The sequence below is a fragment of the Clostridium sp. UBA7339 genome, from assembly GCF_002470865.1.
Taxonomy (GTDB): domain Bacteria; phylum Bacillota; class Clostridia; order Clostridiales; family Clostridiaceae; genus Clostridium_J; species Clostridium_J sulfidigenes.
The window spans coordinates 648,382-706,052 of the sequence record NZ_DKPI01000014.1 but is presented as its reverse complement, the minus strand read 5'-3'; the positions used below and the strand labels follow the sequence as shown (position 1 = coordinate 706,052).

50 protein-coding genes and 1 other annotated feature (2 of these 51 only partly in view) are annotated in these 57,671 nt (G+C 29.4%); of the genes, 40 read left to right on the top strand and 10 right to left on the bottom strand.

Annotation, left to right across the window (positions count from 1 at the left end):
* From B2S02_RS17535 to B2S02_RS17515, 5 genes are all read left to right on the top strand, one after another.
* On the top strand, positions 1-308 hold the 3' portion of the coding sequence (locus B2S02_RS17535) for an ABC transporter substrate-binding protein (protein WP_346847714.1). It extends 736 nt beyond the left edge of the window; only the last 308 of its 1,044 coding nucleotides appear in the window; its start codon lies beyond the left edge, outside the window; the stop codon is at positions 306-308.
* Positions 309-570: 262 nt separating this feature from the next.
* Positions 571-1,338, top strand: a complete 768-nt coding sequence (locus tag B2S02_RS17530; protein WP_035135130.1) for an ABC transporter ATP-binding protein — start codon at positions 571-573, stop codon at positions 1,336-1,338.
* Entirely contained in the window at positions 1,325-2,119 is a 795-nt protein-coding gene (locus B2S02_RS17525) for an ABC transporter permease (RefSeq protein ID WP_414632899.1), read from the top strand. Before B2S02_RS17530 ends, B2S02_RS17525 begins: the two co-directional genes overlap by 14 nt.
* Positions 2,120-2,274: 155 nt before the next feature.
* Positions 2,275-3,183 carry a DMT family transporter gene (locus B2S02_RS17520; RefSeq protein ID WP_346847713.1) on the top strand — a complete coding sequence of 303 codons (909 nt, stop codon included), beginning with the start codon at positions 2,275-2,277 and terminating at the stop codon, positions 3,181-3,183.
* Between the two features lie 36 nt (positions 3,184-3,219).
* The gene (locus B2S02_RS17515) at positions 3,220-4,161 is read left to right on the top strand and encodes a C39 family peptidase (protein ID WP_346847712.1); all 942 of its coding nucleotides are present in this window, start codon (positions 3,220-3,222) and stop codon (positions 4,159-4,161) included.
* A 69-nt stretch (positions 4,162-4,230) separates the two neighbouring features.
* On the opposite strand, the gene B2S02_RS17510 is transcribed toward B2S02_RS17515, so the two are convergent.
* Entirely contained in the window at positions 4,231-5,904 is a 1,674-nt protein-coding gene (locus tag B2S02_RS17510; protein ID WP_346847711.1) for a M4 family metallopeptidase, read from the bottom strand.
* A 352-nt stretch (positions 5,905-6,256) separates the two neighbouring features.
* Here B2S02_RS17510 and B2S02_RS17505 point away from each other — a divergent pair, with 352 nt between their 5' ends.
* Positions 6,257-7,600 (top strand): helix-turn-helix transcriptional regulator, encoded by a 1,344-nt coding sequence (locus B2S02_RS17505; protein WP_346921091.1) that lies wholly within the window; start codon positions 6,257-6,259, stop codon positions 7,598-7,600.
* 3 nt (positions 7,601-7,603) lie between these two features.
* Entirely contained in the window at positions 7,604-7,735 is a 132-nt protein-coding gene (locus tag B2S02_RS17500) for a hypothetical protein (RefSeq protein ID WP_346921090.1), read from the top strand.
* Positions 7,736-7,877: 142 nt separating this feature from the next.
* Here B2S02_RS17500 and thrS read toward each other — a convergent pair whose 3' ends face one another.
* Positions 7,878-9,815 carry a threonine--tRNA ligase gene (gene thrS, locus B2S02_RS17495; protein ID WP_346921089.1) on the bottom strand — a complete coding sequence of 646 codons (1,938 nt, stop codon included), beginning with the start codon at positions 9,813-9,815 and terminating at the stop codon, positions 7,878-7,880.
* 234 nt (positions 9,816-10,049) lie between these two features.
* Positions 10,050-10,298, bottom strand: a binding site (T-box leader).
* A gap of 257 nt (positions 10,299-10,555) precedes the next feature.
* On the opposite strand from thrS, the gene B2S02_RS17490 reads away from it, so the two are divergent.
* Together B2S02_RS17490 and B2S02_RS17485 are read left to right on the top strand one after the other, a co-directional pair.
* Positions 10,556-11,902 (top strand): SH3 domain-containing protein, encoded by a 1,347-nt coding sequence (locus B2S02_RS17490; protein WP_346921088.1) that lies wholly within the window; start codon positions 10,556-10,558, stop codon positions 11,900-11,902.
* A gap of 69 nt (positions 11,903-11,971) precedes the next feature.
* Complete coding sequence (locus B2S02_RS17485; protein ID WP_346921087.1) at positions 11,972-12,616, top strand: phosphatase PAP2 family protein; 645 nt, start codon at positions 11,972-11,974, stop codon at positions 12,614-12,616.
* A 53-nt stretch (positions 12,617-12,669) separates the two neighbouring features.
* Here the strand turns inward: B2S02_RS17485 and B2S02_RS17480 are convergent, their stop codons facing one another.
* A complete protein-coding gene (locus tag B2S02_RS17480; protein WP_346878153.1) occupies positions 12,670-13,575 on the bottom strand; it encodes a polysaccharide deacetylase family protein in 906 nt (301 codons plus the stop codon).
* Between the two features lie 17 nt (positions 13,576-13,592).
* Positions 13,593-13,865 carry a hypothetical protein gene (locus B2S02_RS17475; protein ID WP_346847704.1) on the bottom strand — a complete coding sequence of 91 codons (273 nt, stop codon included), beginning with the start codon at positions 13,863-13,865 and terminating at the stop codon, positions 13,593-13,595.
* Between the two features lie 195 nt (positions 13,866-14,060).
* On the opposite strand from B2S02_RS17475, the gene B2S02_RS17470 reads away from it, so the two are divergent.
* Positions 14,061-15,440 (top strand): CCA tRNA nucleotidyltransferase, encoded by a 1,380-nt coding sequence (locus B2S02_RS17470; protein ID WP_346847703.1) that lies wholly within the window; start codon positions 14,061-14,063, stop codon positions 15,438-15,440.
* A 52-nt stretch (positions 15,441-15,492) separates the two neighbouring features.
* Here B2S02_RS17470 and B2S02_RS17465 read toward each other — a convergent pair whose 3' ends face one another.
* Genes B2S02_RS17465 through atoD form a run of 3 tightly spaced genes read right to left on the bottom strand, consistent with a single transcriptional unit; the run spans position 15,493 to position 17,170 of the window.
* On the bottom strand, positions 15,493-15,795 hold the full coding sequence (locus B2S02_RS17465; RefSeq protein ID WP_346921086.1) for a late competence development ComFB family protein: 303 nt from the start codon (positions 15,793-15,795) through the stop codon (positions 15,493-15,495).
* Between the two features lie 60 nt (positions 15,796-15,855).
* Positions 15,856-16,515, bottom strand: coding sequence for a 3-oxoacid CoA-transferase subunit B (locus B2S02_RS17460; protein ID WP_035135145.1), 660 nt, complete (start codon positions 16,513-16,515; stop codon positions 15,856-15,858).
* A 1-nt stretch (position 16,516) separates the two neighbouring features.
* Positions 16,517-17,170, bottom strand: a complete 654-nt coding sequence (gene atoD / locus B2S02_RS17455) for an acetate CoA-transferase subunit alpha (protein ID WP_035135146.1) — start codon at positions 17,168-17,170, stop codon at positions 16,517-16,519.
* 559 nt (positions 17,171-17,729) lie between these two features.
* On the opposite strand from atoD, the gene addB reads away from it, so the two are divergent.
* From addB to B2S02_RS17435, 4 genes are all read left to right on the top strand, one after another.
* Positions 17,730-21,200: a helicase-exonuclease AddAB subunit AddB gene (addB, locus tag B2S02_RS17450; RefSeq protein ID WP_346921085.1), complete on the top strand. Its 3,471-nt coding sequence runs from the start codon at positions 17,730-17,732 to the stop codon at positions 21,198-21,200.
* On the top strand, positions 21,193-25,110 hold the full coding sequence (addA, locus tag B2S02_RS17445) for a helicase-exonuclease AddAB subunit AddA (protein WP_346921084.1): 3,918 nt from the start codon (positions 21,193-21,195) through the stop codon (positions 25,108-25,110). Before addB ends, addA begins: the two co-directional genes overlap by 8 nt.
* Positions 25,111-25,258: 148 nt before the next feature.
* Complete coding sequence (locus tag B2S02_RS17440; protein WP_346876651.1) at positions 25,259-26,878, top strand: hypothetical protein; 1,620 nt, start codon at positions 25,259-25,261, stop codon at positions 26,876-26,878.
* A 111-nt stretch (positions 26,879-26,989) separates the two neighbouring features.
* The gene (locus B2S02_RS17435) at positions 26,990-27,157 is read left to right on the top strand and encodes a hypothetical protein (protein WP_156964387.1); all 168 of its coding nucleotides are present in this window, start codon (positions 26,990-26,992) and stop codon (positions 27,155-27,157) included.
* A gap of 46 nt (positions 27,158-27,203) precedes the next feature.
* Here the strand turns inward: B2S02_RS17435 and B2S02_RS17430 are convergent, their stop codons facing one another.
* Complete coding sequence (locus B2S02_RS17430) at positions 27,204-27,818, bottom strand: 4Fe-4S dicluster domain-containing protein (protein WP_346876650.1); 615 nt, start codon at positions 27,816-27,818, stop codon at positions 27,204-27,206.
* Positions 27,819-28,195: 377 nt separating this feature from the next.
* Here B2S02_RS17430 and B2S02_RS17425 point away from each other — a divergent pair, with 377 nt between their 5' ends.
* From B2S02_RS17425 to B2S02_RS17415, 3 genes are read left to right on the top strand one after another with little or no spacing between them, the layout of a single operon-like run.
* A complete protein-coding gene (locus tag B2S02_RS17425) occupies positions 28,196-29,236 on the top strand; it encodes a M20/M25/M40 family metallo-hydrolase (RefSeq protein WP_346876649.1) in 1,041 nt (346 codons plus the stop codon).
* Complete coding sequence (locus B2S02_RS17420) at positions 29,227-30,255, top strand: M42 family peptidase (RefSeq protein ID WP_346847696.1); 1,029 nt, start codon at positions 29,227-29,229, stop codon at positions 30,253-30,255. Before B2S02_RS17425 ends, B2S02_RS17420 begins: the two co-directional genes overlap by 10 nt.
* A gap of 18 nt (positions 30,256-30,273) precedes the next feature.
* Entirely contained in the window at positions 30,274-31,266 is a 993-nt protein-coding gene (locus B2S02_RS17415) for a hypothetical protein (protein ID WP_346847695.1), read from the top strand.
* A 144-nt stretch (positions 31,267-31,410) separates the two neighbouring features.
* On the opposite strand, the gene B2S02_RS17410 is transcribed toward B2S02_RS17415, so the two are convergent.
* Both B2S02_RS17410 and B2S02_RS17405 read right to left on the bottom strand, forming a co-directional pair.
* Complete coding sequence (locus B2S02_RS17410) at positions 31,411-31,581, bottom strand: HTH domain-containing protein (RefSeq protein WP_084178217.1); 171 nt, start codon at positions 31,579-31,581, stop codon at positions 31,411-31,413.
* A gap of 83 nt (positions 31,582-31,664) precedes the next feature.
* Positions 31,665-32,462, bottom strand: a complete 798-nt coding sequence (locus B2S02_RS17405) for a nitrilase-related carbon-nitrogen hydrolase (RefSeq protein ID WP_346847694.1) — start codon at positions 32,460-32,462, stop codon at positions 31,665-31,667.
* 287 nt (positions 32,463-32,749) lie between these two features.
* Between B2S02_RS17405 and B2S02_RS17400 the strand changes: the two genes are divergently transcribed.
* The 23 genes from B2S02_RS17400 to uvrA form a co-directional block, all read left to right on the top strand.
* On the top strand, positions 32,750-33,577 hold the full coding sequence (locus tag B2S02_RS17400) for a YihY/virulence factor BrkB family protein (protein ID WP_346847693.1): 828 nt from the start codon (positions 32,750-32,752) through the stop codon (positions 33,575-33,577).
* 132 nt (positions 33,578-33,709) lie between these two features.
* The gene (gene galU, locus B2S02_RS17395) at positions 33,710-34,585 is read left to right on the top strand and encodes a UTP--glucose-1-phosphate uridylyltransferase GalU (protein ID WP_346847692.1); all 876 of its coding nucleotides are present in this window, start codon (positions 33,710-33,712) and stop codon (positions 34,583-34,585) included.
* 233 nt (positions 34,586-34,818) lie between these two features.
* Positions 34,819-36,858, top strand: a complete 2,040-nt coding sequence (locus tag B2S02_RS17390) for a PAS domain-containing sensor histidine kinase (protein ID WP_346847691.1) — start codon at positions 34,819-34,821, stop codon at positions 36,856-36,858.
* A gap of 151 nt (positions 36,859-37,009) precedes the next feature.
* Positions 37,010-37,351, top strand: coding sequence for a single-stranded DNA-binding protein (locus B2S02_RS17385; protein WP_035132193.1), 342 nt, complete (start codon positions 37,010-37,012; stop codon positions 37,349-37,351).
* Between the two features lie 318 nt (positions 37,352-37,669).
* The gene (locus B2S02_RS17380) at positions 37,670-38,620 is read left to right on the top strand and encodes a MoxR family ATPase (protein WP_346847690.1); all 951 of its coding nucleotides are present in this window, start codon (positions 37,670-37,672) and stop codon (positions 38,618-38,620) included.
* Positions 38,621-38,629: 9 nt separating this feature from the next.
* Positions 38,630-39,757 carry a DUF58 domain-containing protein gene (locus tag B2S02_RS17375; RefSeq protein ID WP_346921083.1) on the top strand — a complete coding sequence of 376 codons (1,128 nt, stop codon included), beginning with the start codon at positions 38,630-38,632 and terminating at the stop codon, positions 39,755-39,757.
* On the top strand, positions 39,757-41,022 hold the full coding sequence (locus tag B2S02_RS17370) for a hypothetical protein (protein WP_346847688.1): 1,266 nt from the start codon (positions 39,757-39,759) through the stop codon (positions 41,020-41,022). Before B2S02_RS17375 ends, B2S02_RS17370 begins: the two co-directional genes overlap by 1 nt.
* 271 nt (positions 41,023-41,293) lie before the next feature.
* Positions 41,294-41,641 (top strand): DUF6514 family protein, encoded by a 348-nt coding sequence (locus tag B2S02_RS17365; protein WP_346847687.1) that lies wholly within the window; start codon positions 41,294-41,296, stop codon positions 41,639-41,641.
* A 203-nt stretch (positions 41,642-41,844) separates the two neighbouring features.
* Positions 41,845-42,219: a holo-ACP synthase gene (locus B2S02_RS17360; RefSeq protein ID WP_346847815.1), complete on the top strand. Its 375-nt coding sequence runs from the start codon at positions 41,845-41,847 to the stop codon at positions 42,217-42,219.
* A gap of 1 nt (position 42,220) precedes the next feature.
* Positions 42,221-43,123 (top strand): NAD(P)H-hydrate dehydratase, encoded by a 903-nt coding sequence (locus B2S02_RS17355; protein WP_346847686.1) that lies wholly within the window; start codon positions 42,221-42,223, stop codon positions 43,121-43,123.
* A 98-nt stretch (positions 43,124-43,221) separates the two neighbouring features.
* The gene (locus B2S02_RS17350; protein WP_346847685.1) at positions 43,222-43,839 is read left to right on the top strand and encodes a germination lipoprotein GerS-related protein; all 618 of its coding nucleotides are present in this window, start codon (positions 43,222-43,224) and stop codon (positions 43,837-43,839) included.
* An 84-nt stretch (positions 43,840-43,923) separates the two neighbouring features.
* Complete coding sequence (gene alr / locus B2S02_RS17345; RefSeq protein ID WP_346876645.1) at positions 43,924-45,087, top strand: alanine racemase; 1,164 nt, start codon at positions 43,924-43,926, stop codon at positions 45,085-45,087.
* 126 nt (positions 45,088-45,213) lie between these two features.
* Positions 45,214-45,477 carry a hypothetical protein gene (locus tag B2S02_RS17340; RefSeq protein ID WP_051823997.1) on the top strand — a complete coding sequence of 88 codons (264 nt, stop codon included), beginning with the start codon at positions 45,214-45,216 and terminating at the stop codon, positions 45,475-45,477.
* Between the two features lie 15 nt (positions 45,478-45,492).
* Complete coding sequence (locus B2S02_RS17335; protein ID WP_035132183.1) at positions 45,493-45,846, top strand: type II toxin-antitoxin system PemK/MazF family toxin; 354 nt, start codon at positions 45,493-45,495, stop codon at positions 45,844-45,846.
* Between the two features lie 363 nt (positions 45,847-46,209).
* Positions 46,210-47,037 carry a transketolase gene (locus B2S02_RS17330; protein ID WP_035132181.1) on the top strand — a complete coding sequence of 276 codons (828 nt, stop codon included), beginning with the start codon at positions 46,210-46,212 and terminating at the stop codon, positions 47,035-47,037.
* Positions 47,037-47,975: a transketolase family protein gene (locus B2S02_RS17325; protein WP_414632266.1), complete on the top strand. Its 939-nt coding sequence runs from the start codon at positions 47,037-47,039 to the stop codon at positions 47,973-47,975. Before B2S02_RS17330 ends, B2S02_RS17325 begins: the two co-directional genes overlap by 1 nt.
* A 115-nt stretch (positions 47,976-48,090) precedes the next feature.
* Positions 48,091-48,468 carry a hypothetical protein gene (locus tag B2S02_RS17320; protein ID WP_346921082.1) on the top strand — a complete coding sequence of 126 codons (378 nt, stop codon included), beginning with the start codon at positions 48,091-48,093 and terminating at the stop codon, positions 48,466-48,468.
* 171 nt (positions 48,469-48,639) lie between these two features.
* Complete coding sequence (ftsE, locus tag B2S02_RS17315; RefSeq protein WP_035132175.1) at positions 48,640-49,326, top strand: cell division ATP-binding protein FtsE; 687 nt, start codon at positions 48,640-48,642, stop codon at positions 49,324-49,326.
* Positions 49,316-50,209: a permease-like cell division protein FtsX gene (gene ftsX / locus B2S02_RS17310; protein WP_346847682.1), complete on the top strand. Its 894-nt coding sequence runs from the start codon at positions 49,316-49,318 to the stop codon at positions 50,207-50,209. Before ftsE ends, ftsX begins: the two co-directional genes overlap by 11 nt.
* A gap of 164 nt (positions 50,210-50,373) precedes the next feature.
* On the top strand, positions 50,374-51,603 hold the full coding sequence (locus B2S02_RS17305; protein ID WP_346847681.1) for a S41 family peptidase: 1,230 nt from the start codon (positions 50,374-50,376) through the stop codon (positions 51,601-51,603).
* A gap of 207 nt (positions 51,604-51,810) precedes the next feature.
* The gene (locus B2S02_RS17300; RefSeq protein ID WP_346847680.1) at positions 51,811-53,115 is read left to right on the top strand and encodes a PDZ domain-containing protein; all 1,305 of its coding nucleotides are present in this window, start codon (positions 51,811-51,813) and stop codon (positions 53,113-53,115) included.
* Positions 53,116-53,144: 29 nt separating this feature from the next.
* Positions 53,145-55,130 carry an excinuclease ABC subunit UvrB gene (gene uvrB, locus B2S02_RS17295; RefSeq protein ID WP_346847679.1) on the top strand — a complete coding sequence of 662 codons (1,986 nt, stop codon included), beginning with the start codon at positions 53,145-53,147 and terminating at the stop codon, positions 55,128-55,130.
* A gap of 11 nt (positions 55,131-55,141) precedes the next feature.
* Positions 55,142-57,671, top strand: partial view of an excinuclease ABC subunit UvrA gene (gene uvrA, locus B2S02_RS17290; RefSeq protein ID WP_346847678.1) — the 5' portion only. The gene runs 296 nt beyond the window's last position; only the first 2,530 of its 2,826 coding nucleotides appear in the window; it begins with the start codon at positions 55,142-55,144; its stop codon lies beyond the right edge, outside the window.

Below are 57,671 nucleotides of genomic sequence, written 5' to 3'. Positions count from 1 at the left end.
AAGACTTGTTAGTAAGATTTGTTAAGGCTATTCAAAAGGGGCAGGAGTGGGTAATGTCTAATGAGGATGCTACAGTTGCCAATTCTATAAAAGATTTCTTTCCAGGAACAGATGAAGAAGTAATAGCAACAGTTGTGAGGAATTATAAAAAAATAGAGGCTTACGCTAAAACTCCAACGGTAAGTGAAGAGGATATGAATAGATTAATGGATATTATAGAATCCTACGACTCTGAACTTTTAACTAAAAGACCACCATTTAAAGATATAGTTAATAATTCAATTAGTGAAAAGGCTATGAAGAAATAAAGAAAAAATGATTTTTTAAAATCATTAAAATCTATAAATTATATATACAAATAAATAATTTTAAAGGAACATGTCTTTAGGATTTTAAAGGCATATTCCTTTTATTTATATATGGTATAAGTTTTATTATCAACATTTATTATAACCTCATATATTAGTACTATAAAATATTAAAGAACTTTAAAGCTAAGGATTATAAGTAATAATAGAAAAGAAATTAGAAAACTAAGAAGATAAAAAATAAAGATATGGAGATGGAGATATGAATAGAATAGAGATAAAGAATGTTTACATGAATTATCATACACTATCTGCAGAGACTGTTGCTTTAAAAGATATTAACTTCACAGTAGACGGTGGAGAGTTCGTAAGTATAGTTGGACCTTCAGGATGCGGAAAATCCACACTTTTAAATATAGTATCTGGGCTTATTGAAGCTTCATCAGGAGATATATTAGTTGATGGACGTGTTCAAGAAGGGTACTCAGATAAAATTGGATACATGTTTCAAAAGGATCAACTTTTTGAGTGGTTAACGGTATTGCAGAATGTAAGTATAGGATTAAAAATTAAAAAAATGATGAATGATGATGCAAAAATAAAATTAGAGAAATTATTAAAAAACTATAATCTATGGGAGTTTAAGGACCATTATCCAAGACAGTTATCAGGCGGCATGAGGCAAAGAGTTGCTTTAATTAGAACCTTAGCTTTAGACCCAGAAGTTTTACTTTTAGACGAACCATTTTCAGCCCTAGATTATCAAACTAGACTCAATGTCAGTGATGAAATATACGAAATAATTAAAAATGAAGGTAAAACAGCCATTATGGTCACCCATGACATTTCAGAGGCTGTGTCTATGTCATCTAGGGTAATAGTGCTATCAAAAAGACCAGCAGTAATAAAGAAAATTATAAAGATAGAATTTGATGGAGAAAATCTAACTCCTTTAAAGTGTCGTGAACACAGTAAGTTTAGAGTATATTTTAATGATATATGGAAGGAGATGGATTATGATGATAAGTAAGGAACATGAAGAATATTTAAAGAAGGTAAAAAGAAACAGAAGAAAGATTATTTTTACTAGAATACTTATATTAGTTGCATTTTTTCTTCTTTGGGAAGTATTAGGCAATTTAAAGATTATTGACCCGTTTTTAACTAGTACACCATTAAGAATGTTTAAGAGTTTTATAAAGTTGTATAATGAGGGAGCTTTAATTAATCATATAACAATAACTTGTTTTGAAACTATAATTGGATTTACTTTAGGAACCTTTTTAGGGACTATAATTGCAATAATGTTGTGGTGGTCAGACTTTCTTTCAAATGTTTTAGATCCATATATTGTAGTCCTAAATGCACTTCCTAAAGTAGCTTTAGGACCTATAATAATATTCTGGGCAGGGAATGGAATGAAGGCAATTATAATCATGGCATTGTTAATTTCTATAATTTCTACAATAATAAGTATACTTTCAGGCTTTAGAGAAGTAGAAGAAGATAAAATAAAACTCTTAAAGACCTTTGGTGCGTCAAAGTTTAAAATTTTAACTAACTTAATCATTCCTGCTACGACACCAACTTTTATATCTGCACTAAAGATTAGTGTAGGACTTTCTTGGGTAGGAGTTATAATGGGAGAATTTTTAGTAGCAAAAAAAGGACTTGGTTTCTTAATAGTATATGGAGGACAAGTAGCACAATTAGATATGGTAATGATGAGTGTAGTTATTCTTTCAATAATTGCTTATTTAATGTATGAAGTAGTTCACTATTTTGAAAGAAAATATGCCACAAAGTTATAAAATAAAAAACAATCCATTACATTTATCAGATTTTAATAAGTGTAGTGGATTTATTATATTAATATAAGATGCTAGAGTATAATAAATGTTTATATTAATAATAGAAATAGTACAAGATTATGATATAATTAAGCATGCAGATAGGGGGAAAAATTATGAAGACAAAAAAAGCATTAGCGTACATAACGTTAATAGGTGTAGTGGTAGCTTGGGGAATTTCTTTTGTTAGTATAAAAGTAGTATTAGATGCATTTTCACCTGTAGCAATGGCCTTTGTTAGGTTTTTTATTGCCACTGTAACACTTATTATAATAAAACAATTTACAAATAAGGAGAAAGTTAATAAAGAAGATTATGGAAGATTGGCTGTTAGTGGAATTTTTGCTATCACCTTATATTTCTTCTTTGAAAATAATGGTATATTAAGGGTGTCTGCCAATTCAGCATCCATAATAGTAGCTACTTTACCTGTAGCAGCAATAATAGCAGATAAAATATTTTATAAAACAAAGATATCTAGATTAAGTGTAATTAGTATTATAGTATCTATATTTGGAATTTATTTAGTTATAGGAAAAGATGTAGTAGGTGGGTCTTTATCAGGATATCTTTATATGTTTGGTAGCGTAATAGCATGGTGTGGGTATTTAATAATTACAAAGCCTCTGTTTAAAAAATATTCTAACATAACAATTACAACCTATCAGTCTATTTTTGGTACACTAGCATTTATACCCTTATTACCTTTTGAAACTATAAATTTCCAGATGATTAATGGTAATATAATTTTAAATCTTTTATTTTTAGCATTAATATGTTCTTCTTTTGGAAACTTTGGATATAATTTTGCTTTTAAGGAATTAGATGTAGGTATATCTACTTTATTCTTAAACCTATGTCCTGTAGTTACTTTTATATTTAGTTTCTTTATACTTGGAGAAACTTTGAGATTTAGTCAAATAATAGGTTCAATAATTATTATATCAGCTGTATATATTGCAACTAAACCGCCTAAAGTACAATCAGAACTTGACGATAATATTAAAAAGGCGGATTTAAATTAATATTCTATAGGAGTTATATACTAGGGAGGGAGTACTATGAAAAAGCTTTTTGCATTGTTTATATTAGCACTTTCCTTTGTAGCATTAACAATTACATTTAACATATATATTTATGAAAGTAAAAAGGTTAGTGCTCTTCAAGATCATATGAGTTTTTTAGCTAGTAAGGGCAATGTTAGTTATATAAGTTCAGAGGAAGAAGCTAGGCTTGAAAAGGAAGAAAAGAGAAGGAAAAAAGAAGAAGAAAAGGCAGCAAAAGAAGAAGCTAAAAGAAAAGCTAAGGAAGAAGCAGAAGCTAAAAAGGCTGAAGAAAAGCGATTAAAAGAAGAAGAGCTTCAGAGAAAGAAAGATGAATTAGAAAAAGCATTAAATGCATCAAAGCAAATAAATCTAGATGTAGCTATAATTAATCAGTTGCCAGAATATAAAAATGGATGTGAGGCAACATCCTTAACTATGATGCTAAATTATGCAGGAGTTAACGTTAGTAAGGATTCTGTAATTGGAAAGGTCAAGAGGGATTTAACTCCAATTAAATATGACTCAAAAGGCAGTATAATAGAATGGGGAAATCCAAAGAAGGGATTTGTTGGAGATATAACAGGTAAAACTCCTGGATATTCTATAGATCCTGTGGCTCTTGCACCAGTAATAAATGAATACTTACCAGATAAAGCACTAGATTTGACAGGGTGTGATTATGGTGAGTTGGAAAATGTACTATCAAGTGGAAGACCAATTGTAGTATGGATAACATCTACTTTTAAAGAACCAAAAGTCTCTCATACTTGGACCAGTAATGGAACAGTTATAAAATCTTATTTTACTCAACATGCAGTATTAATCACAGGTATGGATGAGAATTCAATATATTATAATGATCCTTTAACTGGAGTTAAAAATGCAAAGGTTGATAAAAGCACATTTAAGTCAGTATGGACTAAGATGGGTAAAAAGGCATTATCCTATTATAAATAAAAATAAAAAACTCTATATCTAATCATAATACTAGATATAGAGTTTAAATTTTTATAAATAGGAGTACTGCTAGTTACCTAGAATTCCAACTGATGTTAAAGCATTAGATACTGCTTGTACTTCAGTTGAATTTGCTCCATATAAGTCTGTTGCAGCTTGTATTAAACCAAGTCTTGCTTGAGAGAAATTTGTAGTGGAGTTAAAATAAACAGTTAATGCTCTATAATATATATCAGCAGTTTTTTCACAGCCTATATTTTGAGCAACTAAATAAGCAGCTTTATTAGGAATCCCAGAGTTGATGTGAACTCCACCCCAGTCTCCAGATTCTGTGTTTGGTAGATTTTGATAATTATTCATGTGAGCAGGTTGATCATATAGTGTTGGATTTGCTAAGCTTCTTAATGCATCTCCTGATACTTTTGGAGTATAAATTTCATCTCCAACTACCCAATCAGAAGAATTGAATGTCCATTGACCGCCATTTGCAACATTGTACTTGTCGTAGGTTTGTACTAAAACACCTAGAACGTCTGACATAGATTCGTTTAATGCTCCAGATTGGTTTTCATAAGCAAGGTCTGCAGAGTTTGAAGTCACTCCATGAGTCATTTCGTGAGCAACTACGTCAAGATCTCCTGATAATGGAGCAAAATAGGATCCATCACCATCACCATAAACCATTTTATATCCATTCCAAAAAGCATTATTATAACGAGAGCCATAGTGTACAACAGAAGTTAAAGACATGCCTCTATTATCTAAACTATTTCTATTAAATAAATCTTTATAAAAATCATATACAACTTCTGCATAGCTATGGGCGCTTACTGCAGCTTTATCAGAAACTGTAGTACTAGAACTTGTCATTAAAGTACCCGTTGTTGTAGTTCTATAGTTAGCTGTATAAGTGTTTATAGTTCCAGTCATAGGTTTAGTAGTATCTTTTAATTGATATGAGTTAGTTTTATTTTGGTATAAATTTAACTCTCTAGTAGTACCATTTACAGCGATGCCTGTACCAGTAACTGGACCGGCTTCTCTTATTAAACTTTCTGTTTTTATAATATCACCACTATAAGCATCTACAAATATTTCCCAACTTTCCATTTCAGGAAGATCATAAGCAAGGTTTATTTTATAAACTTCATAAGCATTTTTATCGTCGAAGTATATATAATTTTCAGCTCTGACTTCTTCTGTTAATTCAGTAAATGTCTTAGAAGCTTTAGCTATTTCTATAGCTTTATCTGCAGTAAGGGGTTTATTATTCTTTTTAGTTACTGAGGATATTCTATTTTCTAAAGTTCCTGTTAGTCCAGTAATAACACCATTTTTATCAAAGTGTGCAGTTATAGTTTTTCCATAAACTTTTTTTCCGTCAAAGGTTTGCTGAAGTTTTATATGGGTAAATCCTAAATCATCTTGTTCAGCAGTGATAAGAGAAAAGTTATTTTTAATATTTTTCATATTGAATAGTGACATGTTTTCATTTAAGAAATCAATAACACTACTAGAAGATGGATTAACAGTTTCCGATAGGATACCGCTTATAAATAGTTTCATTCCATCTTTGTTGTCAATGTGAACTTTCTCCTTACCTTTGTTTAAATTTTTGAATTCCTTTAAGATATCTGCTTTATTTTTTGTAGGTTTTTCTAAGCCTTGTGCACTTACAGGTTGAAAAGTGAAGGTTGCAGCTAAAGCTACAGTTGCAAGAATTGAAATTAGTTTTTTGTCCATAAGATCATCCCCTTATTAATATTATACTTTTATTATATATTTTTGTATCAAAAATGCTATAAAAAGTTTAAGTCAAATTACTTTAACAGTTTACAGTGAAACACTGAATATTACATATTGTATCACGAAAAATGTAGTATCTTGTAAATAAATTTTTATTTTCATCTTAAAATTCTATGAAGATATAAAAAAAGAATATATTTTTATGGAATAATATGTATTTGAGATACATATTATATATAAATGTAGTATCCAATTTATTGTAGTATGAATTTAAAAATGATATGATTTAAGATGAAGTAGAAAATAAAAAATTAAAACTTAGGTATAGAAGGGGTTTAATAAGAAGGCTATGGATAGAAGTGTGGAGTTTATAAGTGGAAATAAAAAAATAAAGTTATTAAGAAAACAACTAAGAATGACTCAGCAAGAATTTCAAGATTCTCATTTTACCAGAGGATATTTAGGTTTATTGGAAAATGGAAGAAGGAATATTACATTACAGGCATCAAAGATTATTACCGAAAAGTTTATGAAAAAAGCAAAAGAATTGAATATTGAATTAGAGCTAGAAGAAGATTATTTTTCAAGAAGTGTGGAAGAAGATGCTAAATTATATTGTGAAAAAATCCTTAAAAATGATTTATCCATGGATGAGTTAAACGAAATTATGAATATTGGAGAAGAGTATAACTTAAATTCAATTGAAGCCAAGGTATACAGAAGAAAGGGAGATCTTTATTTTGGAGAAAATCAATATCTAGAAGCCTATAAAAATTATTTTTATTCTATGGATATTTTAAGAGGTGAAGAGCTAAATAGTGAAATATGTTACGTTTATAATAGATTAGGTTATTGCAAATTTTTACTTCTTGACTATGAAGAGGCTATTGTATATTTTAATAAAGCAATATATAATGCAGAAATGTTTAAGGATGAAAAGGTTTTAAGGTATGCTACATATAATTTGTCAGTAGCATATAGCTGTATAAATAAATTTCAAGAAGCTATAGATATTATAAATAAATTTATTCATAGGATTGACATGGAAAAAAGATTTTTAAATTATGTTTATGTGAATATATTAAAGGCCAACTGTTATGAAGGATTAAATGAAATAGATAATGCTATAACAATACTTCAGGAGTTAATTGAAATAGTAAAGGAAGAAAATGATGAGGAAAGTACTAAGATACTAGGACTCATATATAACAATCTAGGTTCCTTATATAGACGAGAAGAAAAATTATCTAAGGCATTGGATTACTATAATAAATCTCAACAAATTAGAAATAAGGTTGATAATAAAAATGTATCTCACACCTTAATTGAAAAGGCCAATATCTATGTTAATAAAAAGCTTTATGACGAGGCTATAATGATAATAGAACTTGGTATTGAAAAAGCTAACGAATATAATGATTATGAGTATATATTTAAGGGCTATGAACTACTTGAGAAAATTTACTGTGAATTAAATATGAAAGAAGAATTAGAAAAGATTATAGAAGCTGCTATTGGGGTTTTGAAAAATACTAATAATTCAGATTTGAAGATAAAATATTATACTAAACTTCAAGAACTTTATTTTAAAAATAAAGAATATGAAAAGGCTGAAAAGTGTTTATATATGATACAACGTTTATTGCAATCTGTTTCTTTCAATGATAAAATATGTATAAAGGAGGTGCTTTGATAAATGAGTAAGTTTTGTAAAAATATGTGTTTAATAGGAATTTTTGTTTTATTGTGTGCAACAGTTATTGGTATTCCTAAAAATGGAGAACATCCACCACTATTAGGAAGTATTAGCTCAAGTGAATTACTATAGTTTATAGTTAATGAAAGTGGCTATTTTAATATGGAGCTATCTATTTTAAAATAGCTCTTTTTACATATAGAATTAAAAATTAGTATAATAAAAGGACTGAGATTATCTCAGTCCTTAGTTACATTAAATTCTGTTTACTCAATTATCTTTCTTTACTATCAATTTCTTTGACAATTCTTTCAATGAATTTATCTATAGAAATTGAACCCTCATCTCCGTTTTTACGGCTTCTTACTGCAACTTCTTTATTTTCAGCTTCTTTTTCTCCTACAACTAAGATATAAGGAACTCTTTCATTACGTGCTTCTCTAATCTTATAACCAATTTTTTCTGCTCTGTAGTCAACTTCAACCCTAATATTATTTTTCTTAAGTTCAGCATAAACTTCATCAGCATAGTCATGATACTTCTCAGAGATTGGAAGTAGTTTAACTTGAACTGGTGCAAGCCATACTGGGAATGCTCCTGCATACTTTTCAATAAGAAGGGCAAGAGTTCTTTCATAGCAACCAATAGAAGTTCTATGAATAACATATGGATATTTTTCTTGACCATCCTTATCTACATAAGTCATTCCAAATCTTTCAGCAAGAGAGAAGTCTATTTGAGCTGTAATTATAGTGTCCTCTTTACCATGAACATTTTTAATCTGAAGATCAAGTTTAGGACCATAGAAGGCAGCTTCACCAACAGCTTCAGTATATTCAATTCCAAGATGATTTAAGATTTCTCTCATCTTATTTTGAACTGCATTCCAAGCTTCAGGTTCTCCAATATATTTTTCTTTATTATTTTCATCCCATAGAGATAATCTATAACTAATATCTTCTCTAAGACCTAGAGTATCAAGCATATAGTTAATCAAGTCAACTACCCCTTTAAACTCATCTTCAAGTTGATCTGGTCTACATGCAAGGTGACCTTCAGAAATTGTAAATTGTCTTACACGAATTAATCCATGCATTTCTCCAGAAGATTCATTTCTAAATAATGTAGAAGTTTCAGCATATCTTAGAGGTAAGTCTCTATAACTTTTAGATTCAGCTTTATAAACTGTGAATTGGAATGGACAAGTCATAGGTCTTAATGCAAATACTTCATTATCCTTTTCTTCATTACCTAGTACAAACATTCCTTCTTTATAATGGTCCCAGTGTCCAGATATTTTATATAAATCACTTTTAGCCATTAATGGTGTTTTAGTTAATAGGTAGCCTCTTTTTTGCTCTTCATCTTCAACCCATCTTTGAAGAAGTTGAACAATTCTAGCACCCTTAGGCATTAGAAGAGGTAGACCTTGACCTATTGGTTCAGAGGTAGTAAATAACTTTAGTTCTCTTCCAAGCTTATTGTGGTCACGTTTTTTAGCTTCTTCTACAGCTTCTAGGTATTCATCTAGTTCTGCTTTCTTTGTAAAGGCAGTTCCATAAATACGAGCAAGCATTTTATTTTTTTCGTTTCCTCTCCAATAAGCTCCTGCAAGTTTAGTTAACTTGAAAGCTTTCACTGGTTTTGTAGTCATTAAGTGAGGACCAGCACAAAGGTCAGTAAACTCACCTTGTTTATAGAAAGTTATGATTTCACCTTCTGGTAGATCTTCTATAAGTTCTACCTTATAAGGTTCATTTTGTTCCTTCATAAGTTTAATCGCTTCTTCTCTTGGAAGTTGAAAACATTCAATTGATAAATCTTCCTTAACTATTTTTTTCATTTCAGCTTCTATTTTATCTAAATCTTCGTTAGAAAATCCACCTTCAAGGTCGAAGTCATAGTAGAAGCCATTATCTATAGCGGGTCCTATAGCAAGTTTTGCTTCAGGAAATAGTCTTTTAACAGCTTGTGATAATATGTGAGCAGCTGTATGTCTAAAAGCTCTTCTACCTTCATCCTCATTAAAAGTTAAAATATTCAATTCACAATCCTCTTTAACTATATAACGAAGGTCTACAGTTTTTCCATTTACTGTTCCAGCTGTAGCGACTCTAGCGAGTCCTTCAGAAATACTTTTTGCAATTTCAATAATACTCATTTCATTTTCTAATTCTTTAACTGATCCATCTTTTAAAGTAATTTTAATCATTTAAAAATCTCCCTTCTATATCTAATATTCTAGCCAAAAGCTTTAAGTGAGAGTCCAAATCTTTGATTTGGTTCCTCGAACTTACTCCACCGAATGTATGTGAGATGGAGTTTCATATCGAGCAAAGCGAGAAAAGTAAATCTTTGATTTGGTCCTCGAATTTACTTCATCCAACCTATGTGAGATGTAGTTTCATCTTATATAAAATAAAAAAACTCGTCACTTTTCATAAAGAAAAGGGACGAGGTATACCCGTGGTTCCACCCAAATTGTCCTTAAACTTATTAAAATTAGATTATAAAGATAACTAATTTAACAAATTGATATAAAGGACCACTTTAAAAACTATAACGTAGTTAACGGACTTTATTAGAGTCACTCAGAGGTGGTCTTCAACATGATTTATTTAAAAGCAATTTCAGCTACTGTGCTTTCTCTCTGTAAATAAAGTGACATATCTACTGTCCTCTTCATTGCGATAATATTATTAGTTATTATTCTATTATATCATAAATCTTAGGTTATGATGCAGAAATTATTAACTTTATTTTAACATATATATGTTTAATGTCAACATAAGTTGTTAAGTAAATAAAGAATAATAAGAAAGGATTACATTTAATTTATATTTATGTAAATTTATAATATGTTAGCGAAATAAATAGTATAATTATATTAAGGATTGCTTGAAATTAAGAAATATTTAAGTGAAAATATATAATTAGAGGTGAGGATATACTATGAATCGTAATACTAATCTAAATGTTATGGATGAAATGTACTATAGTGATTTATGGATAAAATTATGCAAGAGAAGTAAAGATATTATTCTCACTAAGGATGAAATAAAAAAGTACAATGCTGAAGGAATTAAAAAGGGATATATTTATGATATATTTAATGAACCCAATGAAGTATCTAAAGAATATGTAGTTACTATGATAAATTGTGTAAGTAAGATTCCGGAAGGTGATAGATACAAGAATGGTAGTAAAGTAAACAAGGAATATTATGATAAACTTATTGATGATATGAATTTAAAAGAAATAAAGGACAAGATTTCTATAGAATATGGATTGGTGGTAAAGAGGGGAAGTATAAGAACATTTCCTACTAGTGATAGAGTGTTTAAGGGGGATAAAGAATATGATTTAGACAGATTTATGGAAAGTGCTATATATGCAGCGGAACCTTGTATTATATATGCTTTTAGTAAAGATGGAAAATGGTGTTTTTGCAAAACCTATAATTATTTAGGATGGATTAAAAAAGAGAATATAGCTTTTGGAAGTAAAAAAGAAATAGAAGAATATTGTAAATGCAAAGATTTCATTGTAGTTACAGGTAAAAAGATAAATCTCGGTTATAATCCTTTTATAGAGGCATTAAGAAATTTAGATATTGATATGGGAGTAAAACTACCAATAGAAACTAATTTGAGCAAGGAAGAATTAATTTATGATATGTATAGTGAAGGTAATTATGTAGTTAAGTATCCACTAAGAGAAAGTAATGGTAAATTAAAGTTTACTAATATTTTAATTCCATACAATGAAGATGTTCATAGAGGATATTTAAAATGTAACAGAAGTAATATATTAAAACAAATATTTAAATTCCAAGGAGAAAGGTATGGGTTGGGTGGAGAATTCAATGGAAGAGATTGTTCTTCCCTTATCATAGATACCTTTAGAAGTTTTGGAATACAATTTCCAAGAAATAGTGGTGATCAATTAAAAAAATCAGTTGGGAAAACATTGCTTGTTCATAAAGAAATGACTTATCATGAAAGATTGAAAATGTTAGATAGCTTGAAACCTGGAACCCTTATATTTTTAAATGGGCATGTAGCTATGTTCATAGGGAATTATAAAAATAGTCATTATATAATTCACGATGTAATAGGAGTATTTGTAAATAAAAAGGATTATGAAAAGAAAAATAAAGGGCAGAAGGAACAGGTTAATGAAGAAAAGATATACTTAGGAATAAAGGGTGTAACAGTATCTGAATTAAAAGAGATATACACCTCTAGTGGAAAACCATATGTTGAAGAGATTATTGGAATTAAGGACATATTCAATTAAAGTTAGAAGCAAAGTAATAGTAACAAAAAACAAAATATAGAAAAGATTATTTAAGAAAGGGATAAACTAATGAATCAATGGCTATACGGAATAGATAAGGGTATAACTGATGCTATACATTTTGGGTTACAGAATAAAATTTTTGATACTATGATGCCATTCATAACAAGGCTGGGAGATGCAGGGTTTATATGGATAGCAATTAGCATTATTCTTATATGCACTAAAAAATATAGAAAAGTAGGAATAACAAGTTTACTAGCAATATCTATAGGTACAATTTTAACAGAGGGAGTAATAAAGCATTTAGTGGAGAGAGTAAGACCCATTATTGCATATCCTATAGATAATCCTCTAATAAAACTGCCTATTAGTTTTTCTTTTCCATCAGGGCATACTGCATCTTCTATAGCTGTAGCATATGTACTTTCCACATATATTAAGAGATATAAGTTTTATTTCATATCTTTGGCAATCTTAATAGGTTTTTCTAGAATATATTTGTATGTTCATTATTTTTCGGATGTATTAGGTGGAGCAGTAGTTGGACTTGTAAGTGGAATTCTAGCTGTGTATATAATGGGGAAAATTAATAAACGAAAAGAAAAAAATGGAATATTAGCATATAAAATAACTAAAGGGATGTCTCAAAATAAACTAAATTTTATTAAAGTACAAGCTCAATACTTAGTAAGATTTAGTGAATTATTTTGAAACAACCCTTATAAATAGATTTTGTAATTGGGTAAAGTTATAAAATTCAATTGTTAATTTATAAAACGAATATCAGCTGAATTGTGATTTAAAGGTCTAAATACATATCCTTGAGCTTTTAAACCTTCAAGAATTTTTGGCATTGCATCTAATGTGGTATATTTGAAGTTTGTATCATGCATTAATATATTAGCTGTATTAACGTTAGAGCTACCATCAAGAACACTTTTTATTATACTTTTTTCATCCAATGTTACCTTAGTAGCATCTGAAGAATCAACATTCCAGTCAAAATAGGTGTACCCACGGTCTTTTAGGGCTTTAAAAATACAATGAGGCATATTTTTATGTTCACTCATATATCCTGTATTTGAACCACCTGGGAATCGTAAAATTTTAGAGGGTTCTTTACCGGTTATTTCTTTTAGCTTATTATCAAGAGCTTCCACATCACTAATAAAGGCCTTAGTAGATGAATAAATCTTTTGATAATTATGACTATATGTATGGTTAGCAAGAACATGTCCACGATTAACGATTTCTCTATAAATGTCATCAAAGCCTTCTTTGTATATTACAAAAAAAGTCGCTTTAGCATTGTATTTGTCAAGTACATCTAACAGTTTTAAGGTATTAGATGAAGGACCATCGTCAAAGGTTAAATGAGCAATCTTTTTTTGTGACATTGCCTTATCATATGCGGATTGTTTTTCACTTAGTTCTTTTTCTAACTTAATATTTTCTGCAAGTATAGAGTTGTTAGACGATGATAAAGAATCGATTTCTTTTAATAGATTACTTTGCTTACTAGAAGATACAAACATTTTTGTTGTTGCTAATACTGATATAAAAAAACATAAACATAAAGCTGATAAGGATATAATACTTAATATAGAGGGTTTCTTTCTTCTTCTTCTAATATTTCCTTTTGATGATTCAAGATTAATATTGTAATTCATGATTTTAGCTCCTTATGTTAATTATTAATTTCAGCAAGTTCGTCAAGTAAGGCATCTAAATCTGAACTTGACTCTAGCAAGGTCTTATTTGCTTTATGTAAATTAGCCTTTGTAGCTTTAAGGGATTCTATTTCAGTAGATAATTCATTATTTTTAAACTGGTATTCTTTCTCCTTTGAATTAGCAAAGACTGAAATTCCTATAAATATGAAGCAAAATATAGAAGCCATTACACAGAGTTTACCATGTGAGTTATTATGTTTTTTAGAATGAAATAAAGTATTTTTCATAAGAATCTCCTTTAATTAGTTATTATGTTTTATACTAATAATTATAAAGGAAATATTATGTATAATCATTACGAAATAGTAACAATTTGAAAACTTTTTTGTTGTTTTTTATATTTTAAATTTAATTGTAAACAGTTTTGTGGTATAAATTACATTGTAAAATTAAATAGGTGTATTTAAGGAGAAGGTATAAGTATGTATATTAACATGCCAAGGTATATAGAGAATTGTATTAATGACATAGAAAGAAATGGCTTTGAAGCGTACATAGTAGGTGGGTGTGTAAGAGATAGTATTATAGGTAAAAAGCCTAATGACTGGGACATATGTACCTCAGCAACTCCAAAGGAAATAAAGGAAATATTTATAGATAAAAAAACTATAGATGTAGGAATTGAACATGGAACAGTGGTAGTATTAATGGAAAATGAAGCAGTAGAAATAACTACATTTAGAGTAGATGGGAATTATTCCGATGGGAGAAGACCAGATAGAGTAGAATTTACTTCAAAACTTATAGATGATTTAGGAAGAAGAGATTTTACTATAAATGCTATAGCTTATAATCATAAAATAGGAATAATAGATTATTTTAATGGAATTAAGGATATAGAAAATAAGGTTATAAGGTGTGTAGGAGAACCAAATAAAAGATTTAAAGAAGACTCATTAAGGATAATGCGAGGATTAAGATTTATGGCACAGTTAAACTACAAAATAGAAAAAGAAACTCTAATTGCCATAGAGAATAACAAGGAGCTTTTTAAGAAAATTTCTAGGGAGAGAATAATTGTAGAGTTAAATAAGCTAATACTATCTGATTACCCTGGTGATGGAATTAAATATATGCTTAGTATGGGAATTATGCCTATATTAGTACCTTATCTATATAAAGATAAAGAAAAATATATTTATGATTTCTTTAAGGTAAAAGAATGTATTAAGGTTATAGAGGGATGTCCTAAAAAACTTTATGTGAGATTAACTGTATTTTTGTACTATATATTAAAAAGTAATAAAGATGAAAATAATATAAGAATTGATTATAAAGAGAATACATCTAAGTTAATACCTAAGCAAGACATAAAGATAAGCATTAAATGTAAAGAAATTCTTAAAGAACTTCATTATGATAATAGGACAATAAAGAACGTAAGTACACTTATAGCATATTATGATACTCCAATTTATGAAGATAAAGCATATCTTAAAAGGCTATTACAAGGAACAGGATTAGATGTATTAGGAGAATTAATAGTTGTAAAAGATATAACGAAAACATTTTTAAAAGAAGAAAACTTAGAAATGATAACTCAATTCAATTTAAATAAGACGAGAATAGAATTAATTTTAGATGAAATTATGAAAAATGAAGAAGTCTATAGGAAGACTGACTTGAAAATTACAGGAAAAGATTTAATAAATTTAGGGGTAAAAGAAGGCATAGTAATAGGAAAAATATTAGATGAATTATTAGAAATGGTTATTAAAGATCCTAAATATAATAATAAAGAAAAGCTAACTATATATGTAAAAGAAATATATGAAAAGTATAAAAGCAATGAAAATAAATAAAAAATAAGACCACTATGATTTAATCAATTAGTTAATCATAGGGTCTCTTACCTTATCTATATTCATGGTGTTTAGGATTTACTGAAACTTTTTCTACAGCTCTAATAACTTGAGCAGTTATAGAAATTTCTTCTTGCTTGTCAATTTCATTTAAAGCAGTAGTATAAATTTTACCTTCTTCACTAACCACATACTTGGGTTTTATAGAATTTAGGGCAAGAGCAGACATATCATCAAGGCACTTTTGACAAGTGCAAATATTAGGATAATCTTTAAGCACACTTTTTAAAACATGTTCAACTTGATCTTCTGCATAATTTTTGTAAGGTGGCATAAAAAAATTCCTTTCCAACATAAGTCTATTGGTAATTATTTTTAATTACCAATAGACTTTAATTAATTATTTTAAGTAAAATTATAATTCCATTTTCTTAACGTTTTCTGGGATTATAAGATCTGCAAGTGTTGCATTTTTTACATCTTCAATAGTAGCTTCTGGTCCAAGTTCCTTAAGAACAAGACCTTCTGAAGTTACTTCAAGAACTGCCATTTCAGTAATAATTAAGTTTACTTGATGAGCAGCAGTTAAAGGAAGTGTACATTTCTTTAATATTTTTGGATTACCTTTAGCTGTATGTTCCATAGCTACTATAACTTTTTTAGCGCCAACAACTAGGTCCATAGCTCCGCCCATTCCAGGAACCATTTTACCAGGAATCATCCAGTTTGCAAGGTTTCCTTCTTGGTCAACTTCTAAAGCTCCAAGTACAGTAGCAGCAACATGACCGCCTCTGATTATTCCGAAAGATACAGAAGAATCAAAGAATGCAGCTCCAGGGATAACAGTAACATGTTGTCCGCCAGCATTTACTAGGTCTTTTTGCTCTTCTCCAGGAGCAGGAGCAGCACCAATTCCTATGAATCCATTTTCAGATTGTAATGTTACATCTATGCCTTCTGGTATATAGTTAGCTACCATTGTTGGAAGACCTATACCTAGATTAACTACGTCTCCATCGTTAAGTTCTTTTGCAACTCTTTTAGCAATGACTTCTCTTATCATGTTCTTATCCATGTTAGTTCTCCCCCTTTACTATATAATCAACAAAGATATATGGTGTCATAACTACGTTTGGATCTATATCTCCAACTTCTACAAGCTCTTCAGCTTGAACGATTACAGTATCTGCAGCAGTAGCTATTAAAGGATTGAAGTTTCTTGTTGCTTGATTGTAGTATACGTTTCCTTTTTTATCAACCTTTGAACCGAATAAAAGAGCAACATCTGCTTTAAGAGGTTTTTCAAGAATGTATTCTTGTCCATCAACAGTAATAACTTCTTTACCATCTTGTACAATTGTTCCAAGGCCAGTTGGAGTTAAGAATCCACCAAGACCAGCTCCGCCACATCTGATTCTTTCAGCAAGAGTTCCTTGAGGTGATAATTCTACTTCCATTTCTCCAGAATTCATTTGGTTTCCAGTTTCTTTGTTTGTACCAATATGTGATGCAATAGTTTTCTTAACTTGTTTGTTAACTATTAACTTACCAATACCTCTATCTGGAAATCCAGTATCGTTTGCTATGATAGTTAAATCTTTAACGCCTTTTTTAACTAAAGCATCTATAATAGCTTCTGGAGTACCTACAGCTAAAAATCCACCAATCATAACAGTCATTCCATCTTGAATTTTAGCAACTGCTTCATCAATTGAAATAAGTTTATTCATATGTTAAACCCTCCATAAATAAAAAATTTTCTTCCATACTAGTTTACCCCTAATTTAAATATTTTGCAATGTATAAAGGCTGATTAAATTTTTAATTAAAAAACTAATGAAATTATTTATTTTAAATTATTAAGGTCTAATTTTGTTAAATATTACACGAAATACTTAAAACTATATTTTCTTCATTTAATATATCTATCTATATAAATAGGTATATATGGAACTATTTATATAGATAAATATAAAACTAGTTACCTAGGAAACTATATAAATATATAACTAGTTAACTAGTTGTTCTCGCCACAAGGGTTTCAGGGATTTTGATATTTTAAAAGTGGAAGAAAAGCTGTATTAAAAGAGAAAGAATTTATAGATTTATTATTTTTGATTTAATTATAATAATGGGTAAGTATAGAGATGTTTAGATACTTATAAATAAGCTAAGGATATTAAAAAAGAATCATTGGCTTATGCTATAATTAGGTAATAATAAAGTAAGAAAGACACTATAAGAAATTGTGAAATATATAAGGATATTTAAAAGTTAGGAAGTGAGATTTTGGGAATTAGATTTATTTACGGCAGAGCAGGTACAGGTAAGAGTTATACCTGTATTGAAGAAATCTATGAAAAATCCTTTGATAATAAAACTCCATTAATATTAATAGTTCCAGAGCAGTTATCCTTTAGAGCAGAGAAGGCTCTCATTGAGAGGATTGGTGCCACTGGAATAAATAATGTACATCTTTTAAGTTTTAAAAGATTAGCTTTTACTATTTTTAATGAAGTAGGTGGAGTAACTCATAAGTACATGAATGATACAGGAAAAGCAATAATTGTAGGAAGAGCTATAGATGAGTCAAAAGATAAACTTAGCATATTTAAACAAGCTACAAAACAAAAGGGGTTTATAGATAAAATCATAGGAGTACTTACGGAATTTAAAAGACATAAAATTACTCCACAGACTCTTAAAGATTTAAAGGAAAATGTGGATGAAAGTTCACTACTAGTGGATAAGTTAAGTGATATTGAAGCAATTTATTCAAAGTTTCAAGATAAACTTAGTGAAGGATATTTTGATCCTGAAGATAATTTAACCATTTTAAAAGGAAAGATTGAAGAAAGTAGGTTTTTAAAGGGAGCAGAAGTGTGGATAGATGAATTTAGTGGCTTCACTCCTCAGCAATATGACATCATAGGAAAACTTTTAAGAGTTTGTGCCAATGTCAATATAACAATACCCTATGGTGGGGATGAGGTCAAAGATAAAAATGAGGATACTAATCCTTTTTATCCAATTTATACTACAGAAGAAAAGCTTACAAAACTTGCACAAGATTATGGATACTATCCTAAAAATAATCTTCATTTACACATTGGACATAGATTTAAAGAAAGTGAGGAATTGTCCTTCTTAGAGGAAAACTACTTTAATAATAGGGGAAAAGCATTAAAAACTCCTACAAAAAATATAAGTATATTTAAAGCTCAGAATCCCTATGGAGAAGTAGAATATGTAGCCAAGGAAATATTGAAACTAGTTAGAGAGAAGGACTTTAGATATAAGGACATTATAGTTATAAGTAGAGATTTGGAAAATTATAAGGACATAGTTAGAGTAATATTTGAAGAATATGAGATTCCATTTTTTATTGATGATAAGGAAGATATAGCTTCAAATCCATTGGTTATATATATAACTTCACTTTTAAACATATTTTCTAAAGGCTTTAGAGATAATTCCATAGTTAATTATTTTAAAAGTGGTTTTGCAAATTTATCACCATCAGAAGTAGATTTACTAGAGAATTATGTTTTAGAGTTTGGTATTAAAACTAGGAAAAAGTGGATAGATGATAATGATGAGTATTGGAGAGAGAGTTCTAAGTATGAGAATATAATAGAAATAAAAAATAAAGGAATAGAGCCTCTCATTAAATTAGAGGAGAAATTAAAAGGTAAACATAAGGTTAAAGATATTTGCTCAAGTATTTATAAATTCTTAGTTGATAATAGAGTTTATGAAAATGTAAATGAATATATAGAGAAATTTAAAAGAGATAATAATCTTTTATTAGTGGATGAGTATAGTAGTATCTGGAATATGCTTATTGAGCTTTTAGATCAGTTTGTAGATATTCTTGGAGAAGAAGTGGTGACCATTGAAGAGTTTAATAATATCCTATCTATGGGCATATCCCATAATAAAATGGGGTTAATTCCTACATCTATGGATCAAGTAGTGGTAGGAAGTGCTGAGAGAATAAAGGCTCAAGAGGTAAAGGTAGCTATAGTTGTTGGTGTAAATGATGGGGTACTTCCAAGGATTACAGGAGATGAAGGTCTATTTAATGATAATGATAGAATAGTGTTTAAAAATAATAATATAAGTGTGGCAGATAATAGCTTTGAACTAGCCTTTGGAGAACAATATTTAATATACAATTTGCTAAGTATTGCAAGTAATCTACTATATATTACCTATCCAATTGCTGATTTAGAAGGAAAGGCTAAGAGATATTCCATGGTGATTTCAAGGTTAAAAGCCTTATTTCCTAATGTTTTGGAGAATACAGATATATTAAAGGATGAAGTTGGAGAAGATGAAAAAGGCATAGTAGGAAAAACTCCTACCTTTAATAATTTAATAAAAAAGCTCCATGAATATATAGAGAAAGATGAGATAACAGACCTTTGGAAGGAGATATATAGATATTATTATAAGGAGTCAGAATATAGAGAAAAACTTCTCAAGGTAATAAGTGGCTTTACCTATAAAAATCATATAGAAGCCATAAGTAAAGATAAAATAAGGCAATTATATGGGAAAAGTCTCAGTGTATCTAAAATAGAAGCCTATGCAAATTGCTCCTTTGGCTATTTTGCAAAGTATGGTCTTAAAGCTAAGGAAAGAAAGATTTATACCTTTGCACCCCTGGATTTTGGAAATCTAATTCATGAAGGCCTTGAAAAGTTTTCTAAAAGAGTAGAGAAAGAAAAAGCGGTGTGGGGAACTTTAGATAAAGAATTTTGTGAAAGAGTTATAAGTGATGTTATATCAGAGCTTATAAATTCTGAGGAACATAGAATATTAAAAAGTTCTAAGAGATATGAATATGTAGCTACAAGGGTAAAAAGAATTTTATACAGAATGGTGTTAATTATTAATGAGCAGATGGAAAGGGGAACTTTTCAGCCTATAGGCTATGAAATTTCCTTTGGATTTGAAAAAGATGATTATTATCCACCAATACCAATAATTTTATCCACAGGAGAAGTAGTAAAATTACAAGGAAAGATTGATAGAGTGGATAAAACCTCAATAGATGGGGTTAATTATTATAGAGTTGTGGATTATAAAACAGGAAAAATAGACTTAGATATAAATGATGTATATAATGGATTAAAAATTCAGTTACTAACTTATTTAGATGCAATTTTAACTCTTGAACAAGAGAAAGTGTCTAAAAAACCAGTGGTATCAGAAGGAAAAGGAAGAACCATGCCAGGAGCTATGGTATATCTTTCTGTAGATGATCCAATAATGGATGGGTCTAAAAAACTTACCATGGAGAATTTAGAAGAAGAAGTATTAAAGGCGTTAAAAATGAAGGGAATCGTCATAAGAGATTTAAAGGTAATTAAGGAAATGGATAAAACCATAGAAAAAGGAGGAACCTCTTCCATAATTCCTGTAGCTTTAAATAAACCCAAAAAGGGTAGTGATGAAGCCGAATTTTCAAAGAATAATAGCTCAGTGATAACCTATGAAGGTTTTAATGTGCTTAGAAGCCACATGAAGGAAAAGGTTAGAAAAGTCTGTGAAGATATGTTAGAGGGAATTATAGAAGTAACTCCATGTAAAAATGGAAAAAGCTATTACTGTGAATTTTGTGAGTTTTCTTCTATATGTCAGTTTGATGAAACAATGGGGATTAATAATTTTAAAGTAATGCCTAGAAAAAATAAAAAAGAACTTCTTCAGCAGCTTGAAGTAGAGGGAAAAGGAGGTGAAGGTAATGAGTAGCGTAAAGTGGACAGAAGACCAACAAAAGGCCATTGATATTAGATATAGAAACACATTAGTATCTGCAGCAGCAGGTTCTGGAAAAACTGCAGTTTTAGTTGAAAGAATTATAAAAATTATCACAGATAGAGATAATCCTGTGGATATTGATAAATTACTTATAGTAACCTTCACTAATGCAGCAGCGGCAGAGATGAGAGAACGTATAGGAGAAGCTATTAACAAAAGAATTAAAGAGGAGCCTAATAATAGAAACCTCCAAACTCAATTAATACTTCTTAATAAGGCAAGCATATCAACTCTTCACTCCTTTTGTTTAAACCTAATTAAAAATAACTTTCATCAATTAGATATAGAACCAAACTTTAGAGTTGGGGATACCACGGAGATAAATCTTTTAAAGGTAGAAGCCTTAGAAGAACTTATGGAAGGGAAATATATTGAAGGAAAAGAGGAATTTATAGAGCTAGTAGAGAGTTATTGTGATAATAAAAGTGATAGAGCCTTGGCAGAAATGGTACTAAGATTATATAACTTTTCTATGAGTATGGGTGCTCCTGTAGCTTGGCTAAAAGCAAAATCCGAAATTTTCAATGTGGGTGAAGATTTTTCCTTTGAAAAATTACCTTTTAAGGATGTCTTACTAAAAGAATTAAGAGAAGATATAATAAATGCTTTAGAGATAAATAATGAAGGGTTAGATTTTGTACTAAATAATCCTATTATTGACAAATATAAAGCTACTTTTGAAAATGATGGAGAAATATTAGAGAGAACTTTAACAATAATTGAAGGTGAACTAAAGGAAGATAGACAATACATTGAAGAAACTGGTTTTGGAAGAATTCCAACTTTAACAAAGTTAACGGAGGAAGAGAAAGTAATACAAAAAAAGGCCAAGGATTTAAGAGATGCTGCTAAGGAAATATATGTGGGGGTAAAGAGTAAGATATTAAATGCTACTTCTGAGGAAAATATAAAAATTACTAAAAAACTTTATCCACTAATGAAGGAGCTAACAAACCTAGTAATAGAATTTAAAGATATCTTTGATAAGAAAAAGAGAGAAAGAGGTATCATAGATTTCAATGACCAGGAACATTTTGCCCTTGAAATTTTAAGAGATAAGGAAGATAAAAATAAACCATCAAGCATTGCTTTAGAGCTTAAAGATAAATTTGAAGAAATACTAGTAGATGAATATCAAGATTCAAATAGTGTTCAGGAAGAAATAATCAATCTTATTTGTAGAACAGAAAAGGATACAAGAAACGTATTCATGGTTGGAGACTTAAAGCAAAGTATATATAGGTTTAGAATGGCAAAGCCCGAGCTATTTAAAAATAAGAAGGAAACCTACACTAAAAATGGAGATGATTATAATGCTCTTATTACTCTCCATAAAAATTTTAGAAGTAGAAGAGAGGTTATAGACGGGATAAACTATATCTTTAATGCTGTTATGAGTGAGGATGTAGGGGAACTAGCCTATGATGAAAGTGAAGAGCTCAAGGTTGGGGCCAGTTATAAAGAGTTTTTAGGTGAAGGTAATATTGGTGGGGAGGTGGAATTCAACCTTATAAACCTTGATTATGAAGATGTTGAAGCTAATGAAAATAATGAAAATAATGAAATAGAAGAAGAACTTCAAGAACAAAGTGATATTACTAGTAGTGAGGAAGAACTGGATAAAGAAGAACTAGATTCCATGCAGCTAGAGGCTAGATTTGTGGCAAAACGAATAAGAGAGTTAATGGAGCATCATGGGGAAAATTCATTAAAGGTATATGATAAAAACTTAGATGATTATAGAAGAGCTACCTATAAGGATATGGTTATTCTTTTAAGGTCAAGTAATAAGCTTTCTCCTATATTTATAGAAGAATTCAAAAGAGTAGGAATTCCTCTTTTCTCAGAAGGGGGAGGGGGGTATTTTGATACTCTTGAAGTAAAGACAGTTATAAGTGCTTTAGAAATTATAGATAATCCAATACAAGATATTCCTCTAATTGCTGTATTAAGGTCACCTATTGGTGGATTCACTACAGAAGAGTTAGCGGATATAAGAATTTCTAATAAAAATGTGAGTTTTTATCATGCCATGGTAGGCCTTTTAGATTATGAGAAAAAGGATTATGAAGATGAAAACCTTAGTGATACTTGGGAAGAAATCTATAATAATACTGGTCTAAAAATAAAAATAAAAACCTTCCTAGATAAAATAAATAACTGGAGATTAGAAAGTAAATATACCCCTATAAATCAGCTCATATGGGAAATCATAACGGATACAGGCTACTACGGTTATGTGGGAGCATTGCCTGGAGGAGAGCAAAGACAGGCTAACTTAAAAATTTTATTTAAGAGAGCTAAGGATTTTGAAAGAACTAGCTATAGAGGTTTATATAATTTTATAAATTTTATCAATAATATAAAAACTAGTAGTGAAGATATGGGAAGTGCTAAAATCATAGGAGAAAATGAAGATGTAGTAAGAATCATGAGTATTCATAAAAGTAAGGGCTTAGAGTTTCCTATAGTATTTCTCTGTGGTCTTGGTAAAAGATTTAATGAAGGTGATTTAAAAGGCAAGATACTATTCCACCATGAATTAGGTTTTGGACCTACTTATATTGATTTAGATAATAGAGTTAGTTATAACACATCTCAAAGGGAGTTTATAAGCAAAAAAATTCAAGGGGAAAACAAGTCAGAAGAGATGAGACTTTTATATGTTGCCCTAACTAGAGCAAAGGAAAAATTAATCTTAGTTGGAAGTGGTAAGGCTCTAGATAAGAAAATTGAAAAATGGTCTGGGGCAGGTATAGATGAAAATGGAAGTATAAAATCAACCTATGTAAAAAATCAAAAAAATTATATGGATTGGATAGGAGCTTCTCTTATAAATCATAAAGCTGGAGAACCCCTAAGGCATTATAATGAAAATATTTTAAAGGAAGATTTTAAAGAAGATCATAGTAGATTTAAGGTAGGTATATATTCTAGAGAAATTTTTGAAGAAATAGAAGATGCAGCCTTAGAAGAAGTGCCAGTAAAGGAAAAAATAAATAAACTTTTAGATAATGCTGATGAAAATATAAGTAAAGATTATTATAAAGTAATTAAAAAAAGATTAGAATTTACTTATAAATATGAGGAAGCAACAAAGCTGCCTACAGTAATAACTGTTACAGAGTTAAAAGAGCTTCACAATAATCTACAAGAAACCAATAGAGAAAATAATCTATATATAGAAGGTGATGGTTTAGATGAAGATAATTATAAAACTATAACCTATGGAGATGAAGTAGAAGGACCGAGAAAGTTTAGGCCTCTAATGCAAACACCACTATTTCTTCAAGAAAAAAAAGGATTAACTCCATCAGAGGTGGGAACTGCTTATCACAATATAATGCAAAGATTAGACCTAAGTGGTGACCTTTCTAAAGATGACCTTACAAGGCAAATTAATACCATGGTAGAGAAGGAGTTAATAACCTTTGAAGCAGCAAAATCAGTTAAGGTAGATAAAATTCTTAAGTTTTTACAGAGTAACATAGGAAAAAAAGTAATAGAAGCTTTTAAAGAAAATTCTTTAAAAAGAGAGCTGCCTTTTAGAGTGGAAATCAGTGCTTCTACTATTTATCCTAATGTTAGTAAAGAAACTTACTTAGAGGAAAAGATGCTTTTAAGAGGAGTTATAGACTGTTACTTTGAAGAGGGAGAAGAAGGGATTATTTTAGACTATAAAACTGATTATGTAAAAGCAGATAATATAGAAGAAATTAAAGAAAGATATAAAGTGCAATTAGATTATTATAGTAAAGCTATAAAAGATGCCTTTAAGAAAGAAAAAGTAAGGAAATACTTATACTTATTTTCACTAGATAAAGAAGTTGAAGTAGAATAATAGAAAAGGTATGCCATAAAATGAGGCATACCTTTTATTATTAGAGGAGAATATTAATAGATTTCTGTAGTGAATTATTTTTGAAACAAGGAATTTTATGTATTTTGTAGAATAAGTTATTCAATTAAAGTATTGGAGTTGAGCACTTATGGAAGAGGTAAATAAAACACTAGTAACTTCATTGTATAATAAAATAAACTTGTATCTAGATATTGTAGAGATATTTGAATATTTACAGAAAGAATTTTCAAGCTATTTTAAATATGATAGTTCTATTACAGAGTCTACAACAAAGAAGTTCATTGGAGATTTTAATACCTTTGTTATAGTAGAAGAAAAGGAAAGAATTGAAGAGGTTTTTCATAAAGTACATACTAGTGAAGATCATAAGGTAAGCTGCAATGCTTTAAGTAAGGAAGTAAAAATAGATAAGAAATTCATCCATGATATTTTAGATAGTATAGAAAAAAATATAAATTCTAGGTTAAATCTATTTAAAAAGAAATTTGAGCTAGAGGTGTATACATTTCACATGAAGCATGGTGAAAAAGAAATATATAATGAACTAAATAGATATGTTTATGAGGATATGGAAGGGACATTATCATACATAGAAATAGGAGTTGTTCATCTTAAAAACATTGTAATGGGTGCTTTAGAAGAAGAAATAAAATCTTATCATAGGTTTATTTGGAATACATTCAAAGAATTAATGGTTGATTTAAGGGGAATAGATACCTTAAATAAGGGTGATATTTCAGATAAAATAATTATTAAAGAAGATGAGATTTTAAATTCCTTAGATGCTTTAAAAGAAAAGATATCAGAAGTGGTAAGGAAAGAATTTATAGAAGTACTACTTAACTTAATTAATGAAGCCTTTGGAGATGAATTTACTAAAAGAATAAAAATTTATAAAAAAGAATTAAATAAATACTTAGCCAAAGAAATTTGTGAATCAAATTTAACTAAAATAGAATCAATAGGATATACAACTACTTACGATAATTCTATGAAAAATAGAGAATGTACCATAGGATATAAGGTGTTTTCCTTAGAGCATGACTTTTTAAATATGATGATAAATATAAGTAAATTTAGCTTTGATGAAATAACAGATGAAATAGAACTCAGTATAAACAGTATATTTTATAATGAATTTACTAGACTAATTTATTATATAAATAGTGAAGAAGAGTTTTATGCCATGTGTAGAAGTTTTCAAGATAAGTTTAATTATATAACTTGTGAAATTATTAAATCTTCATTGAAGTCCATAAAGGATAATTATTATAACTCTATTATAGATATACTCATGGATAATATGAAATCTATCAGTGGTATTAATGTTTTTAAATCTATAGATAGCTATAGAGGAAATATAAAAGTATATAATCAAGGCTTAATTATGGATTTATATAATAAATGGAATAAGATGTATGGTAATTATAATGAGCTAAAGAAGTACTGTATAGATATATCTAATATATTAATTTTAGATGAAAAAGATATTTTAAAGGAGTATTTTCAGTTGGATTTTAAAGAAGATAGTATATTCAAAGGTGAATATTACTGTGACTTTAAGGCATTGGAAAGAAAAAAGGAAGAACTTTATAACAATGTAGCTTTAATAAAAGAAAAACTATTAAAAACTCTTCAAGGAGATTTTACAACTTATTTTGATCATTTATTTCAAAGTATAGGAAAAAATTTAGAATATGCAAAATCAGAAGAGAAGAATTATTATACGGCAATTAATACTATATAAACTTATAAGTACTTTTTAGATACTTTTAGGTATTAATAAATTTTTTAACTACACTAGGTGGTACAATTAACAGAATATAAGTAATATTTTAAATTGAATGGAGTTGGTATTATGTCAGTGGATTTGTTTAAAAGAGCTAATGCTAAGGATTCAGAGTTTAAGGGAAGAAGTGCTGATACAGAAAAATATTATTATAATCACTCTTTTAAAGCAAATATGATAGCTACTGGAATTATTGTTGCTGTAATTTTAGGGTTTATTTACTTACTTATTAGATAATAATACCAAAAGCCTAGAAAGGGTAGTTCCTTTCTGGGCTTTCTTTTTAGTCTTCAATATAATTTAAAAGGTTATTAAAACCTATTCTATAAACAGTAGTTGCAAAGGCCTCCCCTTGGATTTTATGAGCATTATAGAAGGATAAAAGTTTATCCATTACCTTAGGAATTTCCTCTATGCCATAAAATTTAGGTAATATGTGTGGAGGACAGGCTAATTCTGTACTATTAATATAAATAGTTAATCCTGTTCCTGCTGAAGATAGGGCTAAGAATGAACAGTTGCCAATGCAATTTCCACATCTTAAACACTTGTCCTCATGTAGGACTAATTCTTTATTTATTTTTTCAAGGGCGCCACTAGGACAATATTTAGTACATCTTGTACATGCTATACATTCACGTTGATTTAAATCTACTTTTGTACCATTAATTATTCCTATTGAATCTTTATATATTTCACTATACTTGTCTACTATATCTACTAGTTTAGTTAAATCATTTTCATTATAATTTTCTGCCGGTGTAGGTAGTGTGCTTCTCTTAAAAATAGACTCACAGTTATCATATAAGAAGCCTTGAACCTTTCTTCTTAATTCTATTGAAGTTTCATCTAATTTTTCATCAAAGGCCTTAGTAATATCTTTAGTATAATTAGTCATAAATATATTCTCCTTTTATAAAATATAATCCCTATAATAATTGTAATATGATTTAATAATAGAATAGCAAAGTATATTATTAGGTTCAAGATTTACTATAAATATAAGTTAAGAAGTATTTTTACTTAAGGCATATTCAAAAAATAAATAAGTCAGAATGCTCGTTTATTTTGTGTTATACTGCGTCAACAGAACCCGTAGATAGTGCTACTATCTATGGAACCTGTTTCCTTGTCTAACTCAAAATATACTTCCCATCTTTGACTTGTTATTTATTTTCAGATGCCTTAGTAGTATTGTTGTAAATACTTAACAGCTAAGGTATACTTTTATTATCATTAAATGTATTTTGTAATTAGAAGGGGAGTCTTATGATTATGGAGGATAAAGAGTTACTAAAAACACTTTGTATGTCTCATGGCCCTAGTGGAAGAGAACACTGGCTTGGAGATTATGTGACAGAGGTATTTTCGGAATTTGGACAAGTTACTAGGGATAATTTAAATAATATAATTATTCATAAGAAGGGTAAGGGCAAAGGTAAAATCATGCTTATGGCTCACCTGGATGAAGTATTTATGATTATAACAGAGGTAAAAGAAAATGGATTTTTAGCATTTAAAGGTAATGGTATTGATCCTAAGACTTTAGTTTCTAAAGAGGTTATAATCCATGGAAAAGAAGCTATTCACGGTATTATAGGAATTAAGCCACCTCACTTAATGAAGGATGAAGATCGAAAAAAAGCAGTAACTATAGATTCTTTATTGATTGATACAGGATATTCTAAGGAGTCTTTAGAGAATATAGTTAAACCAGGAGATTATGTTACTGTTAAAGGAAACTATAAAGAACTTTTAAATAATAATGTAAGTGTTAAAACTGTTGATGATAGAGGTGGAGTTGTAGCCTTATATAGATGTGCTAAGGAACTTAAAAATATAGAACATGATATGGATGTTTATTTTGTATGTTCTGCTCAAGAGGAAGTAGGTCATAGAGGTGCTAAAACTGCTACTAATAGAATTAATCCAGATATAGGTATTGCTGTAGATGTTACCTTCGATTGTGGAATGTATGGTCTTGAACATGGTGATACTGAACTAGGTAAGGGTGGAGTAATCTGTATAGGTCCTAATATTCATCCTAAGGTTAGAAAGCATCTTATGAAGGTTTGCAAAGAATATAATATTCCATTTCAATTAGAAGTGGAAGCCGGAAATACAGGAACAGATGCTTGGGATATTCAAGTAGCTGGTGAAGGGGTTGCTACACTTCTTATATCAATTCCTATAAAATACATGCATACTTCAGTGGAAACTGTAAATATGGATGATATAAAAAACACAGGATATATGATGGCAAAGTTAATAGAGAGTATAAAGGGTGAAGAATTGGAGGAATTAGTATGTTTTTAGATGAGATTCTTCAAAAGAACGGTATTTTAGATAAATTGACTTCTTTAAGTGGTCCTTCAGGATTTGAGGGAGAAGTAAGGGGCTTTATTAAAGAACAGGTTACCCCTTATGTAGATGAGATTTTTACAGATAGAATAGGAAATATTATTGTTCATAAAAAGGGTAAAGGAAAAAAAGTAATAGTTGATGCTCATATGGATGAGGTAGGTTTTATAATAACTGGCTACAATGAGGATGGAAGCTTAAGATTTAGTGCTTTAGGAGGGATAAATGCTAAGATAATACCTTCTAAGACTGTACTTATAGGGCCTAATAAAATACCAGGAGTTATTGGAGCAAAACCAATTCACCTTCAAGGAGCAGAGGAGAGAGAAAAGGGTCTAAATTATAGTGATTGCTGTATTGATATAGGAGCTAGGTCTAGAAAACAAAGTGAGGAGCTTATAGATCTAGGGGAGTATGTAGTTTTTGATACAGAGTATGATGAATTTGGAGAAGGGCTTGTAAAGGGAAAGGCCTTTGATGATAGAGTAGGATGTTTTGTACTTATGGAGGCATTAAAGGAAAATTATGATGTAGACCTATATGGAGTGTTTGCAGTTCAAGAAGAAGTTGGAGAAAGAGGCGCTTTCATTTCGTCTTTAAATTTAAAGGGAGATTTAGGAATTGCTTTAGAGGGTACAATATGTGCAGATATGCCAAGTGTTCCTAAGCACTTAAGAGCTACTGAAGTTGGAAGAGGACCAGCTATATCAATAATGGATTTAACTAGTATATTCGATGTTGATGTGGCTGATGATATTATGGAAGTAGGGAATAATTTAAATATTCCATATCAAAGAAGAAAAGCTATAGCTGGAGGAAATGATGCAGCTACTTTCCATGGCACAGGATCTGGGGCAAAGATTGCTACTATTTCAGTTCCATGTAGATATATCCATTCTTCAGTTTCAGTAGCATCAAAGGAAGACATAAAGAACACAGTTAAATTATTAGTAGAATACTTAAAAACACTATAGATTTTGGAGGTATTTGTGATGAATAAATTATTTGAAGATTTAGTAGGAGCATTTGGAGTTAGTGGACATGAGGAAGAAGTTAGAAGTGTAATTGTTGAGCAATTAAATTCACTAGAAGTTGAAAATAAGGTAGATAACATGGGAAATGTTATAGCTAAAATAGGTAGAAGTAATGGAGAGGAAGAAAAGAGAATTATGATTTCTTCTCATATAGATACCATGGGATTTATAGTTATGTATATTGAAGATAATGGTTTCTTGAGAATTGGAAAAGTAGGAGAATTTGATGAAGCTGCCTTTGTGAATAATATGGTAGAATTTGAAAACGGAAATTCAGGAAGAATTTGCGGAACTAAAGATAGTCCTAAAATAGATGACATGTATATAGATTTAGGAGTAGAAAGTATAGAAGAGGCTTTAGAACTAGTAAGAGAAGGAGATGTATGTATTATTACATCTAATGTTATAGAGGAAGAAAAGAATATAATTGCACCAGCTTTAGATAATAGAGTAGGCTGTTATATGTCACTAAAATCTATAGAGAAACTTATAGAGAATAAAGAATCATTAGAGAAGTTAGATAAGGAAATATATTTTGTATTTTCGACTCAAAACACTTTAGGAGGAAGAGGAGCAAGAGCAGCTGCTTATGAAATAAATCCTATGTATGCTTTAGTTGTAGATGGAGAAAATGCTGGAGATACATTAGGGGGAAGTGGAAAGTTTTCTTTAGGAAAGGGTACAGGAATAAAGTTCATGGATAAAACTTTGTTAATGCATCATGAAGTGAAAGAACAATTGGAAAAAGTTTATGAAAAAATGGATAAAAAACCACATTATATCTTTGGTGAAACTCAAGGTGATGGTAAAACAATCCATAAAGAGGGAGTAGGAGTTAAGACTGGAACCTTAGTTTATCCTGTAAGATATAAGGATACAAATATGGAAATGGTTAATTATAAAGATATAGAAGAAGGAATAGAAGTTATTTATAATTATACTACATTATAATATAAGGTTATTTAAATAGACCTATAGACATAACTTTTAGAGAATATACAAAAAAATAATAAATATTAGAGCCTTCACTTTAAGAATATGAGTGAAGGCTCAATTTAGTTTAGGATTAATTTGTTTTAAATTATAAGGTAGTAACTATTTTGCAGCGTAATAGCATCTTTTTGGAGATTCTATTTTATCCTCTGCTTTAAGTGATTTTATAGCTTTATCTACCTCTTTTTTGTCAATACCAGCCTTTTCAGCAATTTCTCCAGCTTTTAATGGCTCAGATGAATTTTTCAGTACTTCTAAAACTTTATCTACCATGTTAACACCTCTTTTAATAATTATAGTTATTTAATAATATTTATTATATAATATTCTAATAAAAATATCAACAATATTATATTTTATCTGTTATCAGTTTGTAATTTATTATAAAGTAATTCTCGTCTGTCCTCCTTTACTTTAAAAGAATTTCTGACTCTACTGACTAAAGATCTATCTATGTCTGCTATGAGAATATCCTCCACACCTTCCTCTGTGCTACCTATAATTTTACCTAAAGGGTCTATAATTAAAGAATTTCCACTATAGTTTATATTATTACCAATACCAATCCTATTAACTCCAGCAATATAGCATTGATTTTCAATAGCTCTACTTCTAAGCAAGGTTATCCAGTGTTCTTTTCTACTTTCAGGCCAATTAGCAGCTACAGTAATTAAGTCACATTTTTTTGAAGCTATTTGAAAGATTTCAGGGAATCTTAAGTCATAGCATATAAAAGGTGAAAGGGTTATTTCATCAATTTGTGCAAAGCATATTTCCTCACCACCAATGTAGTATTTACTTTCTTCACCATAGGAGAAAGGATGTATTTTAGAGTAGTTACATAGAATATTTCCATTAGAAGATATTATTGTATAATTATTTTTACCTTTTATATCATTAGTAATACCCTGAATATAACCAATTCCTGCATTAATGCAATAACCTTTGCATAAACTAGAAATGTAGGAAAACGTAGAAAAATCAAATTCTTTTAATTTTTCTATGTTCATTGTAAACCCAGTAAAGGATAGTTCAGGAAATAAAAGTAAGTCTATTTTTAGCTCTTTAGCTTTTTTAAAAAATTCTTTGCTTGCTGATAAGTTAAATTGCTTATTTTCCCATAAAATATTATTCTGTACCAGTCCAATTTTCACAATATCACCCCTTATATTACTAATTATAATATATTTTAAAGTTATTATTCATAATAATCCTAAGAAATTTATTATTTTATAAGAAAGTTAATACTAAATTATATGAAGGGTGATTTGTTTAATTATGTTAAAGAAAGTGGTATAATTAAAGGAAACTTAGCTCCAATAATAGGTCAATTTTTAATTGAGTTTATAAATTCTTAATACTGTCTATATACTTCCTAGATAATAGGTCAATATTATAATATATAGACAATAGAATAATGTAAAAGGTAGGGGTATTGCCTATGAAAATAACTGAAAACACAGTGAAAATGGCATTGAGATATAAGAACCATCATATATCTTCATTAGCTTCACAGTTAGCTTTTGATATGCTGTTTTCATTTTTCCCATTTTTGATTTTATTACTAACTCTAGTTGGATTTATAAACGTAGATCCCATAGAAGTGATTGGAAGTTTACAAAATATAATGCCCGAGGAATTATATAATTTAGTATCTACTTTAGCCCTTCAATTGTTACAAACTAGAAATGGAAATTTATTATCTTTTTCATTAATGTTCTCCCTTTATACAGCATCTAGAGCTTTTAGAGCCATAAGATACGGGTTAAACAGAGCATATAATGAAGAGGAAGATAAAAATAAGATAAAGTTAATAATACTCTCCGTTTTATTTATGATAGTGATATCTTTTATGATAATATTTGTACTAGGTTTTTTAGTATTTGGAGAGATGATAAGTTTAGAATTAGTTCAATGGTTAGACCTTGATATTAAGTTATTTTATTTTATACGATATTTAAGGTACCCAATTGGTTTTGCAGGTATGATAGTTATATTTACAGCCATATATAAGCTTATACCTTCAAGACGAATAAAATGTAGAGAGGCCTTGCCAGGGGCTATATTCACAAGTATTGCTTGGATAATTTTATCAATGGGGTTTGCGTTTTATGTAAACAACTATGGGAAATATACTGATATTTACGGAAGCATAGGAGTGGTTATTGTTTTGATGGTTTGGTTACAAATAACATCTACTACAATTTTATTAGGGGGAGAACTGAATGCACTATTAATGTATGATAAAGAAAATAGCTTCAAAATATAATAAATTCATGTTTAATATTAACACTTATGAGAATGTTTAGTTTAATTATTTGTAATATTGTGTTAAGATAATGAAGAAGAATGACAATGATGTAGAATATTATATAAGGTCAATAGTAATGGAGGGTATGAGATGAAGGTTAGAAAGGCTATAATTCCAGCAGCAGGTTTAGGAACTAGATTCTTGCCAGCTACAAAAGCGGTGCCTAAAGAGATGATTCCTATTGTAGATAGACCTACTATAGAGTATATAGTAGAAGAGGCTGTGGCTTCAGGTATAGAAGAAATACTTATAATAACAGGTAGAAATAAAAAAGCTATAGAAGATCATTTTGATAGAGCTGTAGAACTAGAAATGAATCTTGAGAGAGATGGGAAGAAGGAACTTTTAGAGTTAGTCCATAAGTCAACTAATATGGCTAATATCCATTATATTAGGCAAAAGAATCCAAAGGGGTTAGGCCATGCCATAAGTTGTGCTAAAGCTTTTGTTGGAGACGAACCCTTTGCAGTTATGCTAGGAGATGACATAGTAGATAGTGAAGTTCCTTGTTTAAAGCAATTAATGGATGCTTATGATAAACATGGTACTTCAATTTTAGGAGTTCAAGAAGTAGCCAAAGAAAATGTAAGTAAATATGGAATTGTAAAAGGCGATAAAATTAATGATAGAGAGTATGTAGTTAAGGATTTAGTGGAAAAGCCAAAGGTTGAAGAAGCGCCATCTAATGTTGCTATTTTAGGTAGATATATTATAACTCCTGAAATATTTGACATACTAGAAGATACTAAACCAGGAAAAGGAAATGAAATACAATTAACTGATGGTTTAAAAACTCTAATGGAAAAGGAAAGTATGCATGCTTATATTTTTGAAGGTAGAAGATACGATGTAGGTGATAAATTAGGATTTTTAGAAGCTACAGTGGAATTTGCTTTAAAAAGACAAGACTTACAAGATAACTTTAAAAAAATTTTGGAAGAAAAATTTAATTTAAAGCATATATAATTTAATAATAGAGCATAAAAACTGGTATATAATCCCAATGATATATATCAGTTTTTATTTTATATATCAAATTTTATTATTTTTACTCAGAAGAGGTACGGAGACTTATTCTCATTAACCTGTCAAGAAAAAAATGTAGAATAATAGTAGAAAAATGTAGTAAAAAAAGTATTAATTTTAGTGTAAAATGATTAAGTGGTACATTGAGTAACGTTAAAATTGGAGGATAAATAATGGAGTTTAAGAATAAGGAAGATTTGGAGTTTTACAACAACATTTCGGAACCTATTATAGTTATAGATAGTAATAATGAAATTAAATACTGCAATGAAGGAGCGTTAGAATTTTTAGGAGTTCAAAGTATTGATTCAATTGAAGAGTTGGATATAAACACAATGATAAAGTTCTCTACGTTGAAGAGTGGTGTCTTTGATGTAAAGGATTTTATAAAAAATGATAGAAGTGAGAGAATTCGTGCAAGTATAGATACAAGAATATATAAAGAAATAGAAATAGAATTAGTTTTTAGAAGTATAAAAGTTGGTAATAGTGAAGGCACCTTAATGTTGTTGAAAAATATAGTAAGTAATAATCTCCATTTTAAATCAGAAGTTATCAATAAAGACAATAGCAAATTAGAGGAGCATGAAGAATTTAAATATATTGTAGTAGATAAAGACGAGGATGAAGCCTTCATCTCAACAAAAGAAATAGACTTAAATATAAATTTTTATAAAGCTATTTTTGCTAATAGTACCACTGGAATTGTAATAGAAAAGGAAAATAGAATTAGTTATATAAATAAAGTTGCTATGGATATAATTGGAGACCCAAAAAGTGATACCTTTTTAGGTAAAAGTATTTTTGAAATAATTAAGTTAGATTCTATACAATATAATGATGAATTTTTGAAAAAACAGTATTCTAAATATAATTCTAGTTTGAACATAGTAGAAAGAAAGTTTATTAGAGAAGATGGGAGCATTGTTTATTGTGAAGTTACACCCATGTGTTTTGTGAATGATAATGATATATATTCTATATTTTTAATTAGGGATATAACAAGAAGAATAAAAGTAGAGGAAGCAGTAATAAGCAATAGGGATAATTATGTTGAGCTTCTTAAACTTTTACCCTTTGGTATGGTTATATATTCTGATGGTAAGCTTGAAATAGGTAATGAGGCTTTAGTTAATATTTTAGGACTTAACGGGATAGATGAATTAAAAAATTTATCCTATATAGATATAGTAGATGAAGAATATAAAGATGTAGTTAAAGAAATGTATTTTGATGCTCAATTTAGAGGAAAATCTACAGAATTTAAGGAAGTTAAAGTGAGAAGGGAATATGGAGCACTAATAGATGCTGAGATTGCAAGTTTCGGAATAAATTTTAGTTATGGAAGATCTGTAGTATTTTTAATTCAAGAAGTTACAGAACGCAAAAAAGCTCAATTAAATAAAGTTAAATTGGAACAAGCTATAAAATATGATAAGTTAAAAACTGAATTTATATCTAATATGTCCCATGAACTAAAAACACCATTGAATATAATATTAAGTACTGTACAAGTATTGCAATACAATTATAAAGATAAAAATGATGAACAATTGGATAGATATCTAGATTTAATGAAAGTAAATAGCTATAGGTTATTAAGACTAATAAATAACTTAATAGATGTTACTAGAATTGATGTAGGTAACTTAAAAATGAATTTTGGTAATTATGATATAGTAGCTATAGTAGAGGATATAACTATGGCTGCAGTAGAGTATGTGGAAAGTAAAGGTATGACTTTAATATTCGATACTGATATTGAAGAAAAAATTATAGGAATTGATAGAGAAAATATAGAAAGAATAATATTAAACCTATTATCAAATGCAGTTAAATTTTCTAAGGATGACGGAACTATTATGGTGTCTATTCATGATTTAGGGGACAAGGTTCAAATTTCAGTGAAGGATAATGGAATTGGTATTCCAGAAGAACTTCAGGAAAAGATATTTGATAGATTTGTGCAAGGTGAGGATCTATTTACCAGATCTCACGAGGGGAGTGGAATAGGATTATCCCTAGTAAAATCTATAGTTGAAAATCATGGTGGAAAGACATATGTAAAAAGTATTGTTAATGGAGGAAGTGAATTTATTGTAGAACTTCCAAACATTCTTTCTAAAAATCAATTTTGTTCAACAAATCTATATCATGCTGATAAATATAATTTAGAAAGAATAAAAATTGAGTTTTCAGATATATATAGATAAGAATATTTAAAATGCTATTGGAATAGTTGTTCCAATAGCATTTTATTTTTCATACATTAAAAGAATGGTTAAGATATTTTTAATAATATGTTTAAAAAATATATTCATGGGTAAAATTACAAAAAATGATATGTTTTTTTGGAGGTATATGATGAATAGAATAGTTTTAGTTGGTAGATTGACACGAGACCCTGAAATTAAAGTTTTTGAAGATAGTAGTAAGGTTTTTACTAGATTGGTTTTGGCTGTAGATAGACCTTATAAAACTGCATCGGGAGAAAAACATGTAGATTTCATTCCAGTAGTACTAAGAGGAAAGAAAGCAGAAATTGTTAATGAATATCTAATTAAAGGAAGTGTTATTAGTGTAACTGGTAGACTTCAAAGTAGGCATTATGAAGGTGAAGATGGACAGAAAAAGTACATATCAGAAGTTATAGCAGATGAATTTCAGTTCATGAATACTAAGAAACCTAAAGAAGAAATTGGTTAAATCTACATGACTTAAATTGTTATTTTAGTAAATCGCATATATGTGTATAACAATCTAAACAATATTTTTAATCAGTAAAGCCTATTCTATTGTAATATCACAATAGAGTAGGCTTTTTTAAATTAATTAATAATAAGTAAAAAAATATTTATTTATTAAAAAGTCACAGGTTAGTATATTAAAAATATTTGGATAATAGGCATATTAAGAGTATAATAAATTCATAAGGCAAAACTTTAATCTTATTTAAAAATGGTAAATTTCAGGTATAAAATATAGATTATAGTTAAACAAAATATAAGGGTAGAGGGGTTTATTATGGAGCTTGAAAAATTTAAAGTATTTAGAGAGAAAGCAATGGAAAACATATCTAAAGTTATAATTGGTAAAGAGCATATAATTGATAAAATAATAGTGTCATTTATAACTTCTGGTCATGTATTATTAGAAGATGTTCCAGGACTTGGGAAAACTAAACTGTGCAAAACATTGTCAAAAACTATGAATTGTAGCTTTAAAAGAATTCAATTTACACCAGACTTATTACCTTCGGACTTAACAGGAATATATTTTTATAATCAACAATCAAAAGAATTTGAATTCAGAGAAGGACCGCTTCTAAGTCAAATTGTTTTAGCTGACGAAATAAATAGAGCTACGCCAAGAACACAATCTGCTTTACTTGAGTGTATGGAAGAGAGACAGATAACAGTAGAAGGAAATACGATAAAGTTAAAGAGGCCATTCTTTGTTATAGCCACTCAAAATCCAGTAGAACAATTTGGTACATTCCCGTTACCGGAAGCTCAATTAGATAGATTTTTTATGAGATTATCTATGGGGTATCCAAGCTATGATGAAGAAATAAAAATGATGGATAGGTTTATAGGAAAAGATCCATTAGACTCCCTAGAGTCTGCTATAACTATAGAAGAAATAAACTATGTTCAAGAGAATTATAATAAAGTTTATGTTAGTGATGAAATAAGAAGATACATAGTAGATTTAGTCAATGCTACTAGAACTAACAGTGAAATAGAGTTGGGATGTAGTCCTAGAGCTACATTAAATCTTATGAAAGGTTGTCAAGCATTAGCTGCTATTAGAGAAAGAGATTATGTGATTCTTGAAGATGTTAAAGAGCTTGCAATACCTATAATGAGTCATAGAATTATCTTGAAAAGCGAAATAAATAGTGGCAGTGAGAAGAGTGAAAGAGTTATACAAAAGATTCTCGCAACTATAGAAACTCCAATAGATAGGCAATAGAGGTGTATTATGATACTTCAAATATTTGTTTTTGCAGCAATTGTAATTATACTGGTAAATATAATGAGTTTTATTACTGAAAAAGGGTATGAAAACTTAAAGGTGTATAGGAAAATAAAACCAGATAGGGTAACTGTGGGCGAAGAATTTACAATAACTATGAAAGTAGAAAACAATAAAAGAATGCCCGTTCTATTCTTGGTGGTGGAAGAAAGAATACCTGTTGAATTAAGATTTGTTGGCGAAGTCTCTACTTACAAATATGGAAATGATAATTGGCACATATGCAAGTATGTAATGGGTAAATTTCAAAGAAAAAGTAGAACTTATACTTTAGTAGGAAAAAAAAGAGGAGCTTACATAATAAAGTGCATGAATATTTTTATAGGGGATATGTTGGGACTAAATATTAAAAGTAGAGAGCAGAATGATTATATTGAAGTTTTAATTTATCCTAAGGTAAAATCAATAGGAAGCTTTAGATTTGATGTGACAAATTTTTTAGGAGATAATACAGTAAGGAGATGGATACATAAGGATCCTTTATATATAAAAGGAGTAAGAGAGTATAACGTTGAAGATAGAATGAAGGATATTCATTGGAAAACTTCATTAAAGGCAGATAAGCTTATGGTTAAGGACTATGATTATACTTCAGAACAACAGATGGTTATAATCCTTAATACACAATGTGGAGATCCTTGTTGTAATTATATAGATGAAGATATTATAGAAACATCTATAGATATTGCAGTTGCATTAGCTGCAAAAGCATCTAAAGAAAGTATCCCAACAGGTATTTGGAGTAATGCACATTTGATTTACTGTAATGAAAATTCTGTAAATGAGATTGAGCCGAAGGTAGGAAGTTTTAATAGTATATTGGAGTTTTGTACTAGAATATATCTTGCTGTAAAATATGAACTTAATGAATACTTAAAGAGTAGAATGCCTTATTTTGATAAAAGTTGTACCTATGTATTAATTACTACTTATTTAAATGAAAAAGATATTAGGATTTTAAATATTCTAGTGGCAAATGGCTATAAAATAAAGATTATAGATGTTTCTAGAGAAAACAAAATTAAAAATATCAAAGGAATTGATAAAATTTCATATAAGGGGGAGATGAAGTAATGAGTTGGTCTGAACAAGTTAGGCTTTATTATGATATAACATTTAGTATGCTAACATCTGTTGTTTGGATGATAGTAACAGCTCTTATATTTTCTAAGGATATGAAATTTTCTATTTTCATTTTAATGATGATATCTATATTAACTAGCAAATATTTACTAAGAAAAGGTAAGAAGGTAGAGATTTGTATTGGGGTTTCTTTAATCCCAATTATTGTTTACGAAATATTTAGTCAAGAAATAGTAATTGCCATTGTAGATATAATATTTGTAGCATTAATCAGTGCTGTTTTACTTAGAGAAACTAATGAAAATATAAATTATGATAGATATAAAAATATTTTTATAAATGGAATTTCTTATATTTTCATAGCATCAATTATCTGTAGTATGTTCAGGCCTATTTATGCAGAAATCATATTTAGAGGTATAGTTATATATCTGATTTTGATGGTTATAACTATGAGAGAGACTATGGGATATTGTTATAATATAAAAAGTTCAAAAGTGAATAAAATTATAAATATATCTCTAATTTCATTGGCATTATTAACTACACAGGAGTTTTTTTATAATATATTTGTGAAGGTAGTTTCAATTTTGTATAGAGGAATTGAATTTATAACTGAATTTATAATAGATGTAATAGTAAAAATTATTGGGATTCCAATGACTTGGGTTTTTAATGCTTTACAAAAATTATTTACTGAAAGACGAGGAGCTTTAGAAGATATATTTGGAAGAATAGATTCAGGTAGTAAAAATCCCCCAAATATAAAAGGATTAACGCCAGAAATGGTAACAGCAAGTCCCACATTTATATTTATAATGAAGGTTATAGTTACAATAATATTAATATTAATTGTAAGTAGTATCATAAGAAAAATAATAAAAGGTACTAATTTAAATAGAGATGATGGTTATACTGAAATAATTGAAGAGATTGAGCAAAAGGATCCTGGTTATAAAAAAGTTATAGATAAAATCAAAAAAATATTTAGAAAGAAGGGTACCCCTAGGGAAGAAGTTTTATATAAGTATAGTGAGTTTGTAGAAGTTGCAAATAAAAAAGAGATTTTTAAGACATATATGACTCCAAGACAACTTGGTAATATTGTTAAGATAAAAGTGGATAACTGTATGGAAGTTGATGAAGTTACTAATATGTATAATGAAGCAAAGTTTTCTACACATATTATAAACAAGTCTTATGAACAAAAAGTGGAAAAATATGTGGATAACATCAATAAAAACATAAAAAAGTGACAAGAAAAATTAATCTACAATAAAAGACAAGAAAACTCACATAATATTAACATTTTATCCACTGATATATTAACAATAACAAATAGTTTTGTATAACTGTAAAGAATAAGTAATTTTGTGAAATAAGGTGTAAATTTTGAGGGGGAATATATTATTGTTGCCTACAAGAATTTACACATTATTTTTTTATATAGTGATACAATTTCTTTAGGCAATAAAATGTTGTAATTTTATTGCTATAAATGGTTTTACATTATTTGGGGGTGCTTTTATGATAATTGAGACGTTGAAATCTAACATGGTATGTGAAGAGAATACTATAGAATACACTTATAATTTAATTCAATCAGAATTAGAGGTCCATATGAATGGTGAAAGAAGGGTTATAGATGTATATGGTGTAGAAATAGAAAGTGAAGTGAAAAATAAAGGCAAACATGTAAAGCAATACAAAGAACATGTAGAATGTATAACTCCTAATAGATATAAGGGAAGTGAACTTCTGGGATTATTAAAAAATAATGTGGTCTCACCAATACATCTTATAGATATTATAGAAGAATATATAGAGGCATATTATGCTGATTTTGACGAACTTGTACAAGCAATAGCAAATTAATTATAACTATTTTTATTTATATGAGTAGTTTATAAAGTTAAACTTAATTAATATGATAATTGAAAATATTATCATCATATACTTTCATATATATATAAGTTATAGTTGATATTAACCTATTTATTTATTAAAATTAAAGATGTAAAAATATGTTTATAATTTAATTATAAGTATATGAAATATTTAGGTTTGGAGGTGAGATGGTGATAGTAGGAGTTGGAGTAGATATAGTTGAAATAAGACGTATAAAAGATGTAATGGAAAAAAATGAAAAGTTTTTAGAAAAAATATTTACAAGTAAAGAAATACAATACTTGAAAACTAGGAATTTAAGGCCGGAATATGTAGCAGGTAGGTTTGCTGCAAAGGAAGCGGTTTCAAAAGCACTAGGAACAGGGTTTAGAGGATTCAACTTCAGAGATATAATAGTAGATAGTACTACTCTTGGTAAACCTACAGTCACATTAGAAGGGCAGGCAAAAAATATTGCTAACAAGAATGGGAATACAACTATTCATCTGAGTATTTCTCACGGATGCGATAGTGCTATTGCCTATGCTGTTTTGGAGGTCGTTTAATATGGTAAATCCTTTTGATAAATTAAAAATTAATAGATTAGGGTTTATAGGATTTAAACATAGGGCCATACAAATGGATAAGGAAATGATACAAAGTATATTAAAAGCTAGAGATGATGATACCTACAAAGGAGATTATGGACAAGCATTTATAATAGCTGGCTCTATGGGCTTTTCTGGTGCTGCATATCTTACTACTCAAAGTGCAGTAAGAAGTGGCGCTGGATTAGTGACCCTTTGCGTTCCTAAAGAAATACAGGAGATAATGAGCATAAAGTTAAATGAGGCTATGACAATCAATTTTGAGCAAAGTGAAAAAATAGGTAATATTATGGTTAAGTCTAATTGTATTGCTATTGGACCAGGAATGGGGAATGCTAAGTTAACTTTTAATATAGTGAAAAGTATGATTGAAAATGCAGAATGCCCTATTGTAATAGATGCGGATGGACTAAATGTACTACAGGGAAAACTTGAATTGCTTCATAGTAAAAATAATAGCATTATATTAACACCTCATTATGGGGAGATGGCAAGATTAACTGGATTATCTGTTGATGAAATAAAAGAAAATAGGGTAGAAGTAGCAAGGAATTTTGCTTATGAGTATGATGTAATAGTTTTATTAAAGGACCATAGAACTGTAATAACTGATGGAACACAGGTTTTTGAGAATACTACAGGAAATAGTGCAATGGCATCAGGTGGAATGGGAGATACTTTGACAGGAATTATAACTTCATTTATTGCTCAGGGATATGATGCTCTAGAAGCTACATGCATTGCTACATTTATACATGGATATTGTGGTGATAGGCTAGCAGAGAATATGTTCTGTGTCAATGCTACCCATATTATAGAAGAATTACCTTTTGGGATAAAAGAAATTTTGGATAGTAATTGATACATAGAAATAACTGTGGATTATAATAAAATAAATATGGTTATAGAGAGTAGAAAACTATAATAAACATATAGTGTAATAAGTAATTGGAGGAATTTATGAAAAAAAGACTAACTTATACACTATTTATTATAGCTATATGCCTAACCATTGCAGTGGCTTTATTCATTAAAGGAAGAACAAGGACTTTAGATGAGTATAATGTAATTGATTCCTTAAGTGAGATTAAAGCCTATAAGAGTGATATAACTATAGAGGTCGTAAATGACAGAGAAACAAATAAGTATGAAGGGTTTCAAACCTATAAAAAAGATATAGGATATAAACTGGATTTAAAGGATAAGAGATCTTTTACTTTTAAAGGTGATGAGATACTTGTTAAAGATAAGGAGAATATCAAAGAGTATACCTTAGATAAAGGGTTTGATGAAGTATTTAAATATGGATTTATTGGTGAATATATAGGATTAATATATACAAATGAACAATTAGAATTTGAAACTGAAACAATAAATAATAGTGAGTGCTTTGTGATAACAACAGTGATTCCTGGAAGCAATAACAACATTTGCCAAGGTAGCTTATATTATGATATTAAAAATAATAGACCGAAGAAAATAATAATCTATGATAATAAAGGTAGAGAAAGAATTATATATACTTATGAAAACTTTAACTGGACTGATAAGGTTGAAGATGTGGAGTTAGATTTATAACAATGATACAAAACAGTAAGAGCGAATCTAGTATTTACTATGAGGTAGTTCTTGACAACTGGAAAGGTGAGCAAGGTGAGTAATATGGAAAAAAAGATAAGACCCTCTTGGGCAGAAGTGGATTTAGATGCTTTAAGGAATAATGTAAGTGAAGTAAAAAGGGTTTCAGAGGGGAAGGAAATAATTGCTACAATAAAAGCTGATGGATATGGACATGGAGCTATAGATATATGTAAGTCTATGATGGATGAAGGTATAAATAGATTTGCAGTAGCTATTGTTACAGAAGCGGTAGAACTAAGAAAAGCTGGTGTGGAAATTCCTATTATTATATTGGGATATACACCAAAGGAATTTTATGATGAAGTTATTGATTTAAACCTAGAGCAAACTATATATGATTATGAAGATGCTAAAATACTTTCAGACATAGCTATAAAGAAGAATAGCATAGCTAAAATTCATATAGCTGTAGATACAGGTATGGGGAGGATTGGATTTTTAACAACGAGGGAGCAGGCTAGGGAAGTACATAGGATAACTAAGTTAAAAGGAGTAAGAATTGTAGGAATATTTACTCATTTTGCTACTGCTGATGAGAAAGACAAAACTTATGCTAGTTTTCAAATAGAAAAATTTAATATATTTAATATATATCTTGAAGAATTAGGTATAATTATACCCTTTAAGCATGTAAGCAATAGTGCTGCTATAATAGATTTTCCTGACTTACCATATGATGGAGTTAGAGCTGGTATTATGCTTTATGGATATTATCCTTCCAAGTATGTTAATAAAAATAATGTTAACTTAATACCTGTTATGTCGCTAAAATGTAAAATTGTTCATTTGAAAAAAATACAGGAAGGCGATTATGTAAGCTATGGTAGATTGTATAAAGCACCTGCAGAACGGATAATTGGAACTCTTCCTATAGGATATGCAGATGGCATTTCGAGAGCATTAACAGGGGTGGCTAAAGTAATTGTGAATAGTAAAATAGTACCTGTTGTAGGTCGTATTTGTATGGATCAATGTATGATAGATGTAACAGATGTACCTGGGGTGAAGATTGGGGATGAAGTTATATTAATTGGAAAAGATAATATAGGGAATGTTATAACAGCAGATGATATAGCAGAATCTATAGGTACAGTCAATTATGAAGTAATTTGTGATATAAGTAAGAGAATTCCAAGAATATATACAAAAAACGGTAAAATTTTCAGTGTAAGAAACTACGTATAGTAAAAAGTATAAAAAAATGTTGTAAAAAGTAGAAATTGAGGATAATTTCTTTGACATAATAACAATTGATGATTTATAATTAAGTTGTACATAAAGTTGTTATTTAAATTGGAGGTAATGAAATCCATGGGTAGCTCAAAGAAATTTATTCTGAATTTTGGTAGTAGTTTTTGCGAAAAATTTAATGATGTAGATAAAAAACAATTTATAACAAATAGTAAATTAATTATGGATTATGGAATAGTATATAGTGAAGGCTATAATAGTAATAGCTATATAGAGAAAATGAAACAAGGATATTTAGCTATGAGAGAATTAAATTTAGAATTATCAGAATATGGCTTTGAGAGTTATATTAATGACTTAAGTGAATATGAAGCTAGCCTTTAGGAGTGTGAATGCCTAATGACAATTGTTATAAAGAGAGGCGATATATTTTATGCTGATTTAAGCCCAGTGGTTGGATCAGAACAGGGTGGAATAAGACCTGTAATAATTATACAAAATGATGTGGGAAATAGATATAGTCCAACTGTGATAGTTTCAGCTATAACCTCTCAGATAAATAAGGCAAAACTTCCAACTCATGTAGAGATTTCTTCTGAAGAATACGGATTAAATAAAGACTCGGTAGTTTTGCTAGAGCAAGTTAGAACTTTAGACAAAAGAAGATTAAAAGAAAAGATAGGTCATATGACCGATGAAGATATGATTAAAGTTGATGTTGCTCTTAAAATTAGTTTAGATTTAAAAATGTAAAAATAAGCTTAATATTAAGGGGCTGTTTCAAAATACACTAAATCTTAATTGGATGTGGAGTATGCACTAACAACAATATTTTAGTGAAACTTAACATTTTATAGAGATTAGTGAATTATTTTGAAATAGCTCCTTTTAAATTAAATCGGTAGATGGACAAAAAAATATAAAGTATTTATTACTTTTATAATGATAGAAGTATAGTTGTATTTAATTGAAGTGTAAGGTAAATAATATATTAATAATTATTGGAGATTTCTTATAATGAGATGTATGGATAAAAGTAAAATTTCAACTAAATAGTTGAGAATAAATAAATTATTGATATAATGGGTTTAGAAGAAAATCAGGGAGGGATAAGCAATGGAAAAGTCATTAATAGCATTAGAGAATATAGCGAAAGTTTTAAGAAAAGATATTATAAAGATGGTAACAGAGTCAGCATCTGGTCACCCAGGCGGTTCTCTATCAGCTGTAGAAATCATTACTACATTATATTTTAATGAAATGAATATTGATGTAGAAGACTCTAAGAATCCTAATAGAGATAGATTTGTATTATCAAAAGGTCATGCTGCACCAGTTTTATATGCAGCTCTTGCGGAGAAGGGTTTCTTTAATAAAGAAGAACTTATGAAATTAAGAAAAACTGGAGCAATGCTACAAGGTCATCCAAATATGAATTACATACCAGGAGTAGATATGTCTACAGGTTCATTAGGTCAAGGAGTTTCCGCTGCGGTAGGTATGGCACTAGCAGGAAAGCTTGATAATAGCTCATATAGAGTATATACCCTACTAGGAGATGGAGAATTAGAGGAAGGTCAAGTTTGGGAAGCAGCTATGTGTGCAGCTCATTACAAACTAGACAATTTAACAGCTTTTGTAGATTATAATGGACTTCAAATAGATGGAGATATTGATAAGGTTATGAATCCTAATCCTATAGCAGATAAGTTTGTAGCATTTGGATGGAACGTGATTTATTTAGAAGATGGTCATGATTTAGTTAAGATAAAAGATGCTATAGAAGCTGGAAAAGGAGTAAAAGATAAGCCTACAATGATAGTTTGTAAAACAATTAAAGGAAAAGGTGTATCTTTTATGGAGAATCAGGCAGGTTGGCATGGTTCAGCTCCAAGTAAAGAGCAGTGTGAAATAGCATTAAAAGAGATTGGGGGAGAAGAATAATGAAAAGTGTTGCAACTAGAGAAGCCTATGGAAAAGCATTAGCAAGAATAGGTAAAGAAAATGAAAATATAGTAGTTCTTGATGCAGACTTATCTAAGTCTACTAAAACTGCTGATTTTAAGTCTGTATGCCCAGAGCGATTTATCAATATGGGGATTGCTGAAGGTAATATGATGACTGTGGCAGCGGGAATGGCAGCTTGTGGAAAAATTCCTTTTGCATCTACTTTTGCTATATTTGCAACAGGAAGAGCTTTTGAACAAATAAGAAATTCTATATGTTACCCTAAATTAAATGTAAAGGTATGTGCTACTCATGCTGGTCTAACAGTAGGAGAAGATGGTGCTTCTCACCAATCTGTAGAGGATATTTCATTAATGAGAAGTATACCTAATATGGTGGTGATTAGTCCAAGTGATGGAATTGAGGCTGAAGCAGCAATAGAAGCTATAACAAAATATGAAGGCCCTTGCTATGTTAGACTTGGTAGAAGTTCGGTACCTATAATAAATGATAATGAAGATTATAAGTTTGAAATTGGTAAAGGAATAACTTTAAGAGATGGGAAAGATGCTACTATAGTTGCAACTGGAATTATGGTAGAGGCAGCATTAGAAGCGTACAATATTTTGGCTGAAGAAGGCATAAGAGTTAGAGTTATTAATATACATACAATAAAGCCTATAGACGAAGAATTAATAACAAAAGCTGCAAGAGAAACAAATCTTATAGTTACTGCAGAAGAACATAGTATCATAGGTGGCCTTGGTTCAGCAGTGGCGGAAGTAGTAACTACACATTGTCCAGCTACAGTTTTAAGAGTTGGAATAAAGGATACTTTTGGTGAAAGTGGTAAGCCTGCAGAATTATTAAAAGCTTATGGATTAACAGCATTAGATATAGTTAAAGCAGTTAAGACTGGAATTAGTATGAAATAAAAAATAAAATTGAATATGGAAGAAATCTAAGGAGACTTAGGTTTCTTTTTTTTATAGCCTATGATATAATTTATAAATAATTTGAAAATTCGATTTACTAAGGAGAGCGTTATAGATGAAACAAGATGTTAAAGGATATATGAGTGATGTAGTCTTTTGTTTTAAATTGTCTTTAAAATTAGTTATTATACCCGTAGTTTTAGGTATAGTTATTAGTTGTATATATCTATTAGTTAAAGGTCAATCTATGGAATTTTATGGAATACTTAGAGGAATAAGAAATACAGGAATTATATTTTCTTGTGGAGGATTATTTGTATCAGCATTAGCATTTCTACAACCGACAAAGTTATTGAGACCTTTAAGCTATGAGAAAACTTGGAGACAATATCTTTATAAATTTGGTTTAGTAGGAACTATATTCTGCACCTTTGCATTATTAGCAACATATTTCTTAGTATACGATATGCTAATTCATAACTTATATGTGTAGTTTACATACATAAAGAAGCATGAGTGGAAAAAAATATATATATTTCCACTCTTTTTTTATGAAGAAAAATAAGAATTTATTATTTTTTAACTTATGTAGGACTTGCATTTTAAATTTTTATGTTATAATATACACAGATAAAAAGTAAAAAGTCGAGGAGAGTTAATAATTATGATAGATTTTAAAAATGTTACTAAGGTTTATAATAACAATGTACTAGCTTTATCTAATTTAAATGTACATATTGACCAGGGTGAATTTGTTTTCTTAGTAGGCCCAAGTGGAGCAGGAAAATCTACCTTTATAAAGATGTTATTAAAAGAAGTTGATCCAACAGCGGGTTCGGTTATAGTTGCAGGATCAGATTTAACAAAGCTAACAAGGAAAGAAGTGCCTTATTATAGAAGAAAAATTGGAGTAGTGTTTCAAGATTTTAGATTGATACAAAGTTTGAATGTATTTGATAATGTAGCTTTTGCACTAAGAGTTATAGGATCAAGCGAAAAGGATATACAAAAAAAGGTTCCAGCAGTGCTTTCAATGGTAGGATTATCAAAAAAGAGAGATGCTTTACCTACAGAGTTATCAGGTGGAGAACAACAAAGAGTATCTATAGCTAGAGCTATAGTAAATAGTCCATCATTATTAATTGCTGATGAACCAACAGGTAACTTAGATCCTGAAACTTCATTAGAAATTATGGATATTTTAAGTGATATTAGTAGAGCTGGAACTACCATTGTTATGGCAACCCATGCAAGAGACATAGTTGACTCTATGAAAAAGAGAGTTATAGCTATTGAGAAGGGTGTTATTGCCAGAGATGAGGAAAGGGGGAAATATGGTTATGAAATTTGATTCTTTTAAATATTCATTTAAGGAAGCACTTAAAAGTATAAAAAGAAATAAAACTTTAAGTATAGCATCTATAGCTACAGTAACAGCTACACTTTTTTTATTAGGAGCTATAACACTAGGAGTTGCTAATGCAGATAAATTAATTACGCAATTGGGATCCATGGTTGAGGTGAAAATCTACTTAAAAGAGGATATAAGTGATAATAATAAAAATGCTATAGAGAATAAAATTAAAGAAGTAGATGGTATTGATAAGATAACTTTTCAAAGCAAGGAAGATGCTTTGAAGGATGTAAAGGAACAAATGAATGATGAATTAGGTCAGTTAACATCTGGATTTGAGGATAATAATCCATTCCCAGCTTCCTTTACAGTAAATGTTAAAGAGCCGCTAGTAGTAGATAAAGTTGTAAGTAGTATTAAAGATATGAATGGTATTGATGAGATAAAAGATGCAAGATCTATAATTGCAAAAATTTCTAAGCTTACAGATTCATTTAAAATAGGTGCTGCAGTAGCATTTGTAGTTTTTATTATGATATCTCTATTCTTAATAGGAAATACCATAAAAATTACAGTGTTTACGAGAAAAAAAGAAATAGGAATAATGAAGTATGTAGGAGCTACAGATTGGTTTATTAGATGGCCATTTATAATAGAAGGTATGATACTTGGAATATTTGGAGCAGTCATATCGGTAGTAGTACTAGGTTTTATATATTCTATTATAATTAATAATTTAAGCGCCGATACACTATTTGGATTTGATTTAGTAGGTATTTCTTATATATTGAAGGTGATTATTTGGGAATTCCTGGGATGTGGAGTTTTCATAGGTGCTATTGGAAGTATAATATCCATGAGAAAATTCTTAAAAGTTTAAATTATAAAGAACAAATAAGACTAAGAATTTATTTCTTAGTCTTATTTGTGTATAATATAATATATTGGTAATAGAAAGGATTAATAAAATAATTTAAATTTCATAGTATTATTATCGGGGATAAAAAGTAATAATAAATATATGAGAATGAGAGGGTGATTTTTATGGATGGTAAGAAAAATAAATGGAAAAGAGTAACGGGTATAGTGGCTCTTTTGATAGTGACAAATTTAATTACTTTAGGATTATCTAACTATATATCTTTTAAGTTACCAGATGGTAAAGTTATAGTTAGTAGAAAAACATATGAAAATATAGTAGACTTTGAAAAGTTATATACTATAAAAGATAAATTAGATAGATATTATTTGGGTGAAATTGATATTAATAAACTTATAGATGGAGCAGCAGCGGGAATGACAGAAGCTGTAGGAGACCCATATACAACATATATGAATGCCGAAGAGTTTAAAGACTTCTATTCTCAAACAGAAGGAAATTATGTTGGATTAGGAATACAGGTAGGAGTTAAGGAAGATAAGATAGTTGTAGTAGCTACCTTTGAAAATTCACCTGCAGAAAAAGTGGGAATACTTTCAGGGGATATAATTGAAAGCGTAAATGGTACAAAGGTTGAAGGCAAGGACTTAGAAAAAGCAGTGAAAACTATGAAAGGTGAAAAAGGAGAAGCTGTAGAACTTACTTTATCTAGGGAAAACAAAGGTTCTTTTAATGTTAAAACTGTAAGAGATGAAATAGAAATGATAACTGTAAAGAAAGAAATGATTGATAGTCAAGTAGGATATATTCAGGTAACTATGTTTGATGAAAATACATCTAGCAATTTTGAAAATGCAATTAAAGATTTAAACTCAAAAGGAATGAAGAGTTTAATAGTAGACCTAAGAGAAAATCCAGGAGGATTATTAGATCAAACTGTGAATATGTGTTCACAATTTATTCCTAAGAATAAGAATATAGTTTATACGGAAGATAAGAATGGAAATAGGAAGGATTATAATTCAGTAGGTGGAATTGCTGAAGGATTACCACTTACTATATTAATAGATGAGGGGAGTGCAAGTGCTTCAGAAATATTTACAGGAGCTATAAAAGATTATAAGTTAGGAACTTTAGTAGGTACTAAGACCTTTGGTAAGGGTGTTGTTCAAACAACTTTTTATAGGGATAGAGATGGATTTAGAGATGGAACTGCATTGAAGGTTACTATATCAAAATACTATACTCCTAATGGACAGAATATCCATGGTATAGGAATAGAGCCAGATATTTTAGTTGAGTATCCAGAAGAACTAAAAGGGAAAGCCTATGATAAATCAGTAGATCCTCAATTTGAAAAGGCTTTGGAAGTGGCAAAAGAAAAGATTAAGTAATAAAATATAGGGTATTATAATAGATATTAGTATTTTTATTATAATAAATACTAATTAAAATAAGTTAACATATAGAAAAATAATAAAATTAATTTTATAGTTTCAAGTAGATAAATGATGATGTAAAATTAAGTATCTATTATAGTAGATACTTAATTTTACTTATGCACATCTACTCTTTGTTACATAATGAGAAGGAGAAAAATAATGGAACTTTTAAAGTATACTTTGCAGCAGGTGTCCTATGCTATTGTGGAGCCGTCTTATGCGCTTATATTAATAATGATGGCTGTTGTATTCTATATGAAAAATAAAAAAACTACAGTGATGGAAAGATTAATTATGGGTAAAAACTCGTCAACTGCTTTTGAACTTACTGTGTCACAAATAGTTATGGGAATATTGGGAGGTGTAGTAGCTAGTTTAATTCTTACATTTTTGGGAATTACTTTTTATGAAACTTCTAATATATTTCTAATATTTATATTATCAGTAGCGTTAATGTTCTTTAGTCCCAAATTAGTTTGTCTTTCATATTCAGGAGCTATTTTGGGACTATTATCAATACTGTTGTATTTTATATCATTAATCATGGAGAATCCAAGTTTAGATGTACTAAAAATGGATATAACTAATTTATTGGTATTGGTTGCAGTAATGCATATTGTTGAAGGGTTATTAGTAATCTTTGATGGGAAAAGAGGTGCTATACCTGTATTTGGATCAAGAGATAAAAAAATCATAGGTGGATTTGCATATAGAAGACAATGGATATTACCAATGATAATATTATTAATGGTACAGGCTACTAGCGCCAATACAGTTATGGGGGGAAGTGTAAACACTCCAGAGTGGTGGCCAATAATTAATCATAATAAAAACATGTTGATTTTTGCTACTATGGTAATTGGTGCATTACCGATTTTTGCAGGAGTTAATTATGCTACCATAACATTTACAAAAAGTAAAAAAAATAAGCCAATATTCTCAGGACTATTAATTTTAGGCTATGGTACTGTATTAATTCTATTATCTTTTCTTGGGGATATAAATAAGATTTTAGATGTAATAATTCTTACATTGATGCCTGTATTACATGAGTATATGTTATATATTGATCGCTTAGCAGAAAAGAAAGGTAAAATAAAGTATGTGAGTAATGAAGAGGGAGTATGTGTTCTAGATGTAGCCCATGATTCAATAGCTAAAAATATGGGAGTTAAAATGGGAGATTTAATATTAGAAATAAATAATATTAAATTATATAAGGATGAAATTATATTTAATATGTTAGAACGTCTTCCAGATATTATAAATATGAAGGTTAGAAGAGAAAATGGATCTATGGAAGAATTAGAATGTAAAGTAAAAAACAATAAAGAAAAATTAGGAATTGTTATAGTTCCTAGAGAAGTTCCAAAGCAGGCTACTGTAGCAAAGCCAGGAGGTTCTAGTTTTTCTGATATTCTAAATAAAATTAAAGAAAAGAAAGATAGTAACGATAAAGAATAATTTTTTATAAAAAGATGAGGTGATGTATCATGGGTCAGTTTAAGATTCATTCAAAATTTAAGCCAACTGGAGATCAACCTGAAGCAATAGATAGTATAGTTAAAGGAATCCTTGAAGATAAAAAATATCAAACTTTACTTGGAGTAACAGGATCAGGGAAGACATTTACTATGGCAAATATTATTGAGAGAGTTCAAAGACCAACTTTAATTCTTGCTCATAATAAGACTTTAGCAGCTCAATTATGCTCTGAATTTAAAGAGTTTTTTCCAGAAAATGCTGTTGAGTACTTTGTTTCTTACTACGATTACTATCAACCAGAAGCTTATATGGCTCAAACTGACACCTATATAGAAAAGGATGCATCAATAAATGAGGAGATAGAAAAGCTACGGCACTCAGCTACTTCAGCCTTGATAGAAAGACGAGATGTTATAGTTGTGGCTTCTGTATCATGTATATATGGGCTAGGAAATCCAGAGGATTATAGAAAGCTTACTGTATCTTTACGAGAAGGTATGATTAAAGATAGAAATAGTGTTATTAGTCAGCTAGTGGATATTCAATACGAAAGAAATGATATAAATTTTGTAAGAGGAACCTTTAGAGTTAGAGGAGACGTGCTAGATATATTTCCAGCATCATCAACTAATAAAGGGATAAAAGTTGAGTTTTTCGGAGATGAAATAGATAGAATCCGTGAGTTTGATGTATTAACAGGCAATATAATTAGTGGAAGAAAACATGTATCTATATTCCCAGCATCACACTTTGCTACATCAAAGGAAAATTTAGAAAGAGCTATCTCTCAAATTGAATTTGAATTAGAAGAGAGATTAAGGGAGCTAAAGGATGAGGATAAGTTATTAGAAGCTCAAAGATTAAAACAACGAACCAATTTTGATATAGAAATGATGAGAGAAGTAGGTTATTGTACTGGAATAGAAAATTATTCTAGAATATTAGATGGAAGAGAAAAAGGAACACCACCACAAACTCTTATTGACTATTTCCCAGATGATTTTCTTTTCTTTGTAGATGAAAGTCATGTTACACTACCACAAATTAAGGCTATGTATGGAGGAGACAGATCTAGAAAAACTTCTTTAGTAGAGTATGGATTTAGACTTCCATCAGCCTATGATAATAGACCACTTAAATTTGAAGAGTTTGAAGATAAATTAAATCAGGTATTATTTGTAAGTGCTACACCTGGAGTTTATGAGAATGAACATTCAGCTAATATAGCAGAGCAAATAATAAGACCAACAGGATTATTAGATCCTGAAATTATAATAAGACCAGTAAAAGGTCAAATTGATGACTTATATGGTGAGATTATCAAAACTACTGAAAGAGGGTTTAGAACTTTAGTTACAACTCTTACAAAGAAGATGGCAGAGGACTTAACTAAATATTTAAAAGAGTTAGGAGTAAAAACTACTTACTTACATTCTGATATAATTACTATGGAAAGAATGGAAATAATAAGAGATCTTCGAAGAGGAGATTATGATGTGCTAATTGGAATAAATCTTTTAAGAGAAGGATTAGATATTCCAGAAGTAGCATTAGTTGCTATATTAGATGCAGATAAGGAAGGATTCTTAAGGAGTGAAACATCTTTAATTCAGACTGTAGGTAGAGCTGCAAGAAACTCAGAAAGTAAAGTAATAATGTATGCTGATAATATGACAAATTCTATGGAAAAAACTATAAATGAGACCAATAGAAGAAGAAGTATTCAAGAAAAGTATAATGATGATCATAATATAGTACCTAAGACTATAATCAAGGAAATAAGAGATGTTATAGAAATTTCTACAGTGGCAGAAGATGAAGATTTATATATCAGTGAAGCAAGTAGTGATTTGCTTTTAGATAAGAAGGAATTGACTAAGCATATTACTAAACTAGAAAAAGAAATGAAAGAAGCAGCTAAGGACTTACAATTTGAAAGAGCAGCGATTTTAAGAGATGAGATAGAACGTATGAAGAGAGAATTTAATTTGTAAAGGAGAAATTTATGAGAAATAGTATTTATATAAAAGGTGCAAAAGTACATAACCTTAAAAATGTAGATTTAGAAATACCAAGAGATAAATTTGTTGTTTTTACTGGACTTTCAGGTTCAGGAAAATCTTCTTTAGCCTTTGATACTCTTTATGCAGAAGGACAAAGAAGATATGTAGAATCTCTTTCAGCTTATGCGAGACAGTTTTTAGGCCAAATGAATAAACCGGATGTAGAGTATATAGAAGGTCTATCACCAGCTATATCTATTGACCAAAAAACTACAAGTAAAAATCCAAGATCTACAGTAGGAACAGTAACTGAAATTTATGATTATTTAAGACTACTTTATGCAAAGATAGGTGTACCCCATTGTCCTAAATGTGGCAAGGAGATTACCCAGCAGACTGTAGACCAAATGGTAGATCAGGCAATGGCTCTGCCACCTAGAACTAAGGTTCAAATCTTAGCACCTGTAGTTACAGGGAAAAAAGGAGAACATGTAAAGATCCTTGAGAACATTAAAAAAAATGGATATGTTAGAGCAAGAATTGATGGTGTTCTGGTAGATTTAGAAGATGAAGATATCAAACTAGAGAAGAATAAAAAGCATACCATTGAAATAGTAATAGATAGAGTAGTTATTAAAGATGGAATTGAATCAAGAATTACAGACTCTTTAGAGTCAGCATTAAAAATAGGTGAAGGTATAGCTATCTTAAATGTAATTGATGGAGAAGATATACTTTTAAGTGAAAAATTTTCATGTGTAAGTTGTGGAATAAGTATTGGTGAAATTGAGCCTAGAATGTTTTCCTTCAATTCTCCCTTTGGAAAGTGCGATGAGTGTGATGGACTTGGGACTTTAATGGAGATAGATGAGGATTTGGTGATTCCGGATAAAAGCAAATCCATATTAGGTGGAGGAATTTTAACTTTAGGTGAAGGTAGTTTAAAGGAGGATTCATGGACTCGTGCCATATTAGAAGCTCTTGCTAAAAAAAGAGGGTTTACTTTAGATACTCCTATAGAAGAACTATCAGAAGAAAATTTAAATTCTGTTTTATATGGAACAAATGGAGAAAAATTACGAATAGAGTATACCAAGGAATTTAAAACTGGTATATATAATTATGCTTATGAAGGTATAATAAATAATTTAAAAAGAAGATATATGGAAACTAACTCAGATTACATAAAGAGAGAAGTAGAAGAGTATATGAGTGATAATCCTTGTCCTAAGTGTAAAGGAAGAAGATTATCTAAAGAAGCTCTATCTGTTACTGTAGGTGGTAAAAATATAAGTGAATTTTGTACTATGTCTATTATAGAAGAACTTGATTTTGTAGATGCATTAAAATTATCTAAAAAGGATGAAATTGTAGCAGAACAAGTATTAAAGGAAGTTAAGAGTAGACTTAGTTTTTTAAAGGATGTAGGACTTAGTTATCTTAACTTAAGTAGAGCATCAGGTACTTTATCAGGAGGAGAAGCGCAAAGAATTAGATTAGCAACTCAAATTGGTTCTAGTTTGATGGGGGTTTTATATATTTTAGATGAGCCAAGTATTGGATTGCATCAAAGAGATAATGATAAATTAATAAAGACTTTAAAGCATCTTAGAGACATAGGAAATACTTTAATTGTAGTTGAGCATGACGAAGATACTATGCGAGAAGCAGATTACTTAGTAGATATAGGCCCAGGAGCAGGAGAGCATGGAGGAAAAATAGTAGCTGCAGGTACAGTAAAACATGTGATGAAGTGTAAAGAGTCCATTACAGGTCAATATTTAAGTGGGCATAGAACTATAGATGTGCCTGAAAAATATAGAATTATGGATAAAAATAGAGTTATAAAAGTTAAAGGTGCAAAGGAAAACAATCTAAAAAATATAAGTGTTGAATTTCCATTAGGATTATTTACATCTGTAACAGGAGTTTCAGGGTCAGGGAAAAGTACTTTAGTTAATCAGGTTTTATATAAGGGGTTAAATAGAAAATTAAATGGTTCTAAGAAACTACCAGGAAAACATGAGGAAATTGTAGGTGATGACCAGATTGATAAGATTATAAATATAGATCAAAGTCCAATAGGAAGAACACCTAGAAGTAATCCTGCTACATATACAGGAGTATTTGATTTAATAAGAGAAATTTTCACTATGGTTCCAGAGGCTAAAAGCAGAGGATATAAACAAGGTAGATTCAGTTTCAATGTTAAAGGTGGAAGATGCGAAGCTTGTAAAGGTGATGGAATAATAAAGATAGAAATGCAATTTTTATCTGATGTCTATGTTGAATGTGAAGTGTGTAAAGGAAAGAGATATAATAGAGAAACATTAGAGGTAAAATACAAAGGAAAAACTATTGCAGATGTTTTAAATATGACTGTAGAGGAAGGCTTAGCTTTCTTTGAAAATATACCTCGTATAAGTAGTAAACTTCAAACTCTTATGGATGTTGGATTATCCTATATAAGATTAGGTCAACCATCAACCACATTATCAGGCGGAGAGGCACAAAGAATAAAGCTTGCCTATG

What these genes read in the sequence shown, in the direction of transcription:
- B2S02_RS17410 (WP_084178217.1), bottom strand. Translation starts at nt 31,581, where the DNA reads ATGGTAGATAAAGTTTTAGAAGTACTGAAAAATTCATCTGAGCCATTA.
- B2S02_RS17460 (WP_035135145.1), bottom strand. Translation starts at nt 16,515, where the DNA reads ATGGATAAGAACATGATAAGAGAAGTCATTGCTAAAAGAGTTGCAAAA.
- B2S02_RS17320 (WP_346921082.1), top strand. Translation starts at nt 48,091, where the DNA reads ATGAAACAAGATGTTAAAGGATATATGAGTGATGTAGTCTTTTGTTTT.
- B2S02_RS17525 (WP_414632899.1), top strand. Translation starts at nt 1,325, where the DNA reads ATGATGATAAGTAAGGAACATGAAGAATATTTAAAGAAGGTAAAAAGA.
- B2S02_RS17390 (WP_346847691.1), top strand. Translation starts at nt 34,819, where the DNA reads ATGGAGTTTAAGAATAAGGAAGATTTGGAGTTTTACAACAACATTTCG.
- addA (WP_346921084.1), top strand. Translation starts at nt 21,193, where the DNA reads ATGAGTAGCGTAAAGTGGACAGAAGACCAACAAAAGGCCATTGATATT.
- B2S02_RS17365 (WP_346847687.1), top strand. Translation starts at nt 41,294, where the DNA reads ATGATAATTGAGACGTTGAAATCTAACATGGTATGTGAAGAGAATACT.
- B2S02_RS17385 (WP_035132193.1), top strand. Translation starts at nt 37,010, where the DNA reads ATGAATAGAATAGTTTTAGTTGGTAGATTGACACGAGACCCTGAAATT.
- B2S02_RS17350 (WP_346847685.1), top strand. Translation starts at nt 43,222, where the DNA reads ATGAAAAAAAGACTAACTTATACACTATTTATTATAGCTATATGCCTA.
- B2S02_RS17355 (WP_346847686.1), top strand. Translation starts at nt 42,221, where the DNA reads ATGGTAAATCCTTTTGATAAATTAAAAATTAATAGATTAGGGTTTATA.
- B2S02_RS17500 (WP_346921090.1), top strand. Translation starts at nt 7,604, where the DNA reads ATGAGTAAGTTTTGTAAAAATATGTGTTTAATAGGAATTTTTGTTTTA.
- B2S02_RS17330 (WP_035132181.1), top strand. Translation starts at nt 46,210, where the DNA reads ATGGAAAAGTCATTAATAGCATTAGAGAATATAGCGAAAGTTTTAAGA.
- B2S02_RS17420 (WP_346847696.1), top strand. Translation starts at nt 29,227, where the DNA reads ATGTTTTTAGATGAGATTCTTCAAAAGAACGGTATTTTAGATAAATTG.
- B2S02_RS17415 (WP_346847695.1), top strand. Translation starts at nt 30,274, where the DNA reads ATGAATAAATTATTTGAAGATTTAGTAGGAGCATTTGGAGTTAGTGGA.
- B2S02_RS17485 (WP_346921087.1), top strand. Translation starts at nt 11,972, where the DNA reads ATGAATCAATGGCTATACGGAATAGATAAGGGTATAACTGATGCTATA.
- B2S02_RS17515 (WP_346847712.1), top strand. Translation starts at nt 3,220, where the DNA reads ATGAAAAAGCTTTTTGCATTGTTTATATTAGCACTTTCCTTTGTAGCA.
- atoD (WP_035135146.1), bottom strand. Translation starts at nt 17,170, where the DNA reads ATGAATAAACTTATTTCAATTGATGAAGCAGTTGCTAAAATTCAAGAT.
- B2S02_RS17400 (WP_346847693.1), top strand. Translation starts at nt 32,750, where the DNA reads ATGAAAATAACTGAAAACACAGTGAAAATGGCATTGAGATATAAGAAC.
- B2S02_RS17530 (WP_035135130.1), top strand. Translation starts at nt 571, where the DNA reads ATGAATAGAATAGAGATAAAGAATGTTTACATGAATTATCATACACTA.
- B2S02_RS17380 (WP_346847690.1), top strand. Translation starts at nt 37,670, where the DNA reads ATGGAGCTTGAAAAATTTAAAGTATTTAGAGAGAAAGCAATGGAAAAC.
- B2S02_RS17475 (WP_346847704.1), bottom strand. Translation starts at nt 13,865, where the DNA reads ATGAAAAATACTTTATTTCATTCTAAAAAACATAATAACTCACATGGT.
- B2S02_RS17435 (WP_156964387.1), top strand. Translation starts at nt 26,990, where the DNA reads ATGTCAGTGGATTTGTTTAAAAGAGCTAATGCTAAGGATTCAGAGTTT.
- B2S02_RS17325 (WP_414632266.1), top strand. Translation starts at nt 47,037, where the DNA reads ATGAAAAGTGTTGCAACTAGAGAAGCCTATGGAAAAGCATTAGCAAGA.
- B2S02_RS17490 (WP_346921088.1), top strand. Translation starts at nt 10,556, where the DNA reads ATGAATCGTAATACTAATCTAAATGTTATGGATGAAATGTACTATAGT.
- B2S02_RS17305 (WP_346847681.1), top strand. Translation starts at nt 50,374, where the DNA reads ATGGATGGTAAGAAAAATAAATGGAAAAGAGTAACGGGTATAGTGGCT.
- B2S02_RS17480 (WP_346878153.1), bottom strand. Translation starts at nt 13,575, where the DNA reads ATGAATTACAATATTAATCTTGAATCATCAAAAGGAAATATTAGAAGA.
- B2S02_RS17430 (WP_346876650.1), bottom strand. Translation starts at nt 27,818, where the DNA reads ATGACTAATTATACTAAAGATATTACTAAGGCCTTTGATGAAAAATTA.
- B2S02_RS17505 (WP_346921091.1), top strand. Translation starts at nt 6,257, where the DNA reads ATGGATAGAAGTGTGGAGTTTATAAGTGGAAATAAAAAAATAAAGTTA.
- B2S02_RS17370 (WP_346847688.1), top strand. Translation starts at nt 39,757, where the DNA reads ATGAGTTGGTCTGAACAAGTTAGGCTTTATTATGATATAACATTTAGT.
- B2S02_RS17300 (WP_346847680.1), top strand. Translation starts at nt 51,811, where the DNA reads ATGGAACTTTTAAAGTATACTTTGCAGCAGGTGTCCTATGCTATTGTG.
- B2S02_RS17375 (WP_346921083.1), top strand. Translation starts at nt 38,630, where the DNA reads ATGATACTTCAAATATTTGTTTTTGCAGCAATTGTAATTATACTGGTA.
- B2S02_RS17520 (WP_346847713.1), top strand. Translation starts at nt 2,275, where the DNA reads ATGAAGACAAAAAAAGCATTAGCGTACATAACGTTAATAGGTGTAGTG.
- uvrB (WP_346847679.1), top strand. Translation starts at nt 53,145, where the DNA reads ATGGGTCAGTTTAAGATTCATTCAAAATTTAAGCCAACTGGAGATCAA.
- B2S02_RS17335 (WP_035132183.1), top strand. Translation starts at nt 45,493, where the DNA reads ATGACAATTGTTATAAAGAGAGGCGATATATTTTATGCTGATTTAAGC.
- thrS (WP_346921089.1), bottom strand. Translation starts at nt 9,815, where the DNA reads ATGATTAAAATTACTTTAAAAGATGGATCAGTTAAAGAATTAGAAAAT.
- alr (WP_346876645.1), top strand. Translation starts at nt 43,924, where the DNA reads ATGGAAAAAAAGATAAGACCCTCTTGGGCAGAAGTGGATTTAGATGCT.
- galU (WP_346847692.1), top strand. Translation starts at nt 33,710, where the DNA reads ATGAAGGTTAGAAAGGCTATAATTCCAGCAGCAGGTTTAGGAACTAGA.
- B2S02_RS17470 (WP_346847703.1), top strand. Translation starts at nt 14,061, where the DNA reads ATGTATATTAACATGCCAAGGTATATAGAGAATTGTATTAATGACATA.
- B2S02_RS17340 (WP_051823997.1), top strand. Translation starts at nt 45,214, where the DNA reads ATGGGTAGCTCAAAGAAATTTATTCTGAATTTTGGTAGTAGTTTTTGC.
- B2S02_RS17510 (WP_346847711.1), bottom strand. Translation starts at nt 5,904, where the DNA reads ATGGACAAAAAACTAATTTCAATTCTTGCAACTGTAGCTTTAGCTGCA.
- B2S02_RS17425 (WP_346876649.1), top strand. Translation starts at nt 28,196, where the DNA reads ATGGAGGATAAAGAGTTACTAAAAACACTTTGTATGTCTCATGGCCCT.
- B2S02_RS17465 (WP_346921086.1), bottom strand. Translation starts at nt 15,795, where the DNA reads ATGTTGGAAAGGAATTTTTTTATGCCACCTTACAAAAATTATGCAGAA.
- ftsE (WP_035132175.1), top strand. Translation starts at nt 48,640, where the DNA reads ATGATAGATTTTAAAAATGTTACTAAGGTTTATAATAACAATGTACTA.
- B2S02_RS17440 (WP_346876651.1), top strand. Translation starts at nt 25,259, where the DNA reads ATGGAAGAGGTAAATAAAACACTAGTAACTTCATTGTATAATAAAATA.
- ftsX (WP_346847682.1), top strand. Translation starts at nt 49,316, where the DNA reads ATGAAATTTGATTCTTTTAAATATTCATTTAAGGAAGCACTTAAAAGT.